The sequence below is a fragment of the Stenotrophomonas sp. ZAC14D2_NAIMI4_6 genome (assembly GCF_003086875.1).
Classification (GTDB): Bacteria; Pseudomonadota; Gammaproteobacteria; order Xanthomonadales; family Xanthomonadaceae; genus Stenotrophomonas.
Map to the genome: position 1 here is coordinate 3,638,297 of NZ_CP025996.1, position 57,364 is coordinate 3,695,660.

Sequence of the window (57,364 nt, forward strand, 5' to 3'; positions counted from 1 at the left end):
CATCCGAGTTCGATCTGATGCGCAGGTAGACGTCGTTGATCAGATCACTGGCATCCCCGCCAACTGCGGCGCAGCTGACTACCTGCTCCGACGCGGGAAAGTAGAGATCGGCAACGCCAGCCAGGAAATCACTGTTCCGCGCTGGCGCCAGCTCATCACGCCAGGTCCCTTCTGCGGCAGGGTTCTGTTCGAACAGGATGAACTGGCTCATGGCATGGACCGGTAGCGCCGGGCCATGCCCGGCGGCCACGCGATGCCTCAGTAAGCAAACTCGCGGAACACCGGATCCACGTCGCCGTGCCAGCGGCCATGGAACAGCGCCAGCTTGCGTTCGGCCGGGGTCAGGCCCGATTCGACGATTTCCTGCAGCACGTCCAGGAACTTGCTTTCGTCCTGGCCATCGGCATTGCGCGCGGCGCGGCGCTTCAGCCCTTCCACGGAAATCTTCACCGCTTCGCGGGCCAGGTCGCGCACGGTGCCGTTGCGGAACGGCAGGCCCATGGCGTACTTCGGCACGCCATCGCGCAGCGCATGGCGCTCGGCCAGGGTGAAGTCACGCACCAGGTCCCAGGCGGCATCCAGCGAGGCATCGTCGTACAGCAGGCCCACCCAGAACGCCGGCAGCGCACACAGGCGGCTCCACGGGCCACCGTCGGCGCCGCGCATTTCCAGGTATTTCTTCAGGCGCACTTCCGGGAACGCGGTGGTCATGTGGTCCGACCAGTCGCGCAGGGTCGGCAGCGCACCGGGCAGCACCGGCAGCTTGCCCTGCATGAAATCGCGGAAGCTCTGCCCGCTGGCATCGTGGTAGATGCCATCGCGGTAAGAGAAGTACATCGGCACGTCCAGCAGATAGTCGACATAACGCTCGTAGCCGAAGCCATCCTCGAACACGAAGTCGAGCATGCCGGTGCGGTCGGCATCGGTGTCGGTCCAGATGTGCGAGCGGTAGCTCAGGTAGCCGTTCGGCTTGCCTTCGGTGAACGGCGAATCGGCAAACAGCGCGGTGGCGATCGGCTGCAGCGCCAGCGACACACGGAACTTCTTCACCATGTCCGCTTCGGTGGCGTAGTCCAGGTTCACCTGCACCGTGCAGGTGCGGGTCATCATGTCCAGGCCCAGCGAACCGACCTTGGGCATGTAGTTGCGCATGATCTTGTAGCGGCCCTTGGGCATCCACGGCATCTCATCGCGCGTCCACTTGGGCTGGAAGCCCATGCCCAGGAAGCCCAGCTGCAGTTCGCCGGCCACCTGTGCCACTTCATTCAGATGCGTGCCGGTTTCCACGCAGGTCTGGTGGATGGTTTCCACCGCCGCGCCCGACAGTTCCAGCTGCCCCGCCGGCTCCAGCGTCACCGATGCGCCGTCGCGCAGCAGGGCGATGGTGTTGCCGTTTTCCTGCACCGGTTCCCAGCCGAAGCGCACCAGGCCGTTGAGCAGCGCCTCGATGCCGCGATCACCGTCGTAGGTGGGCGGGCGCAGATCGTCCAGGCGGAAGCCGAACTTCTCGTGCTCGGTACCAATGCGCCACTGCGCGCGGGGCTTTTCACCGGAGGCAAGCACCTCGACCAGCTGCGTGCGGTCGGTAATGGGCGTATCGGCGACGTGGCTGGGGCTCGACAAGGGGGTGGCTCGCTGTGCAGGGGGCTGGGGATGTGGGGCCCAGGGCCTTCCATCGCAAGGGCGCACTATAGCGTGGCGGTTCACCGCGTCATGCCACTGTGACGGGTTTCAGCATCCTACCGACGGCCCCTTGACCCCCGTACACTGGCGCGCATGAGTCGCCATTCACGACACCCCGAGCTGCACCGGACCGACCGTGTCGGCTGGCTGCGCGCCGCCGTGCTGGGTGCCAACGATGGCATCGTCTCGGTGGCCGGCCTGGTGGTGGGCGTGGCCGCCGGTGGCGCATCGGCCAGCACCGTGCTGGCCACGGGCATTGCCGGCACCGTGGCCGGCGCGATGTCGATGGCCGCCGGCGAATACGTTTCGGTGCAGACCCAGGCCGATACCGAAGCGGCCGACCTGGCCGTGGAAAAGCGCGAACTGCACGAAGACCCGCACAGCGAACTGGACGAACTGACCGCCATCTACCGCCACCGCGGCCTGCAGCCGGCACTGGCACGGCAGGTGGCCGAACAGCTCACCGCCCACGATGCACTAGGCGCACATGCCCGCGACGAACTGGGCATCACCGATACGCTGCGCGCGCGACCGCTGCAGGCGGCGCTGGCGTCGGCGGCGGCCTTCACCTGCGGCGCAGCGCTGCCGGTCGTGACCGCGCTGCTGTCCGCCGCAGAGCGGGTTGCCGCCATGACCACCATCGCCACCCTGCTGGGCCTGTGCGTGACCGGTGCGCTGGCCGCCCACGCCGGCGGTGCCGCGCCGGTACGCGGCGCCCTGCGGGTGATGGTCTGGGGTGCAGTGGCGATGGCCGCGGCCGCCGCGATCGGCCGCCTGCTGGGCGCACACATCACATGACCGGCCAACCGCCGCCCGCCACCACGCTGCTGGCCGAACTGGCCAGCCTGGCCCACTGCGGGCGCGCCGAAGGCTATGCCTGCATCACCGCGCGGCGCGAACACGGCGCCAGTTCGGTTGAGATTCCGCAGCCGCAGTTCGCCATCCTGCTGGAGGGCCGCAAGCAGGTGCGCACCGCGCACCAATCGCTGGAGTACGCACCGGGCGACATCCTGCTGGTCACCCAGCGCTGCCGCATCGATGTGGTGAACACCCCCGATCCGCGCACCGGGCGCTACCTGAGCGCCATCGTGCCGCTGTGTGCCGAAGCGCTGGCCGCAGCCCGCACGCTGTGGAACGAACCCCTACCGGCACCGGGTGCCAGCGTGGCGCGGCTCGCACTACACGATCACGGCCCCCTGCTGCGGCAGTGGCGCCAGCACCTGCAGGACGGCCACTACAGCGAAGCACGCCTGGCGCTGGCCAGCCTGGTCCTGGCGTGGTGCCGCAGGGGCCACGGCAACCTGCTGCTGCCGCAGGCGCCCACCCTGGGCGAGCAGATCCGCGACCGCATCGCCACCGACCCCGCGCGCGACTGGCAATCACGCGATGTGGAAGCGCAGTTCGCGCTGAGCGGCGCCACCCTGCGCCGCCGCCTGGCGGCCGAACAGACCAGCCTGCGCCAGCTACTGACCGAAGCGCGCCTGGCCCACGGCATGAACCTGCTGTACACCACCGACCTGCCGCTGAAGACCGTGGCCGCCCGCGCGGGCTATCGCTCCGCCGCCAGCTTCAGCAAGCGTTTCGCCGAGCAGTACGGTCTTTCCCCCAGCGAGATCTAAGGGGGGGGTATCGGCAGGGCTGCGCCCTGCACCTGCTCAGAGCAACGTCAACGTCAACGTCAACGTCCAGAGCGGGCTCTCCGTGGGATGGCGGGGCGGTGTCGGAGTGCGGGGACGCCGCAAGTACGTCCATGTAGGCTTGGCAGCCGCATCCATGCGGCTGACACCCCGCAATCCGACACCGCCCCACCTCTGACAGATTCCGGCGGCTGTTGGTAACTGCGACTGTTGTTGCGCGCGGCTGTTGGTAGGTGTCGACCTTGGTCGACACATCTGTCAGATATCGAATTCCAGATTGGGGTCAGAGCCCGTTGCGCAGCAACGGGATCCGACCCCGTGCCGTTCCAACAGCGCGCGGAAATCTGTCGAAGGCGGGGTGGGTCCGGTTGCGGGGGCGTGAGCGCCATGGATGGCGCGACCGAGGCTACATGGACGTACTTGCGCCGTCCCCCGCAACCGGACCCACCCCGCCATCCCACGGAATGCACGCTTTTGCCGTTGACGTTGCTCCAGGCAGGTGCAGGGCTGCAAGCCCTGCAAACAAACTCCCCCCACCCTGAGCATTGCGCGCACTGCTTTGAGCGCATCGCGCGCCGCCCGCACGGCACGCTGCACAGCGACGGAATCCTCCGCCTCACCCAGGACACCCCATGACCCCGCGTCACCTGCCGCTGTGCGGCGCCCTGCTGCTGGCCATTGCCGGCCTGCCCACGGCTGCGCTGGCCGAAGCCACCTCCCCCGCCCCCACCCAGCAGGTGCCCGGCGTCTACCACCAGCGCATCGGCAACCTGCAGGTCACCGCGCTGTTCGACGGCGTAGTGGCACTGGGTCGACAGGAAGTGGTGGGCGTACCGCCTACCCTGGTCAGCCGCCTGCTGGAAGGCCACTACGTGCCCGAAGACAGCAAGGGCCTGCAGACCGCCGTGAACGCCTACCTGGTGCGCCAGGGCAACCACCTCACCCTGGTCGATACCGGCACCGCGCAGTGCTTCGGCCCCGGCCTGGGCCAGGTGCTGGCCAACCTGCGCGCCGCCGGCGTCGACCCGGCGCAGGTGGATGACATCCTGCTCACCCACGCCCACCCCGACCACATGTGCGGCGTGCTCGATGCGCAGGGCCAGCCGGCCTACCCCAATGCCACCGTGTGGCTCACCCAGGCCGATGCCGATTACTGGCTGGACCCGGCCAGCGCGGCCAGTGCGCCCGAAGGCGTGCGCTTCGCCTTCCCGCTGGCCCGCAACGCCGTGGCGCCGTACCAGGCCGCTGGGCGCCTGCGCACCTTCCAGCCCGGCGACGCGCTGCCCGGTGGCGCGGTGGCCATGGACACCCACGGCCACACCCCCGGCCATGTCTCCTACCGGTTCGACAGCCAGGGCCAGTCACTGCTGGTGTGGGGCGATGTGCTGCACTTCCATGCGGTGCAGTTCGCGCACCCGGAAGCCGCGTTTGAAGCCGATGCCGATCGCCCGGCGGCCACCGCCAGCCGGCGCAGCGTGCTGCAGCAGGCCACCGCCAAGGGCTGGTGGGTGGCCGGCGCGCACCTGCCGTTCCCCGGCCTGGGCCACGTGCGCAGCGAAGGCCAGGCCTATGCCTGGGTACCGGCGGAATATTCGCCGCTGAAATGAGGTGACGCCGGGCATGGCCCGGCGCTACCGGTACCCTTCAGCAGACGCCGCCAACGGGTAGCGCCGGGCCATGCCCGGCGAACGCACCGACAGCCGCTTATTCCAGCCCCAGCCAGCCGCCGATCACCCCGCGCGCTTCTTCCACGCCGGTACGGTCTTCGCCGGAAAACACCTGCACGCTCACCGTATCGCCATAGGCCGAATGCAGTTCCTTGCGCACCTTCTGCAGGGTCTGCATCTGCTGGCTGCGGCTGAGCTTGTCGGCCTTGGTCAGCAGTGCATGCGCCGGCAGGCCACGCTGCACGGCATAGGCCAGCATCTGCCGGTCGTAGTCCTTCAGCGGGTGGCGGATATCCATCACCACCACCAGGCCACGCAGTGCCTCGCGGGTGCGGAAGTACTTGTCGATGAAGGCCTGCCAGTGTGCCTGCAGCTCCAGCGGCACCTTGGCATAGCCGTAACCTGGCAGATCGACCAGGCTGGCTTCCGGGGTGATCTGGAAGAACACCAGCTGCTGGGTGCGGCCGGGCGTCTTGGACACGCGGGCCAGCGCGTTCTGCCGGGTCAGCGCGTTGAGGGCACTGGACTTGCCAGCGTTGGAGCGGCCGGCGAAGGCCACTTCGGCCCCTTCATCGGGCGGCAGCTGCCGCGCGTTGTGGGCCGAGAGGTGGTAGCGGGCGCGTTCGATGAGCAATGACATGTGCGTAGGATCGCATGTTGCGGCGCCGCGCGCCCGCCCGGGGCACCGTGGGTCCGGAAAATGCTGCGCTGCTTCGTTGACCGTGCGCGGAAACGGCGTTGATAATCCGGGCGATGCCGGTCGCTGCCGCCCGGCCCGGTCCAAACGGAGCTTCAGCATGCGCCACGCTCGCGTTCTTGCCGTATCCGCCCTTGCCATGGCCGTGGTGGTTGCCGCCGCTGCCTTTGCGCAGACCACCCTGGTCCCGCTGCCCGACAATGGCCCGATCCAGACCGCCTCGCTCGAGGTGGATTTCAGCAAGACCACCTGGGGCAACGCCAAGGAAGGCCAGGGCAAGGCGGCCGCCTGCGCGGCCTGCCACGGCGCCGATGGCAATTCCACAGTCGAGATGTACCCGTCCATTGCCGGCCAGAGCGAACGCTACGTGGCCCAGCAGATGGCGCTGATCGCCAACGGCCAGCGCAGCTCCGGCGCCGCCGTGGCCATGGTGCCGTTCGTGCAGAACCTCACCCCGCAGGACATGCGCGACATCGGCGCGTTCTTCGCCACCCAGAAGGCCGCCGCCGGCATTGCCGACGACACGCCGGTGGCCGACGGCCCCTACAAGGGCATGAAGTTCTACGAAATCGGCCAGCAGCTTTACCGCGGCGGCGATGCCCAGCGCGGCCTGCCGGCCTGCATGGCCTGCCACGGCCCCAGCGGCGCCGGCAATCCGGGCCCGGCCTATCCGCATATCGGCGGCCAGCACGCCAGCTATGTCGCCCGGCGCCTGCAGGAATACCAGGCCGGGCAGACCCACGAAGCCGACAAGGCGCACTTCCAGATCATGGCGGCCATCGCCCAGAAGCTGACCGAACAGGAAGTCCAGGCCCTGTCCAGCTACCTGCAGGGTCTGCACAACCGCGCCGACGACGTGGCCGCGCAGACCACCGCCATGCCACCGGCCGCCGCCCCCTGACGGCCATTGGTCGGCGCGGGTCGCCACGGCGGCCCGCTGCTGCGGTATGTTTCCTTCACGCCGGCGGCTGCGCCGGCGTTGTTATTTTCAATGGAGATGCACGTCGATGAGGTTGATGTCCCGCCTGTTGCTGTCCCTGCTGGTGCTGCTGCCGCTGGCGGCCTGCGCCGCCACCCCTGCCAACGCCCCGCTGGTGGAAGGCAAAGATTACGAGCGCATCGCCCAGCCCGGCCCGTTCCAGCCGCTGGCTGGCAAGATCGAAGTGGTGGAAGTGTTCGGCTACACCTGCCCGCACTGCGCCCACTTCGAGCCGCAGCTGGCCGCCTGGGCCGCCAAGCTGCCGGCCGACGTGCGCTTCACCCCGGTCCCGGCCGCCTTCGGGGGTCCGTGGGATGCCTGGGCCCTGGCCTATTACGCCGCCGATGAAGTAGGCGTCGCCAAGCGCAGCCATGCAGCGGTGTTCAAGGCCCTGCACGAAGACGGCTCGCTGCCCATGCAGAACGTGTCGGCCGATGAACTGGCCACCTTCTACAAGGCCTACGGCGTGGCCCCGGACCGCTACAAGCAGGCCCTGCGCGGTGAAGCCGTGCAGCAGAAGGTCGCCGCCGCCCGTGCCTTCGCCAAGCGCACCCAGGTGCCGGGCACCCCGGCCATCATCATCAACGGCCAGTACTTGGTGCGCGGCAACAGCTTCGAAGACCAGCTGCGCATTGCCTCGGCGCTCATCGCCCAGGCCCGCGCCAGCCGCGGCCGCTGAACCAATCCCGACCCTGCACACGGCGCATCCGCCGCCGCGTGTCATCATTTCCCCCTGGCCGGCGTTCACCCGCCGGCCCCACCATTCCAGATGCTGGAGACGTTTCCATGAAGACCCGTTACGCCGCCCTCGCACTTGCAGCGCTGCTGCCGATCCTGGCCGCCTGCAAGGCCGACGACGGCACCGCCAATACCACCGCGCCGGCTGAACCGGCAGCGACCCCGGCCACCACCGAGACCCCGGCCCCGGCCGCCGAGCCGGCCGCAGGCAGCGAAAGCGCCGCCCCCGCCGCCGAAGGCAGCACCGCCCCGGCCGACGCCGCACCGGCGGCCGCACCGGCCCCGACCACCACCGCGCTGACCGGCCCGGCTCCGGTGGAAGGCGCCGACTACCAGCTGATCCCGAACGGCCAGCCGTTCCAGCCGGCCGCTGGCAAGGTAGAAGTGGTGGAAATCTTCGGCTATGTCTGCCCGGCCTGTGCCGCCTTCCAGCCGCTGGTGGGCCCGTGGAAGGCTGGCCTGCCCAGCGACGTGAACTTCGTCTACGTGCCGGCCATGTTCGGCGGCACCTGGGATAATTACGGCCGCGCCTTCTACGCCGCGCAGACCCTGGGCGTGCAGGAGAAGTCGCACGAAGCCCTGTACCAGGCCATCCACGTGCAGAAGACCCTGAAGGGCGAGCGCGGTGCCGACTCGGTGGAAGATATCGCCAAGTTCTACGGCGCCTACGGCGTTGATCCCAAGCAGTTCGCCGCCACCATGGGCAGCTTCGCGGTGAACGCCAAGACCAACTCGGCCAAGCAGTTCGCCCAACGCAGCCAGATCTCCGGCACTCCGTCGATCATCGTCAACGGCAAGTACCTGGTGAAGGGCAAGGGCTTCCCGGACATGCTGCGCATTGCCGACCACCTGATCGCCCGCGAGCGCGCGGCCGCCCAGGCGCATTGATTCCAGAGACGTTTCCCCGGTCGTGACTTCCCCCCACACACGGACCCTGCGCTTGCTGACGGCCAATATCCAGGCCGGCTCAAGCACCCGCCGCTACAGCGACTATGTGACCCGCAGCTGGTCACATGCGCTGCCGGCGGGGCGCAAGCGCAGCAGCCTGGATGCGATCGCCACCCTGGCCCGCAACCATGACATCGTCGGCCTGCAGGAGGCCGACCCGGGCAGCCTGCGCTCCGGTTTCACCAACCAGACCCACTACCTGGCCCAGCGCGCCGGCTTCAATTACTGGAGCCACCAGCCGAACCGGCGCATGGGCGGTGTAGCGTCCAGCGCCAACGGCCTGCTGAGCAAGCTGGAACCGGTGGAAGTCCAGGACCACGCCCTGCCCGGCCGCATCGGCGGGCGCGGCGTGCTGCTGGCCAAGTTCGGCGATGGTGCCGACGGCCTGGCCGTGGCGGTGGCCCATCTGTCGCTGGGCGCAGGTTCGCGCATGTCGCAGCTGGGCTTCATTGCCGAACTGCTGTCCGACCACCCCAACGCGGTGCTGATGGGCGACTTCAACTGCCTGGCCGAACGCCCGGAAATGCAGGTGCTGTACCAGAAGACCCAGCTGCAACCGCCCGGCTGCGCGGTGCCCACCTTCCCCAGCTGGCGCCCGGACCGGGCGATCGACCACATCCTGGTCAGCAGCAACCTGCAGACCCGCAGCGTGGAAGCGGTGCCCGCCGCGTTTTCCGATCACCTGGCCCTGGCCATGGCGATCGACGTGCCGGCCGACGCCCTGCGCTGACCAGCCGCCCGGCCCTGGTGGGTGCGGACCGTTGGTCCGCACTTCGCCGTAGAGTCGAGCTTGCTCGACTGACGAAATAATTGGCCCCGCGAAGAGCAGTCGAGCAAGCTCGACTCTACACTCGGTGGCATGAGCACTCCGCCCTCCCCCGCCCGACGCCTGCGCCGCTGGTTGCTGCGCGGCCTGCTGCTGCTGATCGCCCTCATCGCCGCGCTCACCGTCTGGAACAGCCCCTGGGCCGCCGCACCGAAGCTGCTGTGGTCGCTGTCGCGCATGCCGCCGGCGCAGCAGCTGCCGGTGCCTGTGGACGGCGTACGCCCCCGGCAGATTGCCGATACCTTCGGCGCCCCACGCGGGCGCGACCGTACCCACGCCGGCATCGACATCTTCGCCAAGCGCGGCACGCCGGTGCGCAGCGTCACCACCGGGGTGATCGCCGATGTGCGCGACGGCGGCCTGGGCGGGCGCCAGGTCTGGGTGATCGGCCCCGCACGCGAGCGCTACTACTACGCCCACCTGGACAGCTGGGCCGAGGGTCTGGCGCGGGGCCAGATCGTGCAGGCCGGCGACCTGCTGGGCCACGTGGGTGACAGCGGCAACGCCCAGGGCACCCCGCCGCACCTGCACTGGGGCATCTACGGCGCCGACGGCGCACGCGACCCGCTGCCGCTGCTGCGTTGATCGCAGGACGCCGCGCCTTTGTAGAGTCGAGCTTGCTCGACTGCGGTTGCCCGTACCACCTCGCGCGCCGCATCATCACCACACTGCCAGGGAGAGCACCGATGGGCCTGTTGCGCGCCGCACCGTTGTTGATCACGATCCTCACCCTGGTCACCGGCTGCAGCACCCTGCGGGCTCACCGCGACCCGTGGTGCGGGCACCTGGCAGCCTTCGCCAACAGCGCGCAGGTGGAAACCGCACAGTCGATCGAACTGGTCACCGACTGGGCGGAATGGAGCAAGTGGTGCGTAGACCATGGCACCGAAGCGGGCCAGCAGTTCTGTCGCTGGCTGATCCCCAACACATCGACTGAATTCGCCTCGGCCAATATCCGCCACGCGCTGGCCTGTCTGGATCCCACCGCCCTGCACGCAGGCCGTTCGCGCAGCACACCGGTGTACATGACCGGCAAGGTGCAGGTGTACGGCGCACCCATGATCGATGAAGACGTGATGGTCACCGTCGAGTACGCCGATGGCATCGAGGGACAGTTGCCGCACATGAAGATCCAGGCCCAACGCGACCCGCCTTTGTAGCGTCGAGCGTGCTCGACTGCCGTTGCTTTGCCGCAGTCGGGCTTGCTCGACGCTACCGCCGGCCAGGAGACGACCGGCCCATTTGTAAATAGAAACAATTCCCATTACGATATTTGCGTTTTCCGGGCGGCCAGGACGGTCGTCCACCATCACAATGCCCAGCCCCCGTCCTGCCCGCAGGACCGGGCCAGCGGCGTGAGAACCCCACCAGCCGCGGCGCCAGACCATCCGGGAAGCCGGTCGGACGCACGCACGTGCCCGTCCAGGAACCCCCATGATCCGTTCAACCCCTGCCCTGCTGCCGCATCGCCTGTCCGCGGCGGTACTTTCCGCCCTGTGCCTGGCCGCCGCGCCGGCCGCCTTCGCCCAGACCGCCGCTGCCGACCCCACCACCCTGGACAAGATCGTGGTGAAGGGTGAGCGCGCCGAAGGCTATTCCGTGCGCCGCACCTCGGCCGGTACCCGCTTCGACCTGGCACCGCGCGAGATTCCGCAGTCGGTCAGCATCATCAGCCACCAGCGCATCGAAGATCAGAACCTGGATGACATCATCGACGTGCTGGCCAACACCACCGGCGTCAGCAGCACCCAGTCCGATACCGAGCGCACCGAGTTCTACTCGCGCGGCTTCTACATCGACAGCTACCAGTTCGACGGCCTGCCCACGCAGATGGTGCAGAACTGGAGCTACGGCGATTCCGGCCTGGACCTGGCCCTGTACGACCGCGTGGAAGTGGTACGCGGTGCAACCGGCCTGCTGACCGGTGCCGGCAACCCGTCGGCGTCGGTGAACCTGGTGCGCAAGCACGCCGACAGCGCCGAACTGACCGGCAGCGTGTCGGTGAACGTGGGCAGCTGGGGCCGCACCCGCAGCACCGTGGACGTGACCACCCCGCTGAACAAGAGCGGTTCGGTGCGCGCCCGCGTGATCGGCAGCTACCTGGACACCGACGCACAGATGGACCGCTACAACCAGCACAAGACGCTGGGCTACGCCGTCATCGACGCTGACCTGACCCCGGACACCCAGCTGAGCGTGGGTTACGACTACCAGCAGAAGCGCGCCAACGGCGCCACCTGGGGTGGTTTCCCGATGCTGTTCTCCGATGGCACCAGCACCGGCTACGACGAATCGTTCAACGCCAGCCCGAACTGGACCTACTGGGACACCACCAGCAAGCGCGCCTTCGCCACGTTGGAACATGCCTTCAACGAAGACTGGAAAATCCGCATCGGCGCGACCCATGACGAGACCAAGGCCGACGACAAGCTGTTCTACCCGGCCTACAACGACTGGGTCACCGGCGCTTCGTACTTCGACAAGAACACCGGTGCCGGCATCTCGCCGTCGGCCGGCTTCTACAACACCGAACGCAAGGTCAATGCGGTGGACGGCTACTTCAGTGGCGCGTTCGAGCTGTTTGGCCTGAAGCACGAAGTGATGGGTGGCCTGAGCTACAACAAGCGCGAGTACGCCAACTACGGCGACTACCAGATCGGCGGTGCCGGTCTCGCCTGGGACCCCTTCTCCAGCTACCTGAACTGGAACGGCAACATCAGCGAACCGAACTGGAATCCGCTGGCGCTGGCCAGCGAAGGCACCATCACCCAGAAGGCCGCCTATGCCGCTGCACGCCTGTCGCTGGCTGATCCGCTGAAGCTGATCGTGGGCGCGCGCTACACCGACTGGAAGAGCGAAGGCGAAGGCGCTGACCGTTCGCACAAGGTCACCACCCCGTATGCCGGCCTGGTGTTCGACATCAACGACACCTACTCCACCTATGCCTCGTACACCGAGATCTTCCAGCCGCAGATGCTGAAGGACCGCAACGGCAGCTACCTGGACCCGGTGGACGGCAAGAGCTACGAAGTGGGCGTGAAGGGTGCCTGGTTCGACAACCGACTGAATGCTTCGGTGGCCGTGTTCCGCATCGAGCAGGACAACGTGGGCCAGTCCACCGGTGAGCCGGTCATCGGCGGTACCGGTGGTGAAACCGCCTACGTGGCCGCACGCGGCACCGTCAGCCGTGGCTTCGAGTTCGAACTGAACGGTGAACTGGCCCCGGGCTGGAATGCCACCTTCGGTGCCTCGCGCTACGTGGCCAAGGACATCAACGATGCCGACATCAACACCAACCTGCCGCAGACCGCGCTGAAGCTGTTCACCAGCTACACCCCGCAGTCGCTGCAGGAACTGACCGTCGGCGGTGGTGCCAACTGGCAGAACCGCATCTACTACGCGGTGCCGGCCTACGGTCGCATCGAACAGAGCGGCTACGCCCTGGTCAGCGCGTTCGTGCGTTACCGCCTGTCGCCGGAATGGAGCGTGCAGGCCAACCTGAACAACCTGCTGGACAAGAAGTACCTCTCGCAGATCAACGGCTACGGTGCCTACGGCGACGGCCGCAACGGCTCGATCACCTTCACCTGGTCGTTCTGATGCAGACGCGGCGCCGGCTCAACCCGGCGCCGCCATTGCGTAGCGCCGAGCCATCCTCGACCGCCCTGCTTTTGTAGAGTCGAGCTTGCTCGACTGCTCTGCTCTTGTAGAGTCGAGCCTTGCTCGACTGCCTTGCTCTTGTAGAGTCGAGCCTTGCTCGACTGCCTTGCCCTTGTAGAGTCGAGCTTGCTCGACTGAACCGCCGAAAAGCAGTCGAGCAAGCTCGACTCTACCAAAGCGCAGCAAGCCCCCCACGCGATCGGTCACAGCACAGCAAGCCCCCCACGCGATCGGTCACAGCACAGCAAGCCCCCCGCGCGTGCGGTCCAAAGCACAGCAAGCACCCCGCGCGGTCGGTCACAGCACAGCAAGCACCCCGCCCGATCCCAGCGCCACAAGCACCGCGCCGGGGTGATCCCGGCGCGGTGCTCTCCCATCAGAACCGCAGATCCGCGCGCAGGTACCAGTAGCGCCCACGCGGAATGTCATACGTCGAGGCGTCGTAGCCGTTCAACGAGCACGACAGGCAGATCGGCGGATCCTTGTCGAACACGTTGTTCAGGCCCGCGGTCAACTGCAGCCCCTTCATCCATTCAATCCGGTAGCCCACCTGCGCATCGTGGAAGGTGGTGGCCGCCAGCGTGTTGGTGCCCGCCGCCTGGTCGCTGCACACCGCGAACGCCACCGCATCGCCACAGTCTTCGGTCAGCTCGGAAATGTGGCGCATCGTCCAGTTCGCGCTCCAGTTGCCCAGCGTCCAGCCCAGCGACAGATTGCTGGTCCATTCGGGAATGGAGCTGTCAGCCACTTCGATGCCCGGCCCCTGCGGCTGCTTCTGCCCGGCCGCGCCGGTGGCCTCGTAACGGCCCACGAAGGTGTTCTGCCAGCCGATCTTGAACTGGCCGGCCGCGCTCTGCGGCAGCGTCCAGTGCAGGTCCACGTCCCAGCCATCGGTCTTGATCGAGCCCAGGTTGGTCAGGCGGTTGTTGAAGCCGTTGATGCCGCCGGTGCTGGCGCGGGTGATGCCATCGCAGTACAGCGGGTCCAGGGTATCCACGCACAGGTCCAGCTGGGTCTGCGCGTTGATGGCCTGGATCGCACCGTCAATGGTGTGCCGGTAGAAGGTCACGTCCACATCAAAGCGCTCGGACCAGCTGGTGTTGTTGCCGAACCACGGGCTCCACACGAAGCCGGCGCTGAAGCTGCGCGAACGCTCCGGGTCCAGCTCGCGGTTGCCGCCGGTGGTCACCGAGATCTGCGAATTGGCCTGCTGGAAACCGGTCGGCACGCCCAGCGCGGCACAGTTGGCCGCACTGCCACGCGGTGCGGTGCCACCCAGGCCGATCGAGCACGGGTCGAAGATCTGCAGGTCGGCACGCGCGGCCGAACCATACAGTTCACCGATCGAAGGTGCGCGGAAGCCCTCGGCATAGGTGGTGCGCAGCACGAAGTCGTTGGTCACCTGCCAGCGCAGGCCGTACTTGGGTGTGAACTCGCCACCGAAGGTGGAATAGTCCGAATAGCGCCCGGCCAGGCTCAGGTCCAGCTTGCCGCCATACGACGGCGCGGCGAACAGCGGCACGTTCAATTCCAGGTACGCTTCATTCACATCGTACGAACCGGACGTCGGCTGCGACGGCACGCCGTTGTAATGGCCGATCACCGTCAGCGGATCCGGCTGGTACCAGCCCTCGTACTTGCGGTGCTCCAGACCGGTAGCGAAGGACACCGCACCTGCCGGCAGGTTGAACAGCTCGCTGGACAGGTTGGCGGTGAACAGGGTCAGTTCGTTCTGGCTGCGGTCGCGCACCACCGGCTGGATCCACTGCAGCATGGCCGGGGTGATCGAGCCGGCGCCACCGAAGATATCCAGCGGCACGCAGCCCGGCGTGGCCGCGCAGATGGCCGGATCGCCCAGCGCCAGGTTGATGTTGTAGATGTTGTAGCTGCCGTAGTTGGTCTGGGTGGCCTTGTTCTTGCTGTACATGCCGTTCACGTCCCAGTACCACTGGCGGTCGGCCGCCTGGAAATTACCCTCCAGGCCGGTGGCGAAGTACTGCGTGTCCACCTTCTGCTCGAACACGCGCGCGCCGCCTTCCAGCGGGCGCCGGCCAATCATGATCAGGTTGTCCGACGAATCCAGGGTGAAGCCGAACGGGTTGTAGGGGTTCAGCGCGGAAATGACGATGTTGTCGGCCAGCGGATTGCCGGTGCCCGCTTCGGGACCGAAGAACAGCGGCTCCGGCGCGGCCTGGTTGGTCGATTCGCGGCGGTTGCCCAGTGCCTTCACGTACCACTGCACGTTGTCGCTGAAGTCGAAGCGGAACTGGCCGAAGATGCCTTTGCGCTCCGACGGCGTCAGCACCATGTTGTATTCGGCGAAGTTGAAGCGATCGGCCGTGCCGAAGCAGTGGTAGCCATCGGTGCGGTCGCAGCCGTCACCGCCGTTGTAGGTGGGCCGCGCACCGGCGTTCGGGGTCAGGTCGTGGGTGGTGCCGGTGTTGGGGTCGGTGAAGATGAAGCGGCCGTCGGGCGTGGCCGAACTGCCCAGCGCCAGGCCGGTGCCCGGTACCGGGAAACGCGACTGCTCGCGGTCACGCGCATACACCGCGTCCTGCTTGGTCCAGCTGCCGCCCACGAACAGGCTGTAGCGGTCACCGCGCGTACCCCAGGCCAGGTCCACGCCCTTCTGCGTGCCATCGCCCTTGCTGTATTCACCGTAGTTCAAGGTGACCTGGCCGCCATCGAAATCGCGACGGGTGATGATGTTGACCACGCCGGCAATCGCATCGGAGCCGTACAGCGACGAGGCGCCGTCTTCCAGCACTTCGATGCGCTCAACAATCGCCAGCGGAATGGTGTTCAGATCGGTGGCCGCGCCCACGCCGGAAGCGGACGATTCATTCACCCAGCGGATGCCATCGACCAGCACCAGCACGCGCTTGGCGCCCAGGTGGCGCAGATCGACCTGCGCCGAACCGGCGCCCACACCGCTGCCGTCGGGTGGGAAGCCGAAGTTGCCGGAAGAATTGAACTTGGCATTGAGCGCCGAACCGGAACCGGTCAACTGCTGCAGCACCTCGCCGATGGAGTTCAGGCCGGTGCGTTCGATCTCGCTGCGGGTCAGGGTCTGGATCGGCACCTGGCCTTCCACTTCAGCGCGCTTGATGCGCGTGCCGGTTACTTCAACGCGGTCCAGATCGGTGGTGGATTGGGCCGCGGCACTCATCGGTGCCAGAGCCGTCACGCACAGGGCGACGGCAACCGCCAAGGGGCGGTGATGCAGGTACTTCATTCGCTCTCTCTCCAAAGGAATGTCGGGACAGTGACTGCCGCGCTCCCTCCTGCATGGCGGCAGCGTCTCCTTTGTAAACAACCTGTAAAAATGACGACGTGATGAAGAACACTCTTTCACGTGCTTTTGACGAATGAACCAACCGTATCCGCAGCGCTGGCGAACGATTAGGAATTGTTTGAAATCCAAGTGCCCCAGCAAACTTGCGTGCAGCTTCATCACAGACTGAGGCTTCCGACGCTCAACGCGAGGTCTCATCGTGAAAGCACTCAGTGCCGTGCTGCTGCCCGCAGCGCTCCTTGCAATTGCCCTGCTGTCATTGCCCACCAACGCCCGCGCGGGCGGGCTGGTCGAATGCAACAACTGTGCGTCCCCCCGGGATGCGGCGCTGCCATCGGGCGCTGGCCTGACGGTGGTCATGGATTTCGAGCGAGCACGACTTACTGCATTCAACGTCGAATACGATCGCGAGTTCAGAAAATGGCGGGCCCTTCCCACCCCGGTGCCCAATCAGATCCAGATGGCGTTCCTGCGCATCGTCGACGGCACTTCCACAACCCTGGATCAAGGGGCTGACCGTGCAGCGTGGCGACAGCAGCCGCATGTCCTGTAGCTGGGACGGCCGGACGGTGTACTGCCGCCAGTACTGAGCGCCAGACCGGCGTTGAGTAGGTAGAGCCCCTCAACGCCGGTTGCACCGTGTCAACGCACGAACGCGATCCGCTGCATGCCCGTGGCCTCAGCCGCGGCCAGGATACGCGCCATGCCTTCGTACTCGGCCGAAGGGTCGCTGCTGATGCGCAGCTCCGGCAGGTTGCCGGCGTGCTCGCCCGCCTGCGCACGCAGACGCTGCTGCAGATCACCGATGGCCATTGGCTGCCCGTTCCAGCTCAACTGGCTGGCCGCATCCAGGCGCAGCTCGATGGGCGGCGGCGGGTCCGGCCGCTGTACCACCCGGTCGGTGGCCTGCGGCAGATCCACCGTGATCGGCCGCGCCACGATCGGTGCGGTCACGATGAAGATGATCAACAACACCAGCATCACATCCACCAGTGGCGTTACGTTGATCTCAGCCAGTGGTCCGCTTCGTCCTGCGCTACTGAATGCCATGTGCCGCTCCCTGCAGCAGGGCCGCCTGCCCTGTGGCCGAACTTACGCCGCACATCGCCCACACTGGCAGTGCTGCGCAGGTAGTCGTTCAGCCGCCGTTTGCCCGCACCACACGTGCACGCTGCGCGAAACTGAATTCAGCCACGGCCCGCTATGCTGGGGCCATGACCCGACGCTCTTCGACCGCCCTGTCCCTGTTCCCGCTGGCCACCACGCTGCTGATCGGCTGCGCCAGTGCCCAGTCCCTTGATGCCCAGAGCGGCCAGTTGAAGGCCGCATTGGACGCCGCCGAACGCGGCCAACTGGCGCCGTCGCAGGCGGCCGCGCTCAGCCGCCACCCGGCCTATGGCTGGGTCGAGTTCGCCCAACTGCGGCGCAACATCGACAGCGTGGACAACGGCCAGGCGCAGGCCTTCCTGAAGCGCTATGACGGCCAGGCCGTGGCCAACAGCTTCCGCAGCGTGTGGCTGCCCTCGGTGGCCCGTCGCCAGGACTGGCCCACCCTGCTGGCCAACTGGGCGCCGACCGAAAACCTGGGCCTGCGCTGCGCGCAGCTGACCGCCCGCCAGGCCACCGGCAAGGTGGATGCGCAGTGGACCAGCGAAGCGCAGGACCTGTGGCGCAAGAACGGCAAGTCGCTGCCCGATTCCTGTGATGCGGTGTTCGCCGTGCTGCAGGCGCAGGGCGGCATGAGCGATGCCCTGCGCTGGGAACGCATCGATGCCGCTGCCGATGCCCAGCAGCCGGCGGTGATGCGCAGCGCCGCACGTGGCCTGCCGGCCGCCGAGCTGGCCCAGGCCAACAGCTACGCCGCCTTTGTCGACCGCCCCAATGCCAGCGCGTTGAACTGGCCGCGCACCGAGCGCAGCCGGCGCATCGCCACCGACGGCCTGGAAAAACTGGCCAAGGCAGACCCCGGCGCCACCGAACAGCAACTGCCGCAGTACGCACAGGCGCTGGGCCTGAGCGCCGAGCAGCAAGGCCAGGTGCGCTACCAGATCGCGCTGTGGACCGTGGCCTCGTACCTGCCCGATTCGGCGCGCCGCCTCAATGCCGTGCCCGAATCGGCCTACGACGAGCGCCTGCACGAATGGCGCGCCCGCGAGGCGATGTCGCGCGGCGATTGGCCGGCCGCGCTGGCCGCGATCCGCAAGATGGGCAGTAAGCAGCGCAGCGATTCGCGCTGGGCGTATTTCGAAGGGCGCATGCTGGAAAAAACCGGGCAGGTGCAGCAGGCACAGCCGCTGTTCCGCGATGCCGCGCGCGCGCCAACCTTCCACGGCTTCCTGGCGGCCGACAAGCTGCAGCAGGCGTACACGCTGTGCCCGTGGAAGCCCAACGACAGCGCCCAGGCGCAGGCCGCGGTCGCCCGCGATCCGGCCATCCAGCGCGCCATGGCGCTGTACCAGATCGACCGCACCGGCTGGGCCGTGGCCGAATGGAACAGCGCGCTGTCGCGCTTCGATGACACCCAGCGCCGCCTGGCCGTGCGCGTGGCGCAGGACAACGGCTGGTTCGACCGCGCCGTGTTCGCGCTGGGCAAGCAGCCGCAGGAACAGCGCCTGTACGACCTGCGCTTCCCGCTGCACCACGACAGCACCATCCGCCGTGAATCTGCGCGCAACGCCATCGACCCGGCCTGGGTGGCCGCCGAGATCCGCGCCGAGAGCACGTTCACCCCGCGCGCGCGCTCGCCTGCCAATGCCATGGGCCTGATGCAGGTACTTCCCACCACCGGTGCAAGCGTGGCCAAGTCGATCGGCCTGACCGGCTACGGCGGCGCCGACAGCCTGTACGACCCGGACACCAACATCGCCATCGGCACCGCGTACCTGCGCCAGCTGATGAACAAGTACGACGGCCTGCCCTACGTGACCATCGCCGCCTACAACGCCGGGCCGACCCCGACCGCCCGCTGGCAGACCCAGCGCCCGGGCTTCGACCCGGACCTGTGGATCGAGACCATCAGCTACAAGGAAACGCGCGAATACGTGGCCCGCGTGCTGGCCTTCAGCGTGATCTACGACTGGCGCCTCAACGGCAATGCGCTGCCGCTCAGCGACCGCCTGATGGGCCGCCTGGTGGACAAGCGCAAGGCCTTCACCTGCGCCACCAATGCCGAGCAGGGCGGGGATTGATCAACGCGGCGGGTGCCGCCGGGCTTGCTCGACCGGCACTGGTAGAGTCGAGCTTGCTCGACTGCTGTTGGTAGAGTCGAGCTTGCTCGACTGCTGTTGGTAGAGTCGAGCTTGCTCGACTGCTGTTGGTAGAGTCGAGCTTGCTCGACTGCTGTTGGTAGAGTCGAGCTTGCTCGACTGAATCCACGCAGTCGAGCAAGCTCGACTCTACGAAGTCGCCCGGTTGCGCACCCTCGACGCCACCACCCGTCATGCGATCATCCTCACCATGAAGATCTATCTTGTCGGCGGCGCCGTGCGCGACCGCCTGCTGCAGCGCCCCGCCGGCGACCGTGACTGGGTGGTGGTCGGCGCCACCCCCGCGCAGATGGAAGCGCAGGGCTACACCGCCGTGGGCCGCGATTTCCCGGTGTTCCTGCATCCGAAAACGGGTGAGGAATACGCACTGGCGCGCACCGAACGCAAATCCGGCCGCGGCTATCGCGGCTTCGTGGTCGATGCCGATCCGGCGGTCACCCTGGAAGAGGATCTGCAGCGCCGCGATTTCACCATCAACGCCATTGCCTGCGACGAAGACACCGGCACCCTGGTCGACCCCTACGGCGGTGCGCGCGATCTGCAGCAGCGTGTGCTGCGGCATGTCGGCCCGGCATTCGTGGAAGACCCGCTGCGCGTGCTGCGCGCGGCACGCTTCATGGCGCGCTTCGCGCCGCTGGGCTTTACCGTCGCCGACGAAACCATGGCGCTGATGCGCGAGGTCGCCGCCAGTGGCGAACTGGATGCGCTGGTGCCCGAACGCGTCTGGCAGGAACTGCGCAAGGCGCTGGTCTGCGAACGCCCGTCCGCCTTCCTGCGCACGCTGCACGACGCGCACGCGCTGGGTCCCATCCTGCCGGAACTGGAAGCACTCTACGGCGTGCCGCAGCGCGCGGAATTCCATCCGGAAGTCGACACCGGCATCCACCAGGAAATGGTCAGCGACATGGCCGCGCGCCTGGCACCGGGCGATGATCTTGTGGGCTTCGCCGCCCTCACCCACGACCTCGGCAAGGGCCTGACCCCGCAGGACGAATGGCCGCGCCACATCATGCACGAGCAGCGTGGCGTGACGCCGCTGAAGGAACTGTGCGCGCGGCTGAAGATTCCCACCGAGCACCAGCAGCTGGCGGAGGCAGTCTGCCGCGAGCACTTGAACGTGCACCGCATCGACGAACTGCGCGATGCCACCGTGCTGGAACTGCTGGGCCGTTGCGATGCGCTGCGCCGGCCCGAGCGGGTGGCGCGCATCGCGCTGTGCTGCGAGGCCGACAAGCGCGGCCGGATGGGCTTCGAAGACAGCGATTACCCGCAGGGCGAAACGCTCAAGCGCCTGCACCAGGCCGCGCTTTCAGTGCAGGCGCGCGATCTGGATACCACCCACCTGAAAGGCCCGGCCATTGGCGAAGCGCTGGCCAGGGCGCGGGTGAAGGCGATTGCGGCGGCGCGCTGAGCGCGGTCAGTGCGCCATGCCGCGGGTAATCGCCGCGGCGCGCTCCTTCAGCTGGGCCACGGCATCGGGAATCATCTCCATGCCCACGTCCAGGCCGGGGTTCAGCACCAGGCCAACGCCCTCGCCAATGCCCGACAGCAGCGCGTGCACGGCAATCGGCATGGCGTGGGCGAACTGCGGCAGCTGTTCGTGCCACAGCTCGGCACGTTCCGGCGCGGTGAACACCGCAAACATCGGCTCGCCGCTTTCGCTGGTCAGCACCAGCGGTGAAATGCTCTCGTCCCAGGCGCCATCTTCACCAATGGCCTTGTCCAGCAGCACGAACACCGGCGCGGTCAGCAGGCCGTCCAGGAACTGCGCGGCGGTCAGCGTGCCGTCCTGTGCCTGCAGCAGGCGGACCTCCAGGTCGTTGGTGGGTTCAAACGGCGTGTCGTGGTCCATGGTCGCTTCCGGTACGTGATTGCTGGGCTCCACTTTAGCAGGCCGGGAGCTCAGGCCAGATAGCCTTGCCGCCACATCCACCCCACCACCGCCAGCCCAGCCACCACCCCCAGCATCAGCGGCAGGCCAAAGCGGTGCCGGAACGGAATCGGCACCCCGCCCAGCTGCTGGTCCAGGGTCTCGGTGTCCAGCACCCAGCCATGGCCGCAGCCGGTGCAGGCCAGTTCGTAGCGGCGCTGGTAGACGAAGCCGAACAGCAGGTCGATGCGCGCCATGCGGTAGCGCAGCTGCGGAGCGAAGTCGGTTTCTGTCTGGCAGCGCAGGCAGTGGTGTGCCTCGGTCGGGCCGACCACCACCACCCGTTCCTGCTGGCCGATCAGCAGCATCGTTCAGCCTCCGCTACACGCCGGCTGTGCCAGCAGCCACGCCTGGGCGGCGGCAACGGTGGCTGCAGCGCCGCGGGTATGCTCGTCAGGCACGATCTTCCGCCCATCGCCGCGACCGTGGCGGTCCTGCATCACGCTGGTGGTCAACACCAGGGAACTGCCATCGACCAGCGACCGCACCACGTTGGCGGTGGACACACCGCGGGTGGGTTCGCCGAAACTGCGCGTCTGCGGGCGACCACGGAATGCCAGCGCCGTCGCTTCGCCGGCACTGGCGGTGTGCGGCCCGGTCAACACGGCCACGGGCGCTGCGGCATGCTTCAGCTGATAACCCGGCTTACCCAGATCAACGATGGCGCCCGCGCCCAGACGCAGGCCAGACGGTGTGGACTGCCAGGCGGAAGGGCCGTCGACGGTGACGAACGCGCCCACGGTCTCGTCATCTCCGGCGGTCATCCGCAGCAACGGGGCGACGCCCAGCAGCATGGGCCACATGTTGCCGCCGGTGTTGCCGCGCAGATCCACGATCCAGCCGCAGCGCGCGCCGTTGTCCTGCGCACCGATGGTCGCCTGCCAGCGCGCGGCGCGGTGCTGCATCTTCTGCTGCAGCTCCGGGCCGGGAACGATGGAAAACGCGCCGATCTCGACCCAGCCGATGCGTGGGTCAACAGGCGGTATATCGGTCGACGTGGCCGTCATGCCTGCGGTGGCGTTGGCGGCGCCGGCGGTGTTGGCCCGTCCAGGGCGCTGCGCTTCCGCGCGCATCCGCTTCGGGCTGAGCCACGCACCGTGCCCGCCCGAACTGCGGCCAATGGCTTCCTTCAGTACGTCGCGTATTTTCTCCGGGTTGCCCTGCGCTGCACTCATGCGTGCACGGATCTCCGGCCAATCCACGCGATCACGGTAGAGCGCCTCGCGCTCCAGCAGGTCCACCAGTTCGATCTGGGCCTGCCGCGTGGGCAGTTCGATGGCGTGGGCAGGTGCCGCCATTGCGGCGGTCAGTGCCAGAATCGTGGTGCGGAAACCCATGGGCATTCGACGTTCCTTCGCCGGAAGATGGAGGAACGAGGATACGCCCTTGGACGTCGCGCGACGTGTCGTGTTTCGCACTCCTGGGCCACCGCAGGATTTGCAACTTTGCTCATGGCTGCGCTGCAGTGAAACCGCGAAGGTGGCTTTGCCAACGCACGCTGCGCTGGCCGGGATTGGCGTCCTGAATCAAACATTCAAGCGATCGACTTGCCGACTCAGCGGCAATTACGACAATGCATCGGCTCGCCCATGGCGGGCGGTGCGTGGGGATCCTCGCGATCCGTCGGCTTTTTCGCTTGGATTTTGACCGGCACGCCAACCCGCACCGCCCGCCACCTTGCACGACGCAGGTGGCCTTGCATGCCGGCGCACTGGTTCATGACGTTGTCGGTAGCCGCCGGTAGCGTCGAGCTTGCTCGACTGCCTTGCCAACAGCCGTCGAGCAAGCTCGACGCTACGGGTCATAGCGTGTCGACCAAGGTCGAGACCTACCAGAGCGGGTCATGGCGTCGGGCGGATTTTCGGGCGGATCATGGCGTGTCGACCAAGGTCGACACCTACCAAAGCGGGGCCTGGCGCTACCAGTCTGCGCGCAGGCCGATGTTGCCTTCGATCACGCGCCGTTCTTCGTTGCGGCTGCCGCCCACTTCGCGGGTGTAGTCGGCCACGGCATACGCGCTGATGGTGCGGTTGAAGCGCCCCACCACGCCGATGCCGGCTTCCAGCGCGCGTGAGCGTTGCGCGCTGGTTATCACGTCGGTGTCGAACTGCACGCGGTCCTCGCCGGAGCGGCCGTGCCAGTAATTCAGCTTGAAGTACGGCTGCCAGCCGTTGTCGGCCAACTGATAATCAGCGGCCAGGCGCAGGCCCACACGGCCGGTCCAGGCGTTGTCACTGTCAAACGACACCGCCGACACCGCGTCGCGCTGGTCATCCAGCGAACTGCGTTGCCAGATCACCTGTACCTGCGGTTCCAGCCACCACGCCGATTGCCCGAACTGCAGCAGGGGCTTGCCGGCTTCCAGCGACAGCGTGGTTCCGTCACCGCGCACATCGATGCCCAGCCCGCGCGATGAGCGCATGCGGCCGTCATAGCGGCTCTGCATCGCTACCGCGTCCAGGTAGCCGCCTTCGCTTCCGGTCAACGTCCAGTACAGGCCTACGTGCTTGTCGTCCAGGCGGCTCTGGCCCACCTGCACGTTCTCCCAGCCCAGGGCCAGGCCGGTCACCCGGCCATCGGCGCGGGTGCGGCCGACGAACACGCCGATCTGGTTGCGGTGTGCGTCAGCGGCGGCGGCCCAGACGTCCAGGCCGGCCTGCACGCCCATCAGATCGCCGTCGAAGCCGGGCTGGGCGTCGCCCTTCCACTGGATCTCGCTGCTCTGCCCGACCAGCCGGCCCCAGGCGGTGCGCAGGGCACCGGTGTTGTACAGCAGGCGCTGCTCGCCCTGGCGCTCATGGAAGGTGCCCAGGCTGGCCAGCGACGCCTCGCGCAGCAGCGGCGGCACCACCGCATAGGTGGCCGTTTCCAGACGGTACAACGGCACCACGTCGCCCTGCGCGGGTCGCGCGCCGGCACTGGGCGCAGGGCCCAGGCCCGGCAGGGCGCCACCGGCCACCGGCACGTCGGGCACCGGCGGGTCGCTGGGCGGGGCCACGTCGGCCGGCTGCGGCGGGGGCGCCGGGGGCGCGGTCTCGGCAGCGGTCAGGTCCGGGTCCACCGCCCCTTCCGGCGGCGGTGGCGGGGCCGGTGCAATCGCGGGCGGCGGCGCCACGGGCGGCGTGGGCGGCGGCGGCTCGGCGGTGCTGCCGGTTCCGCTGGGTGCCGGGGTCGGGCCGGATACGAGGGTGGAGCGCAGGTACCAGTTCTCACCGCTGCCCGCGCTTACCCCGCCCTTGAACAGGAAGTACTCGTAGGCACCGGCCGACACCGGGGCAAACAGCGAGAACGCACCGGCAGCGGTGGTCGCACCGTTCAGCGCCTGCACCACCAGGATGCCGTCGGCCAGCGTGGCCGCGCCGCCACCGCCGGCATTGAGGACGCCGATGCCAGTCGTGCCGGTTGCCGCGCCGCCATCGATCACCAGGCGATCAGTGACCGAATCGTCCGCGCCCAGCACGGTGCGCAGGTACAGACCGCCACCCTCACCCCGGTAGTTGCCGCGGATCGTAAATACATCGCCGGCACCTACGCCGGTCAGATCGATGCGCCCGGCGTTGACCACGTTCACCAGCGCGCTGCCGGTGAACGGGCGCACCGCATTGGAACCGCTGCCCGCGTACAGCGTGCTGGTGTCATCCAGGGTGAGCGTGCCGGTGCCGGTTGCACTGTCGCCCAGCCGCAGATCGCCATCGAAGGTCAGCTCGGTGCTGCTGGCCAGGCTGATGGTTTCCCAGTTCTGCAGGCGGCCCACCCCGGTCATCTTGACGTTGCTGAGGGCAAGCCGGTCGTTGCCACTGCCGCCGTCGAACAGCGGCACCGCGCCCAGATTGCCCTGGTTGAGGTTGGCCAGCGTGGCCACGTCATCGTCCGGACCGGCATCGATGGCGCCATAGACGATGCCGCCGCCATTCCAGTTGAAGGTGTCGTTGCCGGTACTGAGCAGTATCTGCCCGCGCACGGTGCCATCGGTGATGGTCACGCTGTCGGCGCCACCGCTCACGCTGATGTTGCCGCCGATATAGGCGGTGCCGGAAATGATGATGGTGTCGGTATCGAAACCGGTCACCACGTTGCCATCCACCGTGCCGCCCGACTGGTCCCACAGGTTCTTATCCAGCTTCATGTTGACCCGGCCGATGCGGCCGCCGGTCATCCAGGCCTGGTCACCATCTTCGAACGCACCGACGATGCGGCCACCGCTCATGCGGAACGTATCGATGTTATCGCCCTGCTGCAGGGCGCCGATGCTGCCGCCGCTCATGACGAAATCGTCGGCACCGCTGCCCTGCGTGACCAGCCCGGTAATGGTGCCGCCGCGCACGGTCATCTGGTCATCGCCGTTGCCCTGGTCAACGCTGTCCAGGGTGCCATCGTCGAGCAGCAGCACGTCGTTGCCGTCGCCCTGCAGTACGGCACCGGTGATGCTGCCTGCGAGCATCTCCAGTCGATCGTTGCCGGCGCCGAACTGCACGCCGGTACGGCCACTGATCGTGCCGCGGTTGACCAGAACGCTGTCACCGGCGCCGGTGAACTGCAGCGCCGTGGTGTTGCCTGTGCTGATGCTGCCCTGGTTGTCGACGCGACTGCCACCGCCCAGCTGTACAGCAATGCCGCCGGTGGCGGTGATCGCGCCCTGGTTCAGCAGCACATGACCGCCTGCGCCGGTCAGTGCCAGCGGCGTTGCACCACCGCTCTGCAGCAGCTGCGCGCCACTGGCCACGTTCACGGTGATGCCGCCGGCGCCACTGGCCGTGATCGGGGTGATGTACGGATTCGGCGCATCGGCACCGCAGCTGACGGTCTGGCCGGCAACGGGAGTGCTGGTATCGCATCCTGCCCAGGCCGATGGGGCGGCCAGGGCCAGGACCGAGGCCAGGAACAAGGGCGAACGACGCACGCCACACAGATCTGCACGGGACATACAGCACTCCTGGAACGGGGGTCAGGAACTGCGATGCACGGCACTGCTCAGAAAACGGGCGCGCCTACCGTAAAAGAAGCCCCCAAGCCTGGAAGTGAAGATTCCATCACGCGACAAGTGTGACCTCCAGCGGACGGCATGGGCAGCCACGCATGGCGTGGCTCTACTCGCCACATCCACGCAACCCGCACGGCCAGTAGATCCACGCCATGCGTGGATGCTCCACCCGCCAACCCCACCCCGCTCAAATCTTCAAATAAATGCGACGCTGGTCCAGCCACCACACCACGCCCCACCACAGCGCCACGAACGCGGCGGCCTGCAGCAGCGACGCCAGCGCCAGCGCGCCCGGCATCGCCATGGACAGCTGCTGCCACACCCAGCCCCACGCGCCGGTCGCCAGCAGGACCACCGACATCACCGATGCGCCCAGGTAAGCGGTAATCGCGTTCACACCGAAACGGCGCCCCAGCGCGGGCCAACCGCGGCGGTCAATCAACACATGCGCCAGCCACAGCGCCAAGGCGGCCAGACCACCGGTCCACAACACGTAGCTCGGCGTCCACAGCTGCTTGTTCAACGGCAGCACCGTTGCCAGCAGCAGACCCAGCACGGCACAGGCCACGCCCACCCCGGCCAGTGCAGCGCCACGGCCAGCGCGCAGCAGGCCACCGGCCAGCAGGCCGAGCACAGTGGTGGCCAGCGCGCCCAGGCTGCTCAGCAGGCCTTCCGGGTCGTGGCCCAGGCCGGTTTCCGGCTGCCATTGGTAGATCCACGGTGCGAACCACGCGGTATCCAAGCGGCTGGCCGGATTGGTAAACGGTGCCAGATCGCCGCTGCCCAGCAGCAGCACCGCGTAGCCCACCAGCAGACCGACCAGCAGCGCCAGCTGCGTGCGTGGCCGCGCATACACCGCCAGCACGCCCACCAGCGCCGCGCACAGCGCGATGCGCTGCAGCACCCCCCAGATGCGGAAGTGATGCGTGTGCAGCGCCCACCACACCAGCAGGTGCAGCAGCACCCCGGCAATGGCGATGCGCAGCGCGCGCTCCAGCACACCCTTGGCCAACGCCGGGCGCGCGGCACGGTCCTGCGCACGCGGGGCCACGCTGAAGGCCATCGATACGCCCACCAGGAACAGGAAGAACGGAAACACCAGGTCGGTGGGCGTGCAGCCATGCCACTCGGCATGGCGCAACGGCGCAAACACCGCGCCCCAGTCACCGGGGTTGTTGACCAGCAGCATGCCGGCCACGGTCAGGCCACGCAGCGCATCGATCGAGCCCAGCCGTGCCGACGCCGCCGCGCCCATCACGCGGCCTCGTACTGCCCGGCAATCCAGGTGCCGCGCACCTGCAATGCATCGTCCAGCAGCACCAGGTCGGCCTGGTAGCCCTCGGCGATGTGGCCCAGGCGATCATCCAAGTTGAGGAACTGCGCCGGGTAGGTCGAGGCCATGCGCGCGGCCTCGGCCAGCGGCTGGCCGAGCAATTGCACGGTGTTGCGCACGGCCGTGGCCATGTCCAGCGCCGAACCGGCCAGCGCACCAGCCGCGTTGCGCACCACGCCATCCACGGCGGTGATGGTTTCGCCGTACAGCACATAGCTGGGGTCATCGGCACCGACCGGCGGCATGGCGTCAGTCACCAGCAGCAGGCGCCCGCGCGGCTTGGCCGCCAGCGCCACGCGCAGGCTGGCCGGGTGCACGTGCACGCCATCGACAATGATGCCGATCCAGCTGTCACGGTCTTCCAGCGCGGCACCGACCGCACCGGGCTCGCGCCCCTGCAGGGGCGACATCGCGTTGTACAGATGAGTGAAGCCGCGCACGCCGGCATCCAGGCCGGCGCGGATCTCTTCATAACTGCCGGCGGTATGCCCGGCGGCCACGATCACCCCGCGCTCCACCAATGCGCGGATCGACTCCAGCGGCACCCGCTCGGGGGCCAGGGTCAGCAGGGTCACGCCGTTGTCCAGCGAAGCGGCCAGCGCGATTTCCTCGGCGTCGGGCACGCGGAACTTGCTGGCATCGTGGGTACCCTTGCGCGCCGGGGCGATGTACGGGCCTTCCAGATGGATACCGATCACCCCCGGCACGCCCTGCGCGATGGCATCGCGCATTGCCGCGATCGCTTCGCGCATCACGCCCACGTCGTCGCTGATCAGCGTCGGCAGCATGGCGGTGGTACCGAAGCGCCGGTGCGCCTGCGCGATGGTGCGCAGTGCGGCCACGTCGGGCGTGTTGTTGAACAGTGCGCCGCCACCGCCGTTCACCTGCACGTCGATGAAGCCGGGTAGCAGCCAGCCGCCGCCCAGGTCCACCTGCTCACCGGCGGCGCCCAGCTGCGGGGCGGCATCGGGCAGCAGCGCGGTGATGCGACCGTCTTCGACCACGACCGCCAGATCGTCGCGGAAATCATCGCCGGTCAGGATGCGCGCGTTGCGCAGCACCTGTTTGCGCGGGGCAGCGGCCATCACACCGTCTCCGTAACCTTGTTCAGATGCGGCGGCAGATCCGGGTTGAAGCCGCGGCGCAGGGCCAGCGCATTGATTGCGCGGTAGAAGCTCTGCACGGTCAGCAGCGGCGCGCACAGCGGGTGCGGTGCTGCCGCCACCGGCAGGTTGCCACCAGCACCGGCCAGCCACACCTGCGCGCCGCGTGCGCTGAATTCATCCACCACCGCACGGGTGCCGGCGCCGGTTTCATCGGGCTGGGCGAAGGCCAGCACCGGGAAACCGCGGTCCACCAGCGCCATCGGGCCATGCTTCACTTCGGCCGAACTATAGGCTTCGGCATGCAGGCTGCAGGTTTCCTTGAACTTGAGCGCGGCTTCCTGTGCTGCGCCCAGGCCCAGGCCACGGCCCAGCACGAACAGGTTGTGCGCCTCGACCAGACCGTCGGTCAGCGCCGTCCAGTCGCACTGCCACGCTTCGCGCAGTGCATCGGGCAGCAGGTCCAGGGCGTTGCGCAGGGCGCTGTCCTGCTTCCAGTACGCGGCCAGCTGCAGCAGCGCGGCCAGCGAGGCCAGGTAGCTCTTGGTCGCGGCCACGCTCTTTTCAGCACCGGCGTGCAGCGGAATGACCGTGTCGGCCAGCTGCGCCAGCGGCGAATCTTCCACGTTCACCAGCGCCACCACGCGGGCGCCGGCGGCCTTGGCGGCCTCGGCATTGCGCAGCAGGTCCGGGCTCTTGCCCGACTGCGAAATGACGATGAACAGCGCGCCGCGCAACTGCAGCGGTGCGGCATAGACCGAACCCACCGACGGCGAGGCCGAGGCCACCACCAGGCCCAGCTGGGTTTCCAGCAGGTACTTGCCATAGGTGGCGGCATGGTCGGAACTGCCGCGCGCGCAGGTCACCACGAACGGCGGCGGCGCCGCGCGCAGGCTGGCGGCCAGGGTTTCCATGGTGGCGTGGTTGCGGGCGAACTGGCGTGCGACCACATCGGCCGCTTCGGCGGCTTCGGCAAACATCAGGGTGGCGGTGGGGTCTGACAGCGACATGGCGGGCTCAGGCGGGTTCGGAAGGAAGGGGACGGGCGCCGGACAGGCGCATCGGCGCAGTGGAACCGCGCACCACCAGCTGCGGCACGAAGCCCTGGTTGTGCAGCGACGCGGGCGCCTCATCGTAGGCATCGCTGCGCAGCTGGCCGATCAGCAGGCGCGCGGCGTGGCGGGCGATGTCTTCGGTGGCCTGCTTGGCGGTGGTCAGTGGCGGCCACGACTGGCGCGAGAACGGGCTGTCCTCGAAGCCGGCAATGGACAGGTCGTAGGGCACGCTCATGCCGGCCGACTTGGCAGCGGCCAGTACGCCGGCGGCGATTTCATCGTTGGAACCGAAGATGGCGGTGGGCGGCTCGCGCAGCGCCAGCAGGCGGCGCGCACCGCGGAAACCGTCGTCGAAGGTGTAATCGCCCTGCACCACCAGGTGCTTGTCCACGGTCATGCCGTAGTCCTTCAGGGCCGCCTCGTAACCGGCGTAACGTTCGCCGGAAGAACGGTGCGAGGTGCCGCCCCAGAGGAAGCCGATGCGCTGGTGGCCGAGCTGGATCAGGTGTTCGGTGATCTCGTAGGCGGCCTCGCGGTCGTCCACGAACACGCAGGCACCGTCGGCCGGGTCTTCGGTGGCCGCAATGATGCGCACCAGCTTGATGCCGCGCGCGGTCAGCGCCTGGATCAGGTCGCGGCGCTCGGACATGGGGGCCGTCAGCACCAGCCCGGCCAGCCGCGAGCGCTGCACCCAGTCGGCCAGCTCGTCGGCCAGCAGCGGCGAGCTGGAATCGCAGGGGTGGATCTGCAGGCCGAAGCCGGTTTCGCGGCAGGCCGCCAGCACACCGTTCTGCACGCCGATGATGTGGTACGGGTTGGGGTTGTCATACACCAGCCCGATCACGAAGGTGGTGCCGCTGCGCAGGTTGCGCGCAGACGGATCAGGTTCGTAGTCCAGCTCGGCGATGGCACGCAGCACCCGCGCGCGGGTGGCCTGCATCACCGAGGGCTCGTTGTTGATCACCCGCGACACCGTCTTCAGCGAGACCTTGGCCTTTTCGGCAACGTCCTTGATGGTCGCTCTGCGCATCGGTTTTTCCTGGGGTTGGCTGCCGTCCATCATCGCCGATCAGCCCCGGTCCTGCGGCAGGCCCACGCGGTGGCCCACCACCGAATAGAACAGGATGTACAGGTAGCAGGGCACCATCAACAGCACGAAGGTGAGCTGGAAATCGATGTGCTGCTTGAGCAGGGCGAACAGCTGCGGAATGATCGCGCCACCGGCAATACCCATCACCAGCAGGGCCGAACCGGTTTCGGTGAAGCGCCCCAGGCCGCGGATGGCCAGCGGGAAGATGGCCGGCCACATCATGGCGTTGGCAAAGCCCAGCAGGGCCACGAAGGCCACCGACACATAGCCGTGCGTTGCCCACGCGCCCAGGCAGAACACCACGCCCAGCACCGCCGACAGGGTCAGGTAGCGCGACTGCGAGACCACCCGCGGAATCACCAGCAGGCCGACCACGTAACCGACCAGCATCGCGCCCAGGGTGAAGGCGGTGAACATCTTGGTCTCGTCCAGCGGCAGGTTGAAGCCATGGCCGTAGGTGCCGATGGCATCGCCGGCCATCACTTCCACGCCCACGTACACGAACAGGCAAAGCACGCCCAGCCACAGGTGCGGGAACTGGAAGATGCTGCGGCGCTCGACCGCACCGGCCGCCACCGGCGTGGCGTTGGCTTCGGAGGATTTGATTTCCGGCAGCGGCGAGAACAGCACCGCTACCGCCAGCACCACCAGCAAGCCGGCCATGGCCAGGTACGGGGCATGGATCTTGGCGGCGAACTGGTTCAGCAGCACGGCCTTGGTCGCGGCATCGGCCGCCTGCACCTGCACGTCCAGATCGCCAATGCCATGCAGCACCACCGTGCCGATCAGGATCGGCGCCAGGATGCCGGCGACCTTGTTGCAGATGCCCATCAGCGCGATGCGCCGCGCCGCCGTTTCAATCGGCCCCAGGATGGAGATGTACGGGTTGATGGCCGTCTGCAGCAACGCCAGGCCGCTGCCGATCACGAACAGGCCGCCCAGTGCGCCGGGGTACCAGCGCTGGGTGGCGAATTCGCCGAACAGTGCCGCGCCACCGGCCATCACCAGCAGGCTCAGGCTCAGGCCCTTCTTCATGCCCGTGCGGCGCAGGATCCACGACGAGGGCAGCGCCAGGAAGAAGTAGGACAGGTAGAACACCATCAGCACCAGGAAGGCGCCGACCTCGCTCAGCTCGAAGGCAAGCTTGACGAAGGTGATCAACGGGCCGTTGAGCCAGGTGAAGAAGCCGATCAGGAAGAACAGCACGCCGACGATGGCGATGGAGGTGGCCACGTTCGGGCGCGCGCTTGCAGCGGGGACGGCGGACATCAGGAGGGCTCCTGCGGCGACGGCCGCAGAACGCGGCGTCGGAGAGTGGCTGGGAACAACGTTGTCACATTCTTTCGATGGACGGCGGCGGTTTGTCAACTTCCAATCTGCACCGGTTCGCGCGGGTGCTGCACTGCAGAAGGAGACGGGGGGCAATGCCGCTGAATGGGCGACAGGCCTTGACGCTTGTGGCACAACGGCCTGCGGGACCGAACGACCATCACGCGGTGTAAACGTTTACCCGGCACTTGATTCGTTGCGCCGCAGCAACGAAAGTGTCACGAACTCGTTGACATCGTTGTCAGCGCAGTTACAGACTCCGCCCCATCGCCGGGTCTTTCGTGAGCCCGGTACCCACCTGCAGCAGGAGCCCGCGTGACCGCCAGCCATCCCGCCCCGGCCCATGTGCTTTCCCGTCACGCGCCCTCGTTCCTGGCCGCTGACGTTGGTGGCACCCATGTGCGCGTGGCCCGGGTGCAGGCCAGCGGCGATGCCGCCCATCCGGTGGAGGTGCTGGACTACCGCAAGTACCGCAACGCCGACCATGCCGGCCTGGCCGCCATCCTTTCCGACTTCCTGGGCGACGACGCCCGCCCCGCGCACTGCGTGGTGGCCACCGCCGGCTACGCCCGCGAAGACGGCACGGTGATCACCGCCAACGTGCCGTGGCCGTTGTCGGCGCGGCAGATCGAAGCCGAGGTGGGCGTGCAGCGCGTGCACATCGTCAACGACTTCGAAGCAGTGGCCTATGCCGCCGCGCAGGTCGATGCCAGCGGCGTGCTGCACCTGTGCGGGCCCGAAAGCGCCGCGCGCGGCCCGACCCTGGTGGTCGGCCCCGGCACCGGCCTGGGCGCGGCGTTGTGGATTCCCACGGCGAACGGCCCGGTGGTCCTGGCCACCGAAGCCGGCCAGCCCACGCTGGCGGCCAGCACCGCGCTGGAAATGGACATCGTGCGCCACATGCAGCGCGAGCGTGCGCATGTGTCGATCGAACACGCCCTGTCCGGCCCCGGCCTGATGAACCTGTACCACGCCGTCTGCGCCCTGCAGGGCGATGCCCCGCAGCTGGGCAGCCCCGACGCGGTCACCGCGGCGGCCATGTCCGGCAGCGACGCACACGCACGGCAGGCGCTGGATGTGTTCTGCGGCCTGCTGGGCAGCACCATCGGTGACATGGCGCTGTTCTACGGCGCCCACGGTGGCGTCTACCTGGCCGGCGGCATCCTGCCGCAGATCCGCGAATACCTGCGCGCCAGCACCTTCGTCGAACGCTACCTGCAGAAGGGGCCGATGGGCGAAGCGCTGGCACGCATCCCGGTGAAGGTGGTCGAGCATGGACAGCTGGGCGTGATCGGCGCCGCCAGCTGGTTCCTGCTGCACCACCCCGCCTGATCGGCAATACGCAGTACGCAACACGCTGTACGCGCTGTATCCGCACCACCGCGCAGGTTGCTGCAGAGGCAGCCGTGCGCGTTCCTACCTACCGCACGCCGCCGACACCGCAACCCAGTGATGAGGAGAGACATCATGAACACCCGCAAGACTCTGCTTTCGGCAGCCATCGTCGGCTGCCTCGCCTTCTCGGCGCATGCACAGCAAACGACCCCGCAGGACCTGGACACCGTGCAGGTGGTGGGTATCCGTGCCAGCCTGGAAAAGTCGCTGGACACCAAGCGCAACAACGTGGGTGTGTCTGAAGCGATCACCGCCGAAGACATCGGCAAGTTCCCCAGCACCAACGTGGCCGAAGCGCTGTCGCAGATTCCGGGCGTCACCCTGGACCGCCGCTTCGGCCAGGGCGAGCGTGTCAGCATCGACGGCACCGACCCCAGCCTCAACCTGTCCTTCCTGGACAACCACCCGGTGGCGCAGGCCATCTGGCTGTATGGCGAACAGCCCAACCGCGGCTTCGACTACACCCTGCTGGCGCCGCAGATCCTGGGCCGCGCTGAAATCATCAAGTCCTCCGAAGCGCGCCTGACCGAAGGCAGCCTGGGCGGCACCGTGCTGATGCACACCCGCCAACCGCTGGACATGAAGCAGAACGAAGTGGCCGCCTCGGTGGGCTACAGCTACAGCGAGCAGGCCAGCGACGGCAAGCCGAACGCGGCCGTGCTGTACAGCTGGAAGAACGATGCCGAGACCTTCGGCGTGGCCGTGTCGGCGCAGCACTATGAAGAAGCCGTGGACCGCCAGGGCAAGGAAGTGTTCGGCTACGTAAAGGCCAGCACCTTCGCCAACGCCACCGGCGTGGCCGCCGACGTGGACGTGCCGAACTCGTTCAACGCCGCCTGGTTCCAGCAGGAACGCAAGCGCGACAGCGCCGTGGTCAACCTGCAGTTCAAGCCGACCGACGAACTGGAGTTCAACCTGAGCGGCCTGTACATCAAGGAAAAGTTCGACAACTACAACCAGTCGCTCTACTCCTTCCTGACCTGGAACCCGGGCACCGTGAACGCGGTGGACCAGCTGGGCACCGTGCGCAACGGCGTGGCCACCAGCGGCCATTCCGATGCCAGCGCCACCGCCAACAGCGGCACGCTGATCTATGACAACAACGTGCGCCTGTCCGAGGTGACCACCAAGGGCGTGGACCTGCGCGGCGCGTGGAAGAGCGAATCGTGGGGCGTCAGCGGCCAGGTCGGCCAGAGCAAGTCGGAAAACAAGGACCTGGCGCAGTACTTCATCGAACCGTTCTACAACGGTGGCTACAGCTGGAACATGGACAAGGGCATCACCTTCGATGACCCGGCCGGTGCCCGCGATCCGGCCAACTGGGGTTCGGCCGGTGGCTGGTTCGGCAACAACGGCGTGTTCTCCACCGAGAGCAAGGACACCTACGCCCAGCTCGACTTCAACGTGCAGTTCGACAGCATCTTCAACCAGCTGCAGTTCGGCGTGCGCCATGGCAAGCACGATGAAGCCTTCACCCTGAACGTGTACGGCGGTGTGACCCCGGGCACCCTGGCCGACGTGGGCACCATCGGCCTGACCGACATCCAGGGCTTCACCGCGGACCAGGGCCGCCACGTGCAGGCCGGCCGTGACAACGTGCTGAACTGGGTGCGCAACAGCCCGATCGACTACAGCAACCCCGATCCGGCCAGCTACCTCAACAACAGCTGGGCGCTCACCCAGACCAACAACGCCGCCTACGCGCAGTTGAACTTCTCCAACGGCCCGCTGCGCGGCAACCTGGGCGTGCGCTACGTCGATTCCAAGACCGAAGGCAGCGGCTTCGTCTACGGTGGCACCCCCACCCTGACCGACCTGGACAGCAAGTGGCAGACCCGCACCAAGAAGGAAGACTTCGTGCTGCCGTCGCTGAGCCTGGCCTGGGACACCGACAATGACTGGGTGTTCCGCTTCGCCGCGGCGAAGGTGATCGCCTGGGCGCCGTACAACCAGATGGTCAACAACACCTTCCTGAACGACACCACCCTGACCGGCTCGGGCGGCAACGCCGATCTGTCGCCGTACGAGTCGTGGAACTTCAACGCGTCGGCCGAGTACTACTACGCACCGCAGTCGGTGGTGGCCTGGTCGGTGTTCTACAAGAAGATCGACAACTACATCGACACCTCGGCCACCATCGAGCGCCAGTACAACTCGATCCGCGATACCTCGCCGGCCACCTGGGCGAACATCGTCGGTACCAACGGCTGCACCGCCGACGGCTACTGCGATTACAGCATCCAGCGCCCGCGCAATGCCGGCAGCGGCCACGTGAAGGGCTTCAACATCAGCCTGCAGCAGCCCTTCGGTGAAAGCGGCTTCGGCCTGACCGCCAACTACACCTATGCCAACGGTGAGAACAACACCGGCGATCCGCTGCCCTACCAGTCGCGCAACGCCATCGCGCTCAGCCCGTACTTCGAAAAGGGCCCGGTGAATGCCCGCCTGACCTACAACTGGCGCGACAGCTACCTGGCCGGTGGCTACGTGGCCGGTGCGGCCCCGGCCAGCGTGGATGACTACGCTGAACTGGGTGCCAGCTTCGGCTACACCTTCAACGACAACTGGTCGTTGAACATCGACGCGCAGAACCTGCTGGACGAGACCTACTTCCAGTACCTGGGCGACAAGGAACACCTGGCCGGCAAGTACAAGAGTGGCCGCCGCTACATGGCCACCGTGCACTTCAAGTTCTAAGCCAGCGCAGTGCAACACGCGCGACGGGCCCGGTCTTCCGGGCCCGTCGTACGATGGGATACCGGTGGGCGCCTGCACAGGCGCCTGCGCGGCGGCCACTGCAGGCCGCCCACCACAGGAGTGACACGATGCGATTTTCCCCGCTTGCCCCGCTGCTGCTGGGCACCCTGTTCGCGGCCCTGCCGGCGCTGGCCGCCGATGCGCCGGCCCTGGATTCGGGCCCGGGCCCGCAACTGCGTGCCGGCAGCCTGATGCTGATTCCCGCCCCGGCGCGGGTACAGCGCGGCACCGGTGCGGGCATCACCGTGCGTGCCGACACCCCGCTGCTGGCCGACGGCGAAGCCGCACAGCGCGTGGCCGCGCAGTTTGCCGACCTGCTGGCGCGCAGCGGTGGCCCGCGCCTACCCGCAGCGCGTGAGGGCGCAGTGGCGAACACAGGCAGCATCCAGTTCCAGATCGTGCCGACCTTCCGCGACAGCGGCGAAAGCTACACGCTGGAAAGCGACGCACAGGGCGTGCGGGTGCAGGCCGGCAACGAAACCGGCCTGTTCTACGGCGCCACCACCCTGGCCCAGCTGGCCACCGGCGGCAGCAACGGCGTACTGCCGGCCGTGCAGATTTCCGACGAACCGCGCTTCAGCTGGCGCGGTTTCATGCTCGATTCGGCGCGCCATTTCCAGAGTCTGGACGAGATCAAGCGCGTACTCGATGCGATGGCCGCGCACAAGCTCAACACCTTCCATTGGCACCTGACCGACGACCAGGGCTGGCGCATGGAGATCAAGCGCTACCCGAAGCTGACCAGCGTCGGCAGCTGCCGTCTGCCCGCCGGCGATGGCGGCATCGATCCGGTCAGCGGCAAGCAGTACCCGTACTGCGGCTACTACACCCAGGACCAGATCCGCGAAGTGATTGCCTATGCGGCCAAGCTGCATATCCAGGTGATTCCGGAAATCGACGTGCCCGGCCACGCCACCGCCGCCATTGCGGCCTATCCCGAACTGGGCTCGATCAGCACCCCGCTGCAGCCGATCAGCGAATGGGGCGTGTTCCCCAACCTGTTCAATACCGAAGACAGCACGGTGCAGTTCCTGGAAAACGTGCTGGAAGAAGTGATCGCGCTGTTCCCCGCGCGCTACGTGCATGTGGGTGGCGACGAAGCAGTGAAAGACCAGTGGATCGCCTCGGCGCGCGTGCAGCAGCGCATGCGCCAGCTGGGCATCAAGGATGAGATGGCCATGCAGAGCCACATCATCAAGCGCCTGGAAACCTTCCTGGAAGACCACGACCGCCGCCTGATCGGTTGGGACGAGATCCTGGAAGGCGGGCTGCCGCCGCAGGCCACGGTGATGTCCTGGCGCGGTACCGAAGGCGGCCTGGCCGCGGCCAGCGCCGGCCATGACGTGATCATGTCGCCGGTCACCCACCTGTATCTGGATTACCTGCAGACGGCTTCGCCGAACGAACCACCGGGTCGCCCGGCGCAGGTGAACCTGGCCAAGCTGTACGCCTTCGAGCCGGTGCCGGCCGAACTGGCCGCCGACAAGCGCGGGCACATCCTGGGCCTGCAGGCCAACATGTTCACCGAGCACACGCGCAGCTACGCGCGCCTGCAGCACAACCTGTTCCCGCGCCTGGCGGCGGTGGCCGAAACCGGCTGGAGCCCGGTCGCGCAGCGTGATTTCCGCGATTTCCTGGCCCGCCTGCCGGCGCAGCTGCAGCGCTACCGTGCCTGGGGCCTGGCCTACGCACAGACGCCGTTCCAGGTGGCCGTGGGCCAGACCGACAACCGCGCCGCCAACACCGTAACGGTGTCGCTGTCCAACCCGCTGGGCTACGAGGTGCGTTATCGCACCGATGGCAAGCCGGTCACCGCGCAGTCGCCGCTGTACACCACGCCGCTGACCGAAAAGCTGCCGGCCACCGTGCAGGCGGCCGCGTTCTACCAGGGCCAGATGCTGGCCGCTGCGCCCACCGTGGTGGACTACAGCGCGCAGTCGCTGCTGAGTCGCCGCAGCCAGCAGCTGCTCAGCTGCGTGGGCGAAAAGGGCCTGGTGCTGCGCCTGGAAGATGACGGCCCGCGCGAAGGCGAACGCGCCGTGTTCAATGTGGACATCTTCCAGCCGTGCTGGCGCTGGGCCGATGCACAGCTGACCGGTATCAGCCGCATCGACGTGCGTGCCGGGCGCATTCCGTACTACTTCCAGCTGGCCCACGACGAACCGGCGCGCAAGTTCGAAAAGGCCACGCGCGCGAACGGTGAGATGCGCATCCGCCGCGGCGACTGCAGCGGCCCGGTGCTGGCCGAAGTGCCGCTGCCGGAAAAGCCCGATGCCGATGGCTTCGTGACCCTGCACGCCACACTGCCGGCCGGCCTGACCGGCACCGATGATCTGTGCATCAACTTCACCGGCGACACCCGCCCGGCGATGTGGGTGCTGGACGAAGCCACGCTGCGGTAAGCGCCCCCGGTCGCGGGGTCGGATCCCTCTCCGCAGGAAAGGGCTCTGACCCCGATCGGAGCCCTCACCCGCGCCAGCGCAGCAGCAGGTCGCGCAGCGGGGTAAAGGTGGTGCCCATGCCCGCCAGCACGCCGATCGTGTTGGCGATGGCATCCATCGCGTCGGCACTGCGGTTGCTGGTCAGCGCGCCCTGCGCGAACTCGATGCACACGCCCATCAGCACCAGGCCCACGCCCGCCCACAGCAGTGGGCGGCCACGGCGGAACAACTGCACGGCGCTGCCGGCCAGGATGAAATAGGCCAGGACGTGCTCGACCTTGTCGCTGTTCTTCGGCAGGTCCAGCGGCGGCGGTGGGATCAGGCAGACCACGATCACCACCAGCACCGCCAGCGCCCACAGCGCCGCCCACAGCCGCGGCCGGCGCAGCGGTTTGAGCAGCGGCAGCGCCGCACTCACAGGCGCCAGCTCAGGTCACCCAGTTCGAAGGCCGGCTCGAAATCGACATCGCGCTGCAGGCCGATCACCTGGAAGCGCTCGCCCATCTCGGTCGGCAGGGTCAGCTTCTTCACTTGGTCGCGCAGCTGGATGCGGCCCACCTCATCGGTGCGCTCTTCGGCCAGTACCAGCACCTGGTCCAGGCCGTTGCCGAGCAGGAAGCTGGCCTGGCTGCAGTAACCGGCCAGATCGAAGCCCGCATGTAGGCCGGCCTCGGCCATCGCGGTGAAATCCACCGACGCGGTGATGTCCTGCAGGCCCGGCCAGCGGTACACCTCGTTGTGCACGTGGTGGCGGTAGAACGCGCGCACCGTGCCGTCATCGCGGTCGTGCTGGTAGAACTCGGCGCGGCTGTAGCCGTAATCGACGAACAGCATCGCACCGCGCTGCAGGCCACCGGCCACCGCCTGCAGCCAGTACGGCAGCTGCGGCAGCACTTCGGAGCGATAGCCCTCGGCGAAGGGTTTTTCCAGATAGCGCTCGATATGGCGCACCGCGCCGTTCAGCAGCACGTCGGCCGGCTGCGCGCCACGCATGAAGTTGCCTTGGCCATCCAGTTCCACGGTTTCCTCGTAGACCTCGCCGTCCTTCACCAGGAAGCGCGGCGTGGGCAGCGCGTCGATCACTTCGTTGGCGAACACCACGCCTTCCCAGTCATCGTCGAACGGGCGGTCCACCCACTCCACGCGCGCGGCCAGCTCGGCCGGCAGGTTCTGCTGCAGGCGCTGCTGCTGGCGCTGGCGCAGGTCCGCACTGGGTTCCAGGATCGCGTAGCGCGCCGGCAGGGCGTCCAGCTCGGCCAGGCGCAGCAGCACGGCTTCGGCGAATGCACCGGTGCCGCCGCCCAGTTCCAGCAGGCGGGCGTGCGCGCCCAGCTGGCCGAACACCGGCGCCAGCGCGTTGGCCACGCTGCCGGCGAACAGCGCGCCCAGTTCCGGCGCGGTGGTGAAATCGCCACTGCCGCCGAACTTGCTGGCACCGGCGCTGTAATAGCCCCAGCCCGGCGCGTACAGGCACAGTTCCATGAAGCGGGAGAACGGCATCGCCCCACCCTGCGCAAGGATTTCAGCGCGCAGGGCGGCGGCCAGCTGGTCGCTGTGGGCCAGGGCATCGGCTTCGGGCAGGGGGAAGGTGGGCTGCATGGCGTCTTCGAATGCGGTGACAATGGTGCACAGGATAGCCGAGCCTTGGAGGACCCTCATGAGCGACACCGCCCCCGTGGCCCTGATCACCGGCAGCGCACGCCGGATCGGCGCGGCCATTGCCCGCCAGTTCCACGCCTGTGGCTGGTCGGTGGTGCTGCACGCGCATACATCCAGCGCCGAGCTGCAGCAGGCCGCCTTCGATCTGGAAAACGTCCGCCCCGGCAGCGTGCTGGCCCTGCAGGCCGACCTGCGTGACGCCGCCGCCCTGCCCGACCTGGTGGACCAGGCGGTGGCCCACTTCGGCCGCCTGGATGCGCTGGTCAACAATGCCTCCAACTTCTTCGCCACCCCGCTGGGCCAGGTCACCGCCGAGGCCATGGACGAACTGTATGCGGTGAACGCGCGCGCGCCGCTGCTGCTGGCCCAGGCCGCCGCCCCGCACCTGCGCCGCCAGCACGGCAGCATCGTGAACCTGACCGACCTGCACGGCACCGACCCGATGCGCGACCACGTGGCCTACACGATGGCCAAGGCCGCGCTGGAAATGGCCACCCGTTCGCTGGCGCTGGAGCTGGCGCCGAAGGTGCGGGTGAACGCGGTCGCCCCCGGCGCGATCCTGTGGCCGGAACAGGGCAAGGATGATTTCGCGCGCGAAGCGCTGCTGGCGCGCACGCCGCTGGCGCGCATCGGCACCGTGGAAGAGATTGCCGAGGCCGTCTACTGGCTGGTGGCCGATGCGCACTTCGTGACCGGCCACACGCTACGCGTGGATGGCGGCCGCACCGTCAGTTGAGCGTTCCGCCGGGCATGGCCCGGCGCTACCGATGCGGGCGGCGGGTAGCGCCGGGCCATGCCCGGCGAGCGCAGCGGGAACCGCCATTACGCGAGATCGACCACCTCGAACGTCTCGCCATGCTGCCGGTGCGCCCGCCACAGCGTGGCCAGGTCCTGGCCACTGACCGGGTCGATGAAATCCGGGGCGATGTCGGCCAGCGGCTTCAGCACGAAGGCGTGCTTCAGTTCCGGGCGCGGAATGCGCAGGTGGCCGGGGCCTTCCACGATCAGATCGCCGTAGAACACCACGTCGATGTCCAGCGTACGGTCGGAAAAACGCGGCCCGCTGCGATCGCGCCCATGCGCGTCTTCCAGCGCATGCAGCCAGTCGTCCAGTTCCTGCAGCGGCAGGTCGGTCTCGATCGCCACGGCGTTGTTGAGGAAGGCCGGGCCTTCAAAGCCGACGGCGGCGGTCTGGTAGGCCGGCGACACCCGCACGGCGCCGAAACGCTCGCGCAGGGCCGCCACCGCGGCGTGGAGGTAGCGGCGGGGCTGGACGTTGCTGCCCAGGCTCAGGAGCACGGTGGTCATGCGATTCCGGTGGCGGCGTTCTGGGGGACGTGGGCATGCCGTCATCACGGCGGCCTGCCTACACTCCGGGACGCACATGATAGGGCACCGACATGACCTATTGCGTTGGAATCGAGGTGGATGAGGGCCTGGTCTTCGCCGCCGACACCCGCACCAATGCCTCGCTGGACGACGTGCGCGTGCACCGCAAGCTGCACGTGTTCGACTACCCCGGCCAGGCCGCCTTCGTGCTGATGGCCGCCGGCAACCTGGCCACCACCCAGCTGCTGGTCTCGCGGCTGGCCCGCGATGCCGCCGAACGGCGCACGCCGAACCTGCGCGATATGAGCCACCTGTTCGAGGCCGCGGCCTACGTGGGCCAGCTGCTGGTGGAAAGCCAGGTGAAGTGCCAGCACAGCGAACACGGCCACGACGGGGTCAACACCCAGGCCACGCTGATCTTCGGCGGCCAAGTGGCCGGCGAGCGACCCGGCCTGTACATGGTGTACCCGCTGGGCAACGCGATTGCCGCTTCACCGGAAACGCCGTACCTGCAGATCGGCGAATCGAAGTACGGCAAGCCGATCCTGGACCGCATCCTCAGCCCAGCCACGCGCCTGGGCGATGCCGCACGCACGGCCATTGTGTCGCTCGATTCCACCATCCGTTCGAACCTGTCGGTGGGCCTGCCGATCGATCTGGCACTGATCCGCGATGGCGAGCTGCGGGTCGGCCAGCAGTTGCGGCTGGGGGCCGATTCGGCGCTGTACGCCGACATCCACCAGAACTGGTCGCGGCGGCTGGAACAGGCGGTGGAAAGCCTGCCCAGGTTCCCGTGGGAAACCTCGCGCGGCGAAGCCGGGTAGCGCCGGGCCACGCCCGGCGACCTGCGCTCAGGCCAATGCTTCGGCCACGGCGCGGAACACCTGCTGCATCTGCAGCGGCTTGCGCAGCACATGCACCTGGATGCCCTGCGGAATATCGTCGACGGGCATGTCCACCTGCGCCTCTTCCAGCACCAGCGCCGGGCCGCGATAGCCGAGTGCGGCCATTTCGCCCAGCAGCTGGCTGGCCGGCAACAACCGCGATCCCGCATCGGCAATCACCAGCGCCGGCATCGCCTCCTGCTGCATCCAGCGCAGCGCCGCCGGGCCGTCGGAAGCCAACTGCAACTGGTAGCCCTGGCTGGACAGCGCATTGCCGAGCAGCGACAGCCGCGTGGCTTCGCCATCCACCACCAGGATCGATTGGCCACTGCCCAGCGCCACCAGCTGTTCCACCGGCTCGCTGCGGTCGGCGCGGTCGTGCATCGGCAGGTGCAGCTCGAAACAGCTGCCCTGCCCCGGCTGGCTGCTGACCTGGATGCTGCCGCCAGCGCCTTCGACGATGCGCTTGCACGACATCAGGCCCAATCCGGTGCCCTCGGCCTTGGTGGTGAAGAAGGGATTGAACAGGTGCGACAGCGTATCTGCGTCCATGCCGATGCCTTCGTCGGCCACGGCAATGCGCATCCAGTCCACGCCCTCGCGCTGGCCATCATGGCGCGCGACCAGGCTGAGGCGGCCGCCGTCTGGCATCGCCTGGATCGCATTCAAGGCCAGGTTCAACAGCACCTGCTGCAGCTCGGTGGAATTGGCATCCACGGCCAGGCCTTCGTCCTGCACTTGTACATCCAGGGTGACCGCATCGGGCACGCTGCTGCGCAACAGCAGCGCCACCGCCTGGAACAGATCATCGATGCGGATGTGTTCGCTGGGCTTGCGCGAACCGCGCACGAACGACAGCATCGATTCGGCCATCTCATGGCCACGGCGCCCGCATTCGGCAATCACATCGGCCAGGTGGTGCAGCTGCGGGTCCTGGGTACGCGCCTTCAACAGGTCCGGCATGATCAGCAGCGGCTGCAGAATGTTGCGCAGGTCATGGCTCAACCCCGCCGCCAGCAGCGACAGGCTTTCCAGGCGCTGCGCGCGCATCAGCTCGGTTTCCACGCGCATGCGTTCCACCGCGCTGCGTGCCTCGCGTACCGCACGCGCCACCGCCGACGGCAGGCGCGCCGGCTGGTGCTTGATGATGTAATCGTTGGCGCCCTTCTGCAGCGCTTCCACTGCGTTGTCTTCGCCCATCGTGCCCGAGACGAAGATGAAGGGCACATCCGGCGCGCTCTCGCGCACGATGCGCAGCGCTTCATCGCCGGAAAAGCCCGGCATGCTCAGGTCGGACAGCACGATGTCAGGCAGGAAACCGGCCAGCGCCTGGCGCAGCTCGCCCGCGCTTTCCACGCGTTCGAAGCGGGCCTCCAGGCCTGCGTCCAGAATCTGTTCGGACATCAGCTCGGCATCTTCCGGCGAATCTTCCACCAGCAGGATGCGCAGCGGGCCGAGCGCGTGGGCGGTCAGGACCATGGGTTTACTCGCGCTCCGGCGCCTGGTTGATCAGCGCCCAGAACTTGCCCAGGGTCTGCACGGCACCGAAGAACTGGTCCACGTCCACCGGCTTGACCACGTAGGCATTCACGCCCATGTCCCAGCTGCGCGCCAGATCGCTTTCCTCGCGCGAGGAGGACAGGATGACCACTGGCAGGCGCTTGAGTTCTTCGTGTTCGCGGATCTGCCGCAGCACTTCCAGGCCATCCATGCGCGGCATCTTGATGTCCAGCAGCAGCACCGCCGGCAGGCCTTCCTCGCGATCGGCAAAGGCACCGCGGCGCAGCAGGTAATCCATCACTTCCACGCCGTCTTCCACGTGCACGATGGGGTTGGCCAGGCGCGCTTCCTGCAGCGCGTCGATGGCCATTTCAGCGTCGGCCGGGCTGTCTTCGGCCAGCAGGATGGTACGCAGAGTCGTCATGCGGAAGGACCTTGGTTGACCGCGTCCAGCGCGGGAGGCAGGTAGAAGTGGAAGGTGGCGCCGGCATCGGGCTCGGCTTCGGCCCAGATGCGGCCACCGTGGCGGGTCAGCACGCGGCGCACGCTGGCCAGGCCGATACCGGTACCGGGGTAGTCGCTGGCCTTGTGCAGGCGCTGGAACACCCCGAACAGCTTGGCCGCGTAGGCCATGTCGAAGCCTGCACCATTGTCGCTGACTGTGAACTGATGACCGCCATCGGGCTGTGCCTGGTAGTCCACGCGGATCTTCGCCGGGTCTCGGTTGCCTGAATACTTCACCGCATTGCCCAGCAGGTTCAGCCACACCTGGCGCATCATGTTTTCATCGGCCACCACGATCGGCAGCGGTGCAATCGTCCACTCCACGCTGTGCGCGGGCGCGCCGGCTTCGGCATCGGTCTTCAGGTTGGCGTCGAGCATGGCGCGGGTGTCGGCCACCAGCGATTGCATGTCCACGGCCTGCTGGCGCATGGCCGCGCGGCCCAGCCGCGAATAGACCAGCAGATCGTCGATCAGTGCGGCCATGCGCCGCGCCGAACTGGAAATGACCTCCAGGTAGTGGCGGCTCTTCTCGTCCGCGTCGTCGCCCAGATGGCGCGTCAGTTTGTCCGAGAAACCGGCCACGTGACGCAGTGGTGCACGCAGGTCGTGCGATACCGAATAGCTGAAGGCTTCCAGTTCGCGGTTGACCTCGGACACCTGCGCGACCTTGCCTTCCAGCTGGCGGTTCAGTTCTTCCACGCGCCACTGCACGGCACGTTGCACGGTCACATCGCTGATGGTCAGCAGCACCACTTCATCGTCGCTGTCGGGCAGCGGCATGCGCCGTGCGTTCAACAGCATGTAGCGCACCATGCCATCGGCGGTGCGCTGTTCGTGTTCGAAATCCCACAGCTCGCGGCCGCGCAGCAACACGTCGGCCAGGCGCTGGCGGACCACCGGGTCCTTCCATGCCCCATCGCCTACATCACCCAGCAGCGTGCCGTCGGCGCGCTCATCCTGCAGGTCGTACAGCTCGGAAAAGGCCGGGTTGTGCAGCTGCACGCGCAGTTCGCGGTCCAGCAGCACGATGGGTTCGCGCACGGTCTGCAGCACCGACGCCGCACGCCCGGCCGCGCGCAGCGACTGCCGCTCGGCCTGCAGGCGGCGCCCGATCTGCCGTTGCAGCAGCCACAGCACCAGGCCCAGCAGGCCCAGCTGCACGGCCAGCGAACTCCACGAAATGAACTCGGTCTGGCGGCGCTGGCGGCTGGCCTGCTCGGCGCGCTGGGCCAGCAGTCTCTGCTCGTTGGCCTGCAGTTCTTCCACCAGGCCACGGATCGGATAGCGGGTGCTCAGGTCCTGGACCAGCTCGCGCTGGTCGGTATTGGGCTCGGCACGGGCAAGTTCGCGCGCCAGCGCCATGCGCCCGTCCAGCATCGCTTCAATGCGACCAATGCGGATCAGCTGTTCGGGGTTGTCGCGGGTCAGGCGGCCCAGTTCGGCCAGGCGGCCGGGAATGTCCTGCGCCTTGGCCATACGTTCGCGCAGTCCCGGCGCATCCACGCCCTTGGACAGGGTCAGCGCGGCCGATTCCACATCGCGCACGTCGGCCTGCAGCTGCTGCAGGGCCACGCCCACGGCCTGGGTATGGGTCACCCAGGCCATCGCTGCCTCGTTGTCCTGCTGCAGTTTGCGCAGGGTCAGCCACGGCACCACGATGATCGCGGCCGCCGCCAGGGCCAAGGCCGGCAATCGCCAGCGGTCCCAGACATCATCACTGAACACCAGCGCCATAGTCCCTCGTCAGCACCGCAGCGGAACCGGCAATATAGCGCAGACGGTCACGGGGTTTCCCGGGCGCGGCAAAAACGGGGGCGCCCGTTGGACGCCCCCGTCGTGTTGCAGGGTCTGGCGCTGGCCTCAGCGCTTGGCGGCGGCATTCACCTTCAGCGCCGCCGCATCGACGCGGGTCACGCCCTTGATGCCCTTGGCCGTGGTCACCGCCTTGTCATGCTCGGCCTGGGTGGCCACCGTGCCGCTCAGGCTGACCACGCCGTTCACCGTTTCCACCTTCACTTCGGTGCCCGGCACGTTGCTGCTGGCCAGCAGGTCGGCCTTCACCTTGGTGGTGATCCAGCTGTCGGTCACCGGCTCGTTGGAATCGTGGCGATCGGCATGGGTCATCGCCGAATGGTCGGCCTTCGGCGGGCTCTTGGCGGCCGGGTCCTTGGCGAATGCAGCAGAGGAGGACAGGGCCAGGCCCAGGGTGAGGGCCGAAGCAATCATCGTGCGGGTCAGGGTGCTCATCGTGCGGTGCTCCTTCTGTGTGTGCAGCCAGTGTGCGCACCGGCATGTGTGGCAGGCGTGGCGCCACGGTCATGCCGCCGTGAATCAGCGCACTTGCACGGCAAACCGTTCAGTTTTGCGCAGCGCGCGTGCTCGTTTACCCTGCCCTTCCCGCCCCCACGGAGCCCTGCCATGCGCCCCGATCTGCAACTGGCCCTGATCGGCTACGGCCTGGCCGGCCGTGTGTTCCATGCACCGCTGATCCAGCACACGCCCGGCCTGGCCCTGCACAGCATCGTCAGTTCGCAGCGCGACACGCTGCTGCGCAGCTTCAGCGATGTGCACATCCGCGACACGCCACAGCAGGTGTTCGATGATCCTGCGGTGGATGCGGTGGTGATCGCGACCCCGAATGCGCAGCATGCGCCGCTGGCGCTGGCCGCGCTGGCGGCAGGCAAGCACGTGCTGGTGGACAAGCCTTTCGCGCTGGACATGGCCGAGGCCAACGCCGTGGCGGCTGCGGCCCGCGATGCCGGGCGCATCGTCAGCGTGTTCCAGAACCGGCGCTTCGATGCCGACTTCCTCACCCTGCAGGCACTGCTGGCGCAGGGCGTGCTGGGCGAGGTGGCCGAATGCCATGCGCACTTCGACCGCTACCGGCCGCAGGTGCGCGATCGCTGGCGCGAGCAGGACGGGCCCGGCAGCGGCCTGTGGTACGACCTGGGGCCGCACCTGCTGGACCAGATGCTGGTGCTGTTCGGCTGGCCGCAGGCAATCGATGCCGACCTGGCCGTGCAGCGCAGCGGCGGCAGTGGCGTGGATTATTTCCACGCGGTGCTGCACTACCCGCGCCATCGGGCCATCGTGCATGCCGGTTCGCTGGTGGCCGCACCGACGCCGCGTTTCGCCGTGCACGGTGAATTGGCGAGCTGGGTGAAATACGGTCTGGATGTGCAGGAAGCGCAGTTGCGCCGTGGCGTGGCGCCGGGCGCGCCGGGCTGGGGCATCGACCCACGGCATGGCGAACTGCTGCGCTGCGAGGCCGACGACAGCGTGCAGCGCAGCACCGTGGACAACGTGCCCGGTGATTACCGGCACCTGTACGCGCAGTTCGCCGCCGCGCTGCATGGCGACGGTGAGCCGACGGTCAGCCTGGCGCAGGCGCTGCAGGTGATGCAGTTGCTGCAGGCGGGCATGGACAGCGCCCAGCAAGGGCGGCGGATCGAACTGGGGTGACCGGCAGGGCTGCGCCCTGCACCCGCTCAATGCAACGGCAACTTCAAAAGCCTGCTATCCGTGGTATGGCGGGGTGGGTCCGGTCGCGGGGGACGCCGCAAGTACGTCCCTGTAGGCTTGGCCGCGGCTTGCTCGCGTGCGCTTTCCTGCGCACACGGCAAGACCGGGGTTTGGCGTCCTGCCCAACCCGCCCGAGGCATGCCTCGGGCCCATGCGGCTCACGCCCCCGCAACCGGACCCACCCCGCCTTCGACAATTCCCCGCGATCTGCCAGTAGATCCACGCCATGCGTGGATGACGTAGAAACAATCGGAACACGCTTTTGTAGAGTCGAGCCATGCTCGACTGGCTTTTGCGCCATGGGGTCAGAGCCCTTTCCTGCGGAAAGGGATCCGACCCCGACGTCTGCACGCCATGCGTGGATGACGTAGAAACAATCGGAACACGCCTTTGTAGAGTCGAGCCATGCTCGACTGCACCTGGCGCCATGGGGTCAGAGCCCTTTCCTGCGGAAAGGGATCCGACCCCGACGCTCGCACGCCATGCGTGGATGACGTGGAAACAATCGGAATCGGCGGGGTCGGACCCCTTTCCTGCGGAAAGGGCTCCGACCCCGGTTGCTTACGACTTCTTGATGGCGTGGCCGCCGAACTCGTTGCGCATGGCCGACAGCAAACGGTCGGTGAACGAGTTGGATTCGCGCGAGCGCAGGCGTTCCAGCAGCGACAGGGTGATCACCGGCGCCGGCACATCCAGGGCAATGGCCTCGGCCACCGTCCAGCGGCCTTCGCCGGAATCTTCCACGTACGGGGCAATGCCATCCAGCGACGGATTGCGCTTCAGCGCTTCGGTGCTCAGGTCCAGCAGCCACGAACGCACCACGCTGCCGTGGCGCCAGACTTCGGCCACCTGGGCCAGGTCCAGCTGCAGCTCGTCCTTGCGCTCCATCAGCGCGAAGCCTTCGGCATAGGCCTGCATCATTCCGTACTCGATGCCGTTGTGGACCATCTTGGTGAAGTGGCCCGCACCGGACGGGCCGACACGGCCCCAGCCACGGTCTTCGGCCGGCGCCAGCGTGCGCAGCAGCGGCGCGATCTGCTCGACCACCGCTTCATCGCCGCCCACCATCAGGCTGTAGCCTTCCTGCAGGCCCCACACGCCGCCGCTGGTGCCGCAGTCCACGTAGCCCAGGTCATCTTCGGCCAGCGCCTTGGCGCGGCGCATCGAGTCCTGGTAGTTGGAATTGCCACCGTCGATCACGATGTCCCCTTCGGCCAGGTGCGGGGTCAGCTGGCCCAGCGTCTGGTCCACGGTTTCACCGGCCGGCACCATCAGCCACACCACGCGCGGCACCGGCAGCGCGGCCACCGCGGCGGCCAGCGAATCAACCACCTGCAGGCCGGCCTCGGCCGCGCGCTGGCGCGCGCCTTCGCCGGGGTCGTAACCCACCACGCGGTGGCCGCCGCGATGCAGGCGCTGGGCCATGTTGGCGCCCATGCGGCCCAGGCCGATCATTGCAATATCCATTGTTTCACCTTCAGTTGTTGTCGGAAGTCAGGCTGCCTGGCCGGCCGGTCGTCGCGCAGGCACGCAGTTGCGCCTGGCGCCAACGCCGGTAGAGCGTGGTATGCAGATTGTGCAACGCCAGGTCGATGGAAAACGCGGTACGTGGGTTCCGGTCGAGCAGGCGCACGATGTGGTAGCCGATGGGACGTATACCGCGTGGGTGCACATAGATCACGAACTGCTGGTAGAACGGATCGTCCAGCAACTGGTCCATGCGTTCCAGGGAAGCGCGGTAGCGCGGTGCCAGCTGCGCCCGCAGCGCCGGATCGCGTTCGTACAGCAGCCGCTCGAAGTAGCGCCGGCCGACCCGTGGAATGCCCTGTGCCAACCGCCACAGCTGCGCATTGCGCTGGTCGTACCAGGCAAACCCCGCGTGCGCGGCCAGCGCCTGCGCGGCGTCGGCGCCCACATCCACCACCACGAAGTTTTCGGCCTGGTTGTTCAGATCGTCCAGCAGCGCCTTGTCGCCCACGTGTTCAATGAAGCCGGGCAGGCCCACGAACGCCTGCCGCCCCTGCGCCGACGCGCGCACCGCCTTGCCGTCGGCCACGAAGTCGCCGGCGTGTGCGCCCAGCAGGATGCTGTCGGTGGCGTGCAGGCCGAGGAAGGTGCCGATCGACAGCTCGGCCGGGCTGAACTCCGCATCGAAGGCCGCATCGCCATACAGCGCGCGCTGGCTGGCCAGCTGTGCCACCTGCCGGCCCACCCCGCATTCGGCGCGCACGCGGCCGCTCTGGAACGCCTGCAGCGCTGCGCTGTTGCTGCCCTGGGGCACGTAGCCGCGACCGAAGCTGCGCGTGCGTTGCCAGCCCTGGGCTTCCGCACCACCCGCGCCGAAGCCGATCCAGCCCAGTTGCAGGCCGGAAAACCGGAAACCGGGGTTGTCCTGCAGCGCCTGGGTGGCACTGCGCGTGGCCGCACCCAACAGGAAGCTGTACGCGCAGACCGTGGCGGGGTTGTCCAGCAGCTGCTGCAGCAGCGCCTGCCGCACGCTGTCGGGCAGATCCGCCGGCCAGCGCACGCGCAGATCACCGGCGGCCTGCGCATCGGCCAGCGAGGCACGCTGGCACACCGGGCCGCCGTGAATGTCGGGCGCCGGCAGGGCGCTGGCTTCAAAGCGCCAGCCCAGCCGTTGCAGCAGCCCCTGCGTGCAATCCACCGCGGGCGCCGCGTGGCTGCCCAGCGGGCCGGCCAGCAGCAGGCCCAGCAGCAGCGCCCGCCCCCGCATGCTCAGCCTTGGGCCGCCGCCGGGGCCGGCGCATCGGCCGGAGTGGGTTCGGGGGGCGCAGGCTCGCTGGGCAGTGCCGGGCTGGGCAAGGGTGCCGGCTCCGGCGCGCTGGCCGCCGGGGGCGCGGGCTTGGCCGCAGCCGCCGGCAGGTACTGCTGCAGGCGCTGGAAGAAGCGCCGGTAGAAATCGGCATCGGTAATGGTGCTGCTGGCCACTTTCACCAGCGAATCGTCGTTGCTGCCGAACGGCAGCGACACCGAACCCAGCGCGCCCACGCCCACACTGGCCGAGGTCGGGCTCTTCTTCAGCGCGTAGCGGTCCTGCACCGCGCTGACGAACACCAGCGCCTGGTCGGCGCCGCGCGGGGCACAGGAAATGCGCAGCACCAGCTGCTCGTGGTCGTCTTCGCGCGGCTGGAAATTCTTGTTGCCTTCCACCTGGCCATCGTCGGCGCGGGCAATCGCGTAGCCCTGGCTGAGCAGGGTGCGGCGGGCGGCTTCGCAGGCTTCGGCCGGGCGGCCATCGACGGTGCGCGAGAAGGTATCGCCCGAATCGAAGGATTCGCGCAGCAGCGCGTTGTCGGCAGCGCGGCCGCCACAGCCGGCCAGAGCCAGGGTGCCAGCCATGGCCAGCAGGGGAAAACGGATGCGCGGGGCCCGCATGGGTGCTCCTGCGAGAACGGAAGCCCCAAGGGTAGACCCGGCACCGTGTGCGGCGGGTCGAGGACGGCCGGCCCGTTGCTGCCGGTTCATGCGCCGGGTCCGATGGCCGCTGCGCTCGCCGGGCATGGCCCGGCGCTACCGTCAGGGCGCCGATGCGCGACCGCCAAACAAAACGGGGCCGGCATTGCCGGCCCCGTCGGGTATCACGGTGCGGTGCGATCAGTCGGCCCAGCGGCCCACGCCGGTGGACTGCGGCAGCACCTGCGCCGACAGCGGGCGGTCGGTTTCCAGCAGGTTCACCGCATCGGCCAGGATCGCGGCCGATTCACGCAGCAGCGGGTCCGGACGCTTCTCGGCGGCCTTCTCGCGGGCGGCATCCTTCACGATGTCGCGCTCGTTGCCGGTCAGGCCGTCATCGCTGCTGTCATCGGCCAGCGGGTCCAGGGCCAGGCCCAGTTCCTTGCGGATCACCTGGCGCTCCTTGCGCTGGGTGTCCTGGCGCTCGCGCTCGGCACGGCGGGTGGCCTCGTTCAGCGACACATACTTCTTCTCTGCCTCGTTGCGGAACTGCTGCACGTCCTCGTTCCACCACTGGAATTCCTTGTCGGTGGCGATACGGGTGTCGTGGCGGGTTTCCAGCTTCGGCAGCAGCGGCGCGAAGTTGCCGTACTGGGTGTGCGGCACAGCGGCGATGCGGGTCCACGGCAAGGCGTTGTCGTAGGTGCTTTCGCCGAATTCGGTGGCATCCACGCTGGCCGGGAAGGCCAGGTCGGGCACCACGCCCTTGTGCTGGGTGCTGCTGCCGCTGATGCGGAAGAACTGGGCAATGGTCAGCTTCACCTGGCCGAAGCGCTGGGTTTCACCGCTCGGCCAACGGTCCAGATCCACGATGTTCTGCACCGTGCCCTTGCCGAAGGTGGTTTCACCAATGACCAGGCCACGGCCGTAATCCTGGATGGCGCCGGCGAAGATTTCCGAGGCCGAGGCCGAACCGCGGTTGATCAGCACGGCCAGCGGGCCGTCCCAGGCCACGCCCTGGTTGCGGTCGTTGTTCACGGTCACCCGGCCGCCGGATTCGCGCACCTGCACCACCGGGCCCTGTTCGATGAACAGACCGGTCAGTTCAATGGCTTCGTCCAGCGAACCGCCACCGTTGTTGCGCAGGTCCAGCACCACGCCGTCCAGCTTGTCGTTCTTGAAGCCGGCCAGCAGCTTGGCCACGTCGCGGGTAGCCGAAGCGTAATCGGTCGCGTTGCGGCGGCGGCCTTCGAAGTCCTGGTAGAAGGTCGGCAGCTTGATCACGCCCACCTTGCGCTCGGGCTCGCCGTCCTTGCCCGGAATGGTCATGGTTTCGCCCTTGGCGGCCTGTTCGGCCAGGCGCACCTTCTGCCGGGTCAGCACCAGGGTGTGGTGCTTGCCGTCGGCGCCCTCTTCGGCCGGAATGAATTCCAGCTTGACCTGGGTGTCCTTGGCGCCACGAATCTTGGCCACCACGTCGTCGATGCGCCAGCCAATCACATCTTCGATGGTGCCCGACTTGCCCTGGCCCACGCCCACGATGCGGTCGCCCGGCTTCAGCGTGCCGTCCACGGCGGCCGGGCCGCCGGCGATGATCTCGCGGATCACTACCACGTCGTCCTGGCGCTGCAGCTGCGCGCCAATGCCTTCCAGCGACAGCGACATGGCCTGGTTGAAGTTCTCGGCCGTGCGCGGGGTGAAGTAATCGGTGTGCGGATCGACCGCGCTGGTGTAGGCGTTCATGAAGAACTGGAAGACGTCTTCGCCCTTCAGCTCGTTCACCGACTTTTCCATCGTGGCGTAGCGCTTGTCCAGCGTCTTGCGGATGTCGTCGGACTTCTTGCCGGCCAGCTTCAGGCGCAGCCAGTCATTCTTCACCGACTTGCGCCACAGCTCGTCCAGTTCAGCGCTGCTGGCGGCCCACGGCACGTCCTTGCGGTCGTACTCGAAACGCTCGTCAGTGGTGAAGTCCGGTTCCTGCTTCAGCAGCTTGCGCGCATAGGCCACGCGCTCGCCCACGCGCTGCTTGTAGACGGCAAACACCTGGAACGCCGGTTCCATCTCGCCGCCACGGATGGCATTGGCGATATTGGCCTCGAACGGCGCGAAGCGGGTCACGTCGGCCTGGGTGAAGTACTGCTTGCCGCCGTCCAGGGTGTCCAGGTACCGCTTGAACACGTCCTTGGCGGTGGCTTCGTCCAGCGCGCGCGGCCGGTAGGCGTAGCGGCTGTCGGACAGCAAGCCGTAGACCAGCTTGGAGGTGGTCACCTGGTCGGCGGTGGCCGCAGCCGGCAAGGCCGGCGAATCGGTCTTGGCCGCCAGCGCCAGCGGCGCTACCAGCGCCAGGGCCATCAGGAATGCAGGGGCTTTGAATTTCATGAACGTGCTCAAGGGCGGCTTGCCAAGGGGGAGACTGCGCGGTGTTCAGACACGACGACAGTGCCGAAAGTTGCCGGATTTGTCATCCGCCCACGATCGGTGGAAAACCAGCCTAGCCGGGCCGGTGTAGCAAATTGTGAATGCAGGGGGTAGCGCCGGGCCATGCCCGGCGAGTGCAGCAGAAGACAGATGGGTCAAAGGCGTGCGAACCAAGGTTCGCACCCACCGGGGCGGTTCGCCCCCCTCAGGAAACGCCGGCGCCCTTGGCCTGCACGTCGGCGTGGTACGACGAGCGCACCATCGGGCCGGAGGCCACGTGGCTGAAGCCCAGTTCGTAGCCGTAGTCTTCCAGCGCCTTGTAGTCTTCCGGGGTCCAGTACTTCAGCACCGGGTGGTGGTGCGCGGTCGGCTGCAGGTACTGGCCGATGGTGATCATGTCCACGTCGTGGGCACGCAGGTCACGCATGGTGGCCTTGATCTGCTCGAATTCCTCGCCCAGGCCCAGCATGATGCCGCTCTTGGTCGGCACCGACGGGTGCTGCGCCTTGAAGTTCTTCAGCAGGTTCAGCGACCACTGGTAATCGGCACCGGGGCGCACGTTGCGGTACAGGTCCGGTACGGTTTCGATGTTGTGGTTGAACACGTCCGGCGGGTTCTGCGCCAGGATTTCCAGCGCGCGCTCCATGCGGCCCTTGCCGCGGAAGTCCGGGGTCAGCACTTCGATGCGGGTGCCCGGCGACTTCTCGCGGATGGCGGTGATGCAGTCGACGAAGTGCTGGGCACCACCGTCGCGCAGGTCATCGCGGTCAACGCTGGTCACCACCACGTACTTCAGGCCCATGTCGGCCACGGTCTGGCCCAGGCTGGCCGGTTCGTTGGCATCGGGCGGCTTGGGGCGGCCGTGGGCCACGTCGCAGAACGAGCAGCGGCGGGTGCAGACTTCGCCCAGGATCATGAAGGTGGCGGTGCCGTGGCCGAAGCATTCATGGATGTTCGGGCAGCTGGCTTCCTCGCACACCGTCACCAGGCGGTTCTCGCGCAGCTTGGCCTTCAGGTTCTGCACGGCATTGCCCGAAGGAATGCGCACGCGGATCCACGACGGCTTGCGCAGCACCGGGGCATCGGCGAACTGCACCGGCGAACGGTTGATCTTGTCCCCGCCCATCTGCTTCACGCCCACCTGCAACGGTGCGGCGGTCGGCAGGTCGGCCTGCACGATCTGCAGGGGAATGGTGCGGGCGGTGGTCTCAGTCATGGCAGTTCCGGGGGGGCGGTCAGGCGGCCGCAGAAAGATCGGGCAGTTCGGGCGTGGGCTGCAGCAGCAGGCCAAACTGGCGGGCCAGGTTGTCCAGCAGCACCGGCTTGACGGCGTCCATCCCGGACGGGCCGCCCAAGTCTACCACCGAGGTCACCTGCAGCCCCTGGTAACCGCAGGGGTTGATGCGGTGGAAGGGTTCCAGATCCATGGACACGTTGAAGGCCAGGCCGTGGAAGGTACAGCCGCGGCGCACGCGGATGCCCAGCGCGGCGATCTTGGCCCCACCCACGTACACACCGGGGGCGCCTTCACGACGCTCGGCGCCGATGTTCCAGTCGGCCAGGGTGTCGATGATGGCCTGTTCGATACGGCACACGTAGTCGCGCACGCCGATGCCCAGCCGCGGCAGGCGCAGCAGCGGGTAGACCACGATCTGGCCGGGGCCGTGGTAGGTCACCTGGCCGCCACGGTCCACGTGCAGCACCGGAATATCGCCCGGGGCCAGCACGTGTTCGTCCTTGCCGGCCTGGCCCAGGGTGAACACCGGATCGTGTTCGACCACCCACAGTTCGTCGGCGTCGTCGTCCGTCCGCTGGTCGGTGAAGCGCTGCATGGCGCGCCAGACCGGTTCATAGGCCTGGCGGCCCAGGTCACGGACCACCGCCGGACGCGCCGGGCGGTTTTCGGGGGCGGCGTCGGCCGGGCAGCTGGCGGCTACACCGTCCACTTCACTTCCGGGTGGCCACGCAGCGCCTCATGGGCCACGTCGTACTGTTCGCGGTTCTCGGCCTGGAACACCAGGCGAACCGAAACATACTTGCCGTTGGTCGAATGCTTCCAGCTGATGCGCTCGTTCACCACGGTGATGCCCGCGGCCTGCAACAGGCGCGGAAGCTCGTGCTCGAGGCCGCGGTTGGCGGCGCCCATGGCACTGAGCTCGAACTGACCGGGGAACTGGAAGCCGTGGTCGGGGTTGTCGGACTTGATTTCCATGGGCCCATTATCGGGCCGGAAGGCAACAAACCCAAGAGTATTCATCAAAGTCGACAGCGGCACCGGCGAGCCGCTGCGTTGCAGGGGGCGAATGTGCCGGCCTGAGCCAGGCTGCTGGGCCAGCCTGCCGGGCCGGCCCCGGCAGGCAACGCGTGCCGGCCCGATGCCGGCACGCCAGCGGCCTACTTGGCCGTTTCCATCAGGGTGGAATTGACCCAGCCCTTGTTGCCCATTTCGTCTTCCACTTCCCACATGGTGCCGTCCTTCACACCGGTGGGGTACAGCAGCATGCCCGGCTCCAGCGCGCGCACCGCCGCACCGGTGCCCTTGGCGTTGGCCAGCAGGCGGCCAGCCTTCAGCATGGTCACGGCCTGGCCGGCATTGGCAGCGGAGGCATTGGCCGGCAGGCCGCCCAGCTCGGTCACCATGGTGCTGTAGGCCTGCAGATAGGCCAGGGTGATCACCTGGCCGATTTCGGTGTTGGCGTAGCCGCCCACGCCCATCGCGCCAATGCCGCCACCGCCGAACAGGCCGCCACCGGCGCCCCAGCCCAGGTCGGTTTTTTTGGAGTTGCCTTCAACGACCGCAACCTGCTCGGAGGAGCGCACATCGGTCAGGGTCAGGGTCACATCGGCGGTCTTCCTGCGGAAGTTCAGGCCACTTACGACAGAGCCGGCCTTGCCGCCGATCAGGCCGCCCACCAGGCCACCGATGGCACTGCCGCCAGCGTTGCTGTTCTGCGAGATCAGGTCCGGCACCAGAACGTAGTCGGCGGCCCGGATCTGGCCCTTGCCGATGTTGGACCGCCCGCGCAGCTGGCCTTGGCTGGCCAGCGCGCGCTCGGCCTGGGCCGCGGCCATGCCGACGCCACGGTCGACCAGGGTGAAGCACTTGGACTTGTTGACGAACACCTTGATCAGCTTCGAAGGCGCCGGCAGCTGCTGGCCGGTCCACCAGTTCACCGCGTCTTCCGATTCGATCACCGAGATGGAACCGAGCGGCTTGGTGCAGACCGGAATCTCGGCCTGGCCCTTCTTGCTCTGCTGCTGGGCAGAGGTGCGGCTGTTGGCAAAGCTGTCGCGCAGGCCGGCCGACGCCGGGGCACTGACCGC

General features: G+C 67.7%; 48 protein-coding genes (2 of these 48 cut by a window edge). 19 read left to right on the forward strand and 29 right to left on the reverse strand.

Annotated features, from left to right (window positions below; translation table 11 throughout):
* Both C1933_RS16560 and C1933_RS16565 read right to left on the reverse strand, forming a co-directional pair.
* On the reverse strand, nt 1-211 hold the 5' portion of the coding sequence (locus tag C1933_RS16560; protein WP_108754136.1) for a hypothetical protein. The gene continues 206 nt to the left of window position 1, outside the view; the window shows 211 of its 417 coding nt (coding positions 1-211); the start codon lies at nt 209-211; its stop codon lies beyond the left edge, outside the window.
* Nucleotides 212-258: 47 nt separating this feature from the next.
* On the reverse strand, nt 259-1,623 hold the full coding sequence (locus tag C1933_RS16565; protein ID WP_108754137.1) for a glutamate--cysteine ligase: 1,365 nt from the start codon (nt 1,621-1,623) through the stop codon (nt 259-261).
* Between the two features lie 153 nt (nt 1,624-1,776).
* On the opposite strand from C1933_RS16565, the gene C1933_RS16570 reads away from it, so the two are divergent.
* The 3 genes from C1933_RS16570 to C1933_RS16585 all read left to right on the forward strand — a co-directional run bounded on the left by C1933_RS16570 (nt 1,777) and on the right by C1933_RS16585 (nt 4,927).
* Complete coding sequence (locus C1933_RS16570) at nt 1,777-2,481, forward strand: VIT family protein (RefSeq protein ID WP_108754138.1); 705 nt, start codon at nt 1,777-1,779, stop codon at nt 2,479-2,481.
* Complete coding sequence (locus C1933_RS16575) at nt 2,478-3,302, forward strand: helix-turn-helix transcriptional regulator (protein ID WP_108754139.1); 825 nt, start codon at nt 2,478-2,480, stop codon at nt 3,300-3,302. The genes C1933_RS16570 and C1933_RS16575 overlap by 4 nt, the downstream gene beginning before the upstream one ends.
* A gap of 650 nt (nt 3,303-3,952) precedes the next feature.
* A complete protein-coding gene (locus tag C1933_RS16585) occupies nt 3,953-4,927 on the forward strand; it encodes an MBL fold metallo-hydrolase (protein WP_108754141.1) in 975 nt (324 codons plus the stop codon).
* 97 nt (nt 4,928-5,024) lie between these two features.
* On the opposite strand, the gene yihA is transcribed toward C1933_RS16585, so the two are convergent.
* On the reverse strand, nt 5,025-5,627 hold the full coding sequence (gene yihA, locus C1933_RS16590) for a ribosome biogenesis GTP-binding protein YihA/YsxC (RefSeq protein ID WP_108750547.1): 603 nt from the start codon (nt 5,625-5,627) through the stop codon (nt 5,025-5,027).
* Nucleotides 5,628-5,784: 157 nt separating this feature from the next.
* Between yihA and C1933_RS16595 the strand changes: the two genes are divergently transcribed.
* The 7 genes from C1933_RS16595 to fhuE all read left to right on the forward strand — a co-directional run bounded on the left by C1933_RS16595 (nt 5,785) and on the right by fhuE (nt 12,775).
* Nucleotides 5,785-6,585 (forward strand): c-type cytochrome, encoded by an 801-nt coding sequence (locus C1933_RS16595; RefSeq protein ID WP_108754142.1) that lies wholly within the window; start codon nt 5,785-5,787, stop codon nt 6,583-6,585.
* A gap of 106 nt (nt 6,586-6,691) precedes the next feature.
* Nucleotides 6,692-7,342 carry a thiol:disulfide interchange protein DsbA/DsbL gene (locus C1933_RS16600; protein ID WP_108754143.1) on the forward strand — a complete coding sequence of 217 codons (651 nt, stop codon included), beginning with the start codon at nt 6,692-6,694 and terminating at the stop codon, nt 7,340-7,342.
* A 107-nt stretch (nt 7,343-7,449) separates the two neighbouring features.
* Nucleotides 7,450-8,289 (forward strand): thiol:disulfide interchange protein DsbA/DsbL, encoded by an 840-nt coding sequence (locus C1933_RS16605; RefSeq protein WP_108754144.1) that lies wholly within the window; start codon nt 7,450-7,452, stop codon nt 8,287-8,289.
* A gap of 52 nt (nt 8,290-8,341) precedes the next feature.
* Entirely contained in the window at nt 8,342-9,079 is a 738-nt protein-coding gene (locus C1933_RS16610; protein ID WP_199911379.1) for an endonuclease/exonuclease/phosphatase family protein, read from the forward strand.
* A 129-nt stretch (nt 9,080-9,208) separates the two neighbouring features.
* Entirely contained in the window at nt 9,209-9,760 is a 552-nt protein-coding gene (locus C1933_RS16615; protein WP_108754146.1) for a M23 family metallopeptidase, read from the forward strand.
* A gap of 101 nt (nt 9,761-9,861) precedes the next feature.
* Complete coding sequence (locus C1933_RS16620; protein ID WP_108754147.1) at nt 9,862-10,335, forward strand: hypothetical protein; 474 nt, start codon at nt 9,862-9,864, stop codon at nt 10,333-10,335.
* Between the two features lie 274 nt (nt 10,336-10,609).
* Nucleotides 10,610-12,775, forward strand: a complete 2,166-nt coding sequence (fhuE, locus tag C1933_RS16625; RefSeq protein WP_108754148.1) for a ferric-rhodotorulic acid/ferric-coprogen receptor FhuE — start codon at nt 10,610-10,612, stop codon at nt 12,773-12,775.
* A 436-nt stretch (nt 12,776-13,211) separates the two neighbouring features.
* Here the strand turns inward: fhuE and C1933_RS16630 are convergent, their stop codons facing one another.
* Nucleotides 13,212-16,070 (reverse strand): TonB-dependent receptor, encoded by a 2,859-nt coding sequence (locus C1933_RS16630; RefSeq protein WP_108754149.1) that lies wholly within the window; start codon nt 16,068-16,070, stop codon nt 13,212-13,214.
* 259 nt (nt 16,071-16,329) lie between these two features.
* Here C1933_RS16630 and C1933_RS16635 point away from each other — a divergent pair, with 259 nt between their 5' ends.
* Nucleotides 16,330-16,683, forward strand: coding sequence for a hypothetical protein (locus C1933_RS16635; protein ID WP_159094012.1), 354 nt, complete (start codon nt 16,330-16,332; stop codon nt 16,681-16,683).
* Nucleotides 16,684-16,772: 89 nt separating this feature from the next.
* Here C1933_RS16635 and C1933_RS16640 read toward each other — a convergent pair whose 3' ends face one another.
* On the reverse strand, nt 16,773-17,180 hold the full coding sequence (locus C1933_RS16640; protein ID WP_108750536.1) for a biopolymer transporter ExbD: 408 nt from the start codon (nt 17,178-17,180) through the stop codon (nt 16,773-16,775).
* A 164-nt stretch (nt 17,181-17,344) separates the two neighbouring features.
* Between C1933_RS16640 and C1933_RS16645 the strand changes: the two genes are divergently transcribed.
* On the forward strand, nt 17,345-19,318 hold the full coding sequence (locus C1933_RS16645; protein WP_108754151.1) for a transglycosylase SLT domain-containing protein: 1,974 nt from the start codon (nt 17,345-17,347) through the stop codon (nt 19,316-19,318).
* Nucleotides 19,319-19,586: 268 nt separating this feature from the next.
* Nucleotides 19,587-20,807: a multifunctional CCA addition/repair protein gene (locus C1933_RS16650; protein ID WP_108754877.1), complete on the forward strand. Its 1,221-nt coding sequence runs from the start codon at nt 19,587-19,589 to the stop codon at nt 20,805-20,807.
* 6 nt (nt 20,808-20,813) lie between these two features.
* Here C1933_RS16650 and C1933_RS16655 read toward each other — a convergent pair whose 3' ends face one another.
* The 9 genes from C1933_RS16655 to C1933_RS16695 all read right to left on the reverse strand — a co-directional run bounded on the left by C1933_RS16655 (nt 20,814) and on the right by C1933_RS16695 (nt 32,157).
* Nucleotides 20,814-21,248 (reverse strand): SseB family protein, encoded by a 435-nt coding sequence (locus C1933_RS16655; RefSeq protein WP_108750534.1) that lies wholly within the window; start codon nt 21,246-21,248, stop codon nt 20,814-20,816.
* A 50-nt stretch (nt 21,249-21,298) separates the two neighbouring features.
* Nucleotides 21,299-21,634 (reverse strand): hypothetical protein, encoded by a 336-nt coding sequence (locus tag C1933_RS16660; protein WP_108754152.1) that lies wholly within the window; start codon nt 21,632-21,634, stop codon nt 21,299-21,301.
* A gap of 3 nt (nt 21,635-21,637) precedes the next feature.
* Nucleotides 21,638-22,669 (reverse strand): S41 family peptidase, encoded by a 1,032-nt coding sequence (locus C1933_RS16665; RefSeq protein ID WP_108754153.1) that lies wholly within the window; start codon nt 22,667-22,669, stop codon nt 21,638-21,640.
* Nucleotides 22,670-23,244: 575 nt separating this feature from the next.
* Entirely contained in the window at nt 23,245-26,250 is a 3,006-nt protein-coding gene (locus tag C1933_RS16670; RefSeq protein WP_108754154.1) for an autotransporter outer membrane beta-barrel domain-containing protein, read from the reverse strand.
* Nucleotides 26,251-26,494: 244 nt separating this feature from the next.
* Complete coding sequence (locus C1933_RS16675; RefSeq protein WP_108754155.1) at nt 26,495-27,562, reverse strand: heparan-alpha-glucosaminide N-acetyltransferase domain-containing protein; 1,068 nt, start codon at nt 27,560-27,562, stop codon at nt 26,495-26,497.
* Complete coding sequence (nagA, locus tag C1933_RS16680; protein WP_108754156.1) at nt 27,562-28,725, reverse strand: N-acetylglucosamine-6-phosphate deacetylase; 1,164 nt, start codon at nt 28,723-28,725, stop codon at nt 27,562-27,564. The genes C1933_RS16675 and nagA overlap by 1 nt, the downstream gene beginning before the upstream one ends.
* Complete coding sequence (locus C1933_RS16685) at nt 28,725-29,753, reverse strand: SIS domain-containing protein (RefSeq protein ID WP_108754157.1); 1,029 nt, start codon at nt 29,751-29,753, stop codon at nt 28,725-28,727. Before C1933_RS16685 ends, nagA begins: the two co-directional genes overlap by 1 nt.
* A 7-nt stretch (nt 29,754-29,760) precedes the next feature.
* Entirely contained in the window at nt 29,761-30,828 is a 1,068-nt protein-coding gene (locus C1933_RS16690; protein ID WP_108754878.1) for a LacI family DNA-binding transcriptional regulator, read from the reverse strand.
* Between the two features lie 39 nt (nt 30,829-30,867).
* Entirely contained in the window at nt 30,868-32,157 is a 1,290-nt protein-coding gene (locus C1933_RS16695) for a sugar MFS transporter (RefSeq protein WP_108754158.1), read from the reverse strand.
* Between the two features lie 375 nt (nt 32,158-32,532).
* Here C1933_RS16695 and C1933_RS16700 point away from each other — a divergent pair, with 375 nt between their 5' ends.
* From C1933_RS16700 to C1933_RS16710, 3 genes are all read left to right on the forward strand, one after another.
* Nucleotides 32,533-33,549, forward strand: a complete 1,017-nt coding sequence (locus C1933_RS16700; protein WP_108754159.1) for a glucokinase family protein — start codon at nt 32,533-32,535, stop codon at nt 33,547-33,549.
* A 135-nt stretch (nt 33,550-33,684) separates the two neighbouring features.
* The gene (locus C1933_RS16705) at nt 33,685-36,309 is read left to right on the forward strand and encodes a TonB-dependent receptor (RefSeq protein WP_108754160.1); all 2,625 of its coding nucleotides are present in this window, start codon (nt 33,685-33,687) and stop codon (nt 36,307-36,309) included.
* Nucleotides 36,310-36,437: 128 nt separating this feature from the next.
* Nucleotides 36,438-38,771 (forward strand): family 20 glycosylhydrolase, encoded by a 2,334-nt coding sequence (locus C1933_RS16710; RefSeq protein ID WP_108754161.1) that lies wholly within the window; start codon nt 36,438-36,440, stop codon nt 38,769-38,771.
* A gap of 64 nt (nt 38,772-38,835) precedes the next feature.
* On the opposite strand, the gene C1933_RS16715 is transcribed toward C1933_RS16710, so the two are convergent.
* Together C1933_RS16715 and C1933_RS16720 are read right to left on the reverse strand one after the other, a co-directional pair.
* On the reverse strand, nt 38,836-39,228 hold the full coding sequence (locus C1933_RS16715; protein WP_108754162.1) for a VanZ family protein: 393 nt from the start codon (nt 39,226-39,228) through the stop codon (nt 38,836-38,838).
* The gene (locus tag C1933_RS16720) at nt 39,225-40,409 is read right to left on the reverse strand and encodes an SAM-dependent methyltransferase (RefSeq protein WP_108754163.1); all 1,185 of its coding nucleotides are present in this window, start codon (nt 40,407-40,409) and stop codon (nt 39,225-39,227) included. The genes C1933_RS16715 and C1933_RS16720 overlap by 4 nt, the downstream gene beginning before the upstream one ends.
* 58 nt (nt 40,410-40,467) lie before the next feature.
* Between C1933_RS16720 and C1933_RS16725 the strand changes: the two genes are divergently transcribed.
* Nucleotides 40,468-41,205 (forward strand): pteridine reductase, encoded by a 738-nt coding sequence (locus C1933_RS16725; RefSeq protein WP_108754164.1) that lies wholly within the window; start codon nt 40,468-40,470, stop codon nt 41,203-41,205.
* A gap of 86 nt (nt 41,206-41,291) precedes the next feature.
* On the opposite strand, the gene folK is transcribed toward C1933_RS16725, so the two are convergent.
* Nucleotides 41,292-41,777 (reverse strand): 2-amino-4-hydroxy-6-hydroxymethyldihydropteridine diphosphokinase, encoded by a 486-nt coding sequence (folK, locus tag C1933_RS16730; protein ID WP_108754165.1) that lies wholly within the window; start codon nt 41,775-41,777, stop codon nt 41,292-41,294.
* 92 nt (nt 41,778-41,869) lie between these two features.
* Here folK and C1933_RS16735 point away from each other — a divergent pair, with 92 nt between their 5' ends.
* Complete coding sequence (locus C1933_RS16735) at nt 41,870-42,622, forward strand: 20S proteasome subunit A/B (protein WP_108754166.1); 753 nt, start codon at nt 41,870-41,872, stop codon at nt 42,620-42,622.
* 27 nt (nt 42,623-42,649) lie between these two features.
* Here C1933_RS16735 and C1933_RS16740 read toward each other — a convergent pair whose 3' ends face one another.
* The 4 genes from C1933_RS16740 to C1933_RS16755 all read right to left on the reverse strand — a co-directional run bounded on the left by C1933_RS16740 (nt 42,650) and on the right by C1933_RS16755 (nt 46,933).
* A complete protein-coding gene (locus C1933_RS16740) occupies nt 42,650-44,161 on the reverse strand; it encodes an ATP-binding protein (protein ID WP_108754167.1) in 1,512 nt (503 codons plus the stop codon).
* Nucleotides 44,162-44,165: 4 nt separating this feature from the next.
* Entirely contained in the window at nt 44,166-44,606 is a 441-nt protein-coding gene (locus C1933_RS16745; protein WP_108750515.1) for a response regulator, read from the reverse strand.
* A complete protein-coding gene (locus C1933_RS16750) occupies nt 44,603-46,420 on the reverse strand; it encodes an ATP-binding protein (RefSeq protein ID WP_108754168.1) in 1,818 nt (605 codons plus the stop codon). Before C1933_RS16750 ends, C1933_RS16745 begins: the two co-directional genes overlap by 4 nt.
* A gap of 126 nt (nt 46,421-46,546) precedes the next feature.
* Entirely contained in the window at nt 46,547-46,933 is a 387-nt protein-coding gene (locus C1933_RS16755; RefSeq protein WP_108750513.1) for a BON domain-containing protein, read from the reverse strand.
* A 171-nt stretch (nt 46,934-47,104) separates the two neighbouring features.
* Between C1933_RS16755 and C1933_RS16760 the strand changes: the two genes are divergently transcribed.
* Nucleotides 47,105-48,148: an oxidoreductase gene (locus tag C1933_RS16760; RefSeq protein WP_108754169.1), complete on the forward strand. Its 1,044-nt coding sequence runs from the start codon at nt 47,105-47,107 to the stop codon at nt 48,146-48,148.
* Nucleotides 48,149-48,769: 621 nt separating this feature from the next.
* On the opposite strand, the gene gnd is transcribed toward C1933_RS16760, so the two are convergent.
* The 8 genes from gnd to C1933_RS16800 form a co-directional block, all read right to left on the reverse strand.
* Nucleotides 48,770-49,675, reverse strand: coding sequence for a phosphogluconate dehydrogenase (NAD(+)-dependent, decarboxylating) (gene gnd / locus C1933_RS16765; RefSeq protein ID WP_108754170.1), 906 nt, complete (start codon nt 49,673-49,675; stop codon nt 48,770-48,772).
* Between the two features lie 10 nt (nt 49,676-49,685).
* On the reverse strand, nt 49,686-50,942 hold the full coding sequence (locus C1933_RS16770; protein WP_108754171.1) for a hypothetical protein: 1,257 nt from the start codon (nt 50,940-50,942) through the stop codon (nt 49,686-49,688).
* A gap of 2 nt (nt 50,943-50,944) precedes the next feature.
* Complete coding sequence (locus C1933_RS16775; RefSeq protein ID WP_234414555.1) at nt 50,945-51,604, reverse strand: DUF2242 domain-containing protein; 660 nt, start codon at nt 51,602-51,604, stop codon at nt 50,945-50,947.
* Between the two features lie 219 nt (nt 51,605-51,823).
* Nucleotides 51,824-54,001 (reverse strand): carboxy terminal-processing peptidase, encoded by a 2,178-nt coding sequence (locus C1933_RS16780; RefSeq protein ID WP_108754172.1) that lies wholly within the window; start codon nt 53,999-54,001, stop codon nt 51,824-51,826.
* A 244-nt stretch (nt 54,002-54,245) separates the two neighbouring features.
* Entirely contained in the window at nt 54,246-55,256 is a 1,011-nt protein-coding gene (gene lipA / locus C1933_RS16785; protein ID WP_108754173.1) for a lipoyl synthase, read from the reverse strand.
* A 19-nt stretch (nt 55,257-55,275) separates the two neighbouring features.
* Nucleotides 55,276-55,986 (reverse strand): lipoyl(octanoyl) transferase LipB, encoded by a 711-nt coding sequence (lipB, locus tag C1933_RS16790; protein WP_108754174.1) that lies wholly within the window; start codon nt 55,984-55,986, stop codon nt 55,276-55,278.
* Complete coding sequence (locus tag C1933_RS16795) at nt 55,974-56,252, reverse strand: DUF493 family protein (RefSeq protein ID WP_108750506.1); 279 nt, start codon at nt 56,250-56,252, stop codon at nt 55,974-55,976. The genes lipB and C1933_RS16795 overlap by 13 nt, the downstream gene beginning before the upstream one ends.
* Nucleotides 56,253-56,434: 182 nt before the next feature.
* A protein-coding gene (locus C1933_RS16800; RefSeq protein ID WP_108754175.1) for a CsgG/HfaB family protein crosses the window boundary here: on the reverse strand, nt 56,435-57,364 show its 3' portion. It continues 63 nt past the right edge of the window; only the last 930 of its 993 coding nucleotides appear in the window; its start codon lies off the right edge, out of view — the gene reads right to left on this strand; its stop codon occupies nt 56,435-56,437.

Excerpts from the sequence above, each read along its gene's own strand:
- C1933_RS16795 (WP_108750506.1), bottom strand. The coding sequence starts at position 56,252 with ATGGAAATCAAGTCCGACAACCCCGACCACGGCTTCCAGTTCCCCGGT.
- C1933_RS16740 (WP_108754167.1), bottom strand. The coding sequence starts at position 44,161 with ATGGTCCTGACCGCCCACGCGCTCGGCCCGCTGCGCATCCTGCTGGTG.
- C1933_RS16575 (WP_108754139.1), top strand. The coding sequence starts at position 2,478 with ATGACCGGCCAACCGCCGCCCGCCACCACGCTGCTGGCCGAACTGGCC.
- C1933_RS16670 (WP_108754154.1), bottom strand. The coding sequence starts at position 26,250 with ATGTCCCGTGCAGATCTGTGTGGCGTGCGTCGTTCGCCCTTGTTCCTG.
- C1933_RS16640 (WP_108750536.1), bottom strand. The coding sequence starts at position 17,180 with ATGGCATTCAGTAGCGCAGGACGAAGCGGACCACTGGCTGAGATCAAC.
- C1933_RS16615 (WP_108754146.1), top strand. The coding sequence starts at position 9,209 with ATGAGCACTCCGCCCTCCCCCGCCCGACGCCTGCGCCGCTGGTTGCTG.
- C1933_RS16660 (WP_108754152.1), bottom strand. The coding sequence starts at position 21,634 with ATGCTGCTGATCGGCCAGCAGGAACGGGTGGTGGTGGTCGGCCCGACC.
- C1933_RS16695 (WP_108754158.1), bottom strand. The coding sequence starts at position 32,157 with ATGTCCGCCGTCCCCGCTGCAAGCGCGCGCCCGAACGTGGCCACCTCC.
- C1933_RS16745 (WP_108750515.1), bottom strand. The coding sequence starts at position 44,606 with ATGACGACTCTGCGTACCATCCTGCTGGCCGAAGACAGCCCGGCCGAC.
- C1933_RS16775 (WP_234414555.1), bottom strand. The coding sequence starts at position 51,604 with ATGCGGGCCCCGCGCATCCGTTTTCCCCTGCTGGCCATGGCTGGCACC.
- C1933_RS16655 (WP_108750534.1), bottom strand. The coding sequence starts at position 21,248 with ATGGACCACGACACGCCGTTTGAACCCACCAACGACCTGGAGGTCCGC.
- C1933_RS16685 (WP_108754157.1), bottom strand. The coding sequence starts at position 29,753 with ATGTCGCTGTCAGACCCCACCGCCACCCTGATGTTTGCCGAAGCCGCC.
- C1933_RS16645 (WP_108754151.1), top strand. The coding sequence starts at position 17,345 with ATGACCCGACGCTCTTCGACCGCCCTGTCCCTGTTCCCGCTGGCCACC.
- gnd (WP_108754170.1), bottom strand. The coding sequence starts at position 49,675 with ATGGATATTGCAATGATCGGCCTGGGCCGCATGGGCGCCAACATGGCC.
- C1933_RS16570 (WP_108754138.1), top strand. The coding sequence starts at position 1,777 with ATGAGTCGCCATTCACGACACCCCGAGCTGCACCGGACCGACCGTGTC.
- C1933_RS16705 (WP_108754160.1), top strand. The coding sequence starts at position 33,685 with ATGAACACCCGCAAGACTCTGCTTTCGGCAGCCATCGTCGGCTGCCTC.
- C1933_RS16650 (WP_108754877.1), top strand. The coding sequence starts at position 19,587 with ATGAAGATCTATCTTGTCGGCGGCGCCGTGCGCGACCGCCTGCTGCAG.
- C1933_RS16710 (WP_108754161.1), top strand. The coding sequence starts at position 36,438 with ATGCGATTTTCCCCGCTTGCCCCGCTGCTGCTGGGCACCCTGTTCGCG.
- C1933_RS16720 (WP_108754163.1), bottom strand. The coding sequence starts at position 40,409 with ATGCAGCCCACCTTCCCCCTGCCCGAAGCCGATGCCCTGGCCCACAGC.
- C1933_RS16735 (WP_108754166.1), top strand. The coding sequence starts at position 41,870 with ATGACCTATTGCGTTGGAATCGAGGTGGATGAGGGCCTGGTCTTCGCC.
- C1933_RS16605 (WP_108754144.1), top strand. The coding sequence starts at position 7,450 with ATGAAGACCCGTTACGCCGCCCTCGCACTTGCAGCGCTGCTGCCGATC.
- C1933_RS16750 (WP_108754168.1), bottom strand. The coding sequence starts at position 46,420 with ATGGCGCTGGTGTTCAGTGATGATGTCTGGGACCGCTGGCGATTGCCG.
- C1933_RS16585 (WP_108754141.1), top strand. The coding sequence starts at position 3,953 with ATGACCCCGCGTCACCTGCCGCTGTGCGGCGCCCTGCTGCTGGCCATT.
- C1933_RS16675 (WP_108754155.1), bottom strand. The coding sequence starts at position 27,562 with ATGGGCGCGGCGGCGTCGGCACGGCTGGGCTCGATCGATGCGCTGCGT.
- lipA (WP_108754173.1), bottom strand. The coding sequence starts at position 55,256 with ATGACTGAGACCACCGCCCGCACCATTCCCCTGCAGATCGTGCAGGCC.
- C1933_RS16760 (WP_108754169.1), top strand. The coding sequence starts at position 47,105 with ATGCGCCCCGATCTGCAACTGGCCCTGATCGGCTACGGCCTGGCCGGC.
- C1933_RS16725 (WP_108754164.1), top strand. The coding sequence starts at position 40,468 with ATGAGCGACACCGCCCCCGTGGCCCTGATCACCGGCAGCGCACGCCGG.
- yihA (WP_108750547.1), bottom strand. The coding sequence starts at position 5,627 with ATGTCATTGCTCATCGAACGCGCCCGCTACCACCTCTCGGCCCACAAC.
- C1933_RS16780 (WP_108754172.1), bottom strand. The coding sequence starts at position 54,001 with ATGAAATTCAAAGCCCCTGCATTCCTGATGGCCCTGGCGCTGGTAGCG.
- C1933_RS16755 (WP_108750513.1), bottom strand. The coding sequence starts at position 46,933 with ATGAGCACCCTGACCCGCACGATGATTGCTTCGGCCCTCACCCTGGGC.
- C1933_RS16770 (WP_108754171.1), bottom strand. The coding sequence starts at position 50,942 with ATGCGGGGGCGGGCGCTGCTGCTGGGCCTGCTGCTGGCCGGCCCGCTG.
- C1933_RS16630 (WP_108754149.1), bottom strand. The coding sequence starts at position 16,070 with ATGAAGTACCTGCATCACCGCCCCTTGGCGGTTGCCGTCGCCCTGTGC.
- C1933_RS16620 (WP_108754147.1), top strand. The coding sequence starts at position 9,862 with ATGGGCCTGTTGCGCGCCGCACCGTTGTTGATCACGATCCTCACCCTG.
- folK (WP_108754165.1), bottom strand. The coding sequence starts at position 41,777 with ATGACCACCGTGCTCCTGAGCCTGGGCAGCAACGTCCAGCCCCGCCGC.
- fhuE (WP_108754148.1), top strand. The coding sequence starts at position 10,610 with ATGATCCGTTCAACCCCTGCCCTGCTGCCGCATCGCCTGTCCGCGGCG.
- C1933_RS16595 (WP_108754142.1), top strand. The coding sequence starts at position 5,785 with ATGCGCCACGCTCGCGTTCTTGCCGTATCCGCCCTTGCCATGGCCGTG.
- C1933_RS16600 (WP_108754143.1), top strand. The coding sequence starts at position 6,692 with ATGAGGTTGATGTCCCGCCTGTTGCTGTCCCTGCTGGTGCTGCTGCCG.
- C1933_RS16665 (WP_108754153.1), bottom strand. The coding sequence starts at position 22,669 with ATGCCCATGGGTTTCCGCACCACGATTCTGGCACTGACCGCCGCAATG.
- nagA (WP_108754156.1), bottom strand. The coding sequence starts at position 28,725 with ATGGCCGCTGCCCCGCGCAAACAGGTGCTGCGCAACGCGCGCATCCTG.
- C1933_RS16690 (WP_108754878.1), bottom strand. The coding sequence starts at position 30,828 with ATGCGCAGAGCGACCATCAAGGACGTTGCCGAAAAGGCCAAGGTCTCG.